Origin of the sequence: Kribbella sp. NPDC004536 (assembly GCF_042873835.1) — a bacterium.
Taxonomy (GTDB): domain Bacteria; phylum Actinomycetota; class Actinomycetes; order Propionibacteriales; family Kribbellaceae; genus Kribbella.
The window spans coordinates 2,014,604-2,068,214 of the sequence record NZ_JBIALY010000001.1 but is presented as its reverse complement, the minus strand read 5'-3'; the positions used below and the strand labels follow the sequence as shown (position 1 = coordinate 2,068,214).

Here is a 53,611-nt window from a genome sequence, read left to right as displayed (position 1 = left end):
AGGCATGCCAGGGATTCCGGGCACGCAGAAACCACGCGGGCCCGGCGGCTCGACTGACCCCGACAAGGGGGTAGAAACATCCTCGCCTGTGGATGGGTCACGAAAGTACACCCGGAAAGCGAGAGAATACGGTGGGCGACAGCCTGTGACGCACCGCGAGAGGAGGGGCCATGACGCAGAACCCGTGGACACGAGATCAGTCTCCGGGTCCGCAGCAGCAGCCGTCAGCCGGCCCCGGACCTCGGCCGGACATCACCCCGCGGGGGCCGTCCGCTCCCCAGCACGGGGTGCCGGCGCCCGCGGAGGACCAGCGGCTGCCCAAGTTCGCGATTCCGGCGGCGGACACGTTGTGGTGGGTCGGCGTGCACGGTGGCGCCGGCGAGACCACGATGTCCACCCTGCTTCCGGGGACCCGGGCGGCCAACCATCGTTGGCCGATCCCGCCGCCGCCGGTGCCGACACCGGTGATCCTGGTCGCCCGGACCCACGGGTCCGGGCTGCGCGCCGCGCAGCGAGCCGCGATCGAGTGGGCCTCGGGCGTCGTCCAGGGGGTCGCCGTGCTCGGCCTGGTGCTGATCGCGGACGCCCCGGGCCGGTTGCCCCGGGTGCTCGACGACTTCGCCGACATCGTCGGTGGAGGTGTCCCGAGGGTCTGGGACATTCCGTGGATCGAGGAGTGGCGCCGAGGGGAGGCTCCCACCCCTGACAACACTCCGGACGAGGTTTTCGAAGTACTTGAATCCATCTACGCACTTCGCGCGTCAAACCCAGCGGACTACCCCGCCCCGTACTGAAAGGGTGCTTTCACCATGATGTTGCTCCACATGGCTTCCGAACTGCCCACCGTGCTGCCGATGGCCACCATGCCACCGGAGGTCACGAACAAGCTCAACGACGTCGTCACTTGGGTCCAGACCATCGCGTACATCATCTGCGGCCTCGGCATCATCATCGCCGGCGGCATGATGGCGGTCGGTCAGCGCCGCGGTGAAGGTGGCGAGCACGCCGCCCGGCTCGGTTGGGTGCTGGCCGCCTGCATCGTCATCGGTGCGGCGAACGGCCTCGTGTCCGCCCTGAGGTGACGGTTACCCGACCTGTAGGAACCTGCATGGAAGGCTGATCGTAGGTGGGACTGTTCGGCAGGACCCCGGACTCGGGAGACGACACCGACGGCGAAGGTACCGGCATGCTCGACAACCGGACCTTCGTCGCGTCGGCGATCGTCGTCGTGGCGCTGGTCCTGTGTCTCGTGGCGTACCTGGTTCTGCGCGGTGGATCGGGTACGCCGAACGCCACGCCGAGCCAGACACCGAGTACGCCCACGGGCCAACCCACCGACGTGCCCACCGACGAGCCGAGTGAACCGCCCGCCACACCGGATCCGACCGCGACGACGACTCCGCGGGTCACTCCGCCGCCGGCGAACAACACCGTCGGCGGCTGCCACGTCGCCAAGCCGCCGCTGGCGATCCCGCGGTACTACGCGCCGACGGCGGTCACCTGGCAGTTCGAGGGGAGCATGCTGATCCCGCTGCAGGTCGCGGGCGGTCCCGCGGCGACCAGGACGAACGGCGTCAAGTACTGCTTCGCGCACTCGCCGACCGGCGCCGTGCTCGCGGCGATGGTCCTGCTCGGGCAGGTCCAGAACCGGTCCGTCGCGCTCGACGTCCTGGAGGAGCGCGTGGTGCCCGGGCCCGGTCAGGTCAAGGCGATCGCCCAGGCGAAGCTCGACCTGGCGACCCCGGCGGACAGCACCAGCGTGCAGTTCGTCGGCTTCAAGGTGGTCTCCTACCCGAAGGACGGGTCGCAGGCGATCATCCAGATCGCGTCCCAGTTGGGTGACCAAGGCGTCGGCGCCCTGATGGTCACCATGCAGTGGTACAAGGGCGACTGGCGTGCGGTGCTGCAGGACGACGGAAGCTTCAACGGGACGGTCGAACCGGACATCCTGTCCTCGCTCAACGGCTACGTAAGGTTCAGTGGTTCCTCATGATCGCTCTATGCTCGTGGTGGCCGGGTGACTGGGCCGACTGCGTCCGGAAGTACGTGGGCGAGGCGGTCTCCTGGTTCGTCAATCTGCTCTTCGGCAAGATCTTCGACGCGGTCCGGGACATCGTCCTCGCGGCCGTCGCCAGTGTGATCAAAGCCGTCGGCTTCGCCTGGATCTACCTCTCGACCCCGAACGTCGAGGCGAACGGCCCCGCCAGCTGGGTTCAGGCCCACACGTACTTCATCGTCGTGGCGGTCGGCGCGATCGCGGTGATCGTGGGCGCGATGCAGATGGCGTTCATGCAACGCGGCGAGCCGCTGCGCGACATCCTGAAGTCGCTGCTCACGCTGCTGGTCGTGTCGGCCGGGGGATCGGCCTTCGCGGCCACGCTGATCTCCGCCTCCGACAGCTTCTCGAAGTGGATCATGGACGCGGCCCTGCTGCCCACCAACGGCGAGTGCCACGGTGACAAGGTGCCTGAGAGCGCCAAGCACGTCTGTTCGGACGCGGCGGTGTCCAAGCTGACCGAGGTGCTGCTCACTCCGCTCAAGGGCCCGCAGGAGCTGTTCGGCTTCATTCTGGTCATCTTCGTCGGCATCCTGATGGTCATCACGGCGATCATTCAGCTGGCCATGATGATCGTCCGGTACGGGATGCTCGTACTGCTGGTCGGTGTCCTGCCGCTGACCGCGGCCGCGACGAACACCGAGATGGGGATGATGTGGTTCAAGCGCACGCTCAGCTGGTTGGTCGGATTCATCATCTACAAACCTGTCGCGGCATTGATCTACGCGACAGCCATACTGCTGATCGGCGGCGCCCCGACGAACGGTCCAGCGGGCACCTCCGAGACTCTGAACATGGTCATGGGCATCACGCTCATGGTCGTTGCGGTCGTCGCACTGCCGGCCATCCTGCGGTTCGTCTCACCGAAGACGTCCTGACATGATTCCGCTCGGCTGGGTCGACATCCTCAAGAAAGCTTTCCAGGCGGTTGTTGGCGTCGGCTCCGCCCTGATCGATGGCCTGATAAAAGTGATCTTCGAACCAATCCTGACCGCGATCGCGAAAGCCGTCGGGGTCATCATGAGCACGATCGGTACCTTCTGGATCTCCCTCCCGACACCGGCCATCGGCAGCGTCGACTCGCAAGGGAATCCGACCGGACAGCCGGCCAGCGGCGCGGTCAGCTGGGTCTGGGATCACACCCAGTTCCTCAGCATCTCGATCGCCACCATCGCGCTGATCGTCGGCTGCATGCGGATGGCCTGGACCCAGCGCGGCGAGTCGGCCCGCGATCTGCTCAGGGGGTTGTTGACGCTCGCGGTCGCCTCCGCCTTCGTGATCGGGGTGGCACAGCTGTTGATCGGCTGGGCGGACACATTCTCGAACTGCCTTGTCACCTCGTCCCTCATGCACGGCTCGGGGGACGGCTGGGTGTGTCCTGGGGATCCGATACCCCCCGGCCAGGATGTGGACTTCGGCAAGGCGATGCTCCTGTTACTCGGGTTCGGTGCGGCCGCGACCGCGGCCAGTCCGCTCGGTATCGGACTGCTGATCTGCATCGGCCTCCTGTGCATCATCGCCGGCGTGATCCAGGTCGTGCTGATGATCGTCCGGAGCGCGATGCTGATCCTGCTGCTCGGGGTGTTGCCGATCGCGGCCGCCGCGACCAATACCGAGATGGGGAAGGAATGGTTCAAGAAGATCCTGTCCTGGATCTTCGCCTTCATCCTCTACAAACCGGTGGCCGCGATCGTCTACGCCACCGCGATCCGGCTGACCTCGAACAACGGTGACCTCTCCTTCAACCCGACGGAGGTCGGAGGTGAGGTCATGAACCTGGTCACCGGTGTCACGATGCTGGTGCTCGCGTTGTTCGCGCTGCCGGCGCTGATGCGGTTCATCGTGCCGATGGTCGCGGCGACCGCGGGCTCGGCCGGTGCCGGCATGCTCGCGGCCCGGATGGTCGGGATGGACAAGCTCGGCGACATGGCGAACAAGAGCGCCGAGTCCGGGTCGGACAGCGGTAGTGGCAGTAGCGACGGCCCGACCGGCGCGCAGAACGTCGGCAACGCCCGCCAGCAGGCCCCGAGCAGTAGCGGACCTGGGCCGAGCGGCGGCGAAGGCGCCGCGGCCGGCGGAGAAGGTGGCGCGGCCGGTGCTGCCGGCGGAGCCAGCGGCGGTGCGGCTGGTGGTGCGGCCGGAGGCGCCGCAGGTGGGGCTGCCGGTGGTGGCGCGGCTGCCGCCGGTGGTGGTGCCGCCGCAGCTGGTGGACCGGTTGGTGTCGCGGCGGTGGTCGCGATCAAGGCCGGTAAGGCAGTGAAGGACGGCGCCGAGACCCTGGGCAAGGAAGCCATGGGCGACGAAGCCAGCGGCGGTGGCGGTGGTGGCGGTGGTGGTGGTGGCGGTAGCGACGGCGGCGGCCCGTCCGGTAGCTCCCCGGGCGGCGACCCGGGCCGCGACCGCCAACGGCAGCAGAGGTACGACGACGACAGGGCTCGCGGCAACGAGCCACGACCACCAGAACCGGACGGACCAAGTGGCAGCGGCTGACAACGTACGACGCGCACCTCGCACCTACGGCAACTGGCGGCAGCCCGCGTCCGCGGGCATCGCCGGCCTGGGCATGCTCGGCACGGCCATCCTGATGGGTGGCCTGCTGCTGGTGATCATCGCGATGATGTCGGGCGGTATCCAAGCCGCCTTCGTCACGCTGATGATCGTCGGGGTCGCGATCGGGCTCCTGATCACCAAGGACAAGCACGGACAGTCGACGCTGCAACGGCTCTCGACCAGCATTGGATGGCAACGAGCAAAGATGGCTAAGCACAACCTGTACCGCTCCGGCCCGCTCGGCCGGACCGCCTGGGGCAAGTTCCAGCTGCCCGGTCTCGCCGCGGCCTCCCAGCTGAGCGAGTACCAGGACTCGTACGGCCGGCCGTTCGCGCTGCTGTACTACCCGAGCACCCGGCACTTCACGGTCGTCATCAACGCCGAGCCCGACGGCGCGTCCCTCGTCGACGAGGACCAGGTCGACGTCTGGGTGGCGCACTGGGGCCAGTGGCTCGCGTCGCTGGGTCACGAGCCGGGCATCATCGCCGCCTCGGTGACGGTGGAGAGCGCACCCGACACCGGCATCCGGCTGCGCCGCGAGGTCGGCAACAACATGATGGACGGAACTCCGCCGATCGCCCGGGCGATGCTCACCGAGGTCGTGCAGACGTACCCGGAGGGCTCCGCGCTGGTGTCCGCCCGGGTCGCGCTGACCTTCAAGGGCACCGACCGGAGCGGCAAGCGGCGTAAGGAAGACGACATGGGTCGCGAGCTGGCGGCCCGGCTGCCAGCGCTGACCCAGAGCCTGAACGCGACCGGTGCCGGCGCCGCCCGGCCGGTCAGCGCCCAGGAGCTGTGCGAGGCGATCCGGATCGCGTACGACCCGGCCTCCGCCGCGCTGATCGACGAGGCCCGCAGCCAGGGCATGCCGCCCGAGCTGCAGTGGACCGACGTCGGCCCGGCGGCCGCCCAGGCGTTCTGGGACAAGTACCGGCACGACTCGGCCTGGTCGATGACCTGGCAGATGTCGCAGGCACCGCGTGGTGAGGTGTTCTCGTCGGTGCTGTCGCAGCTGGTCGCGCCGCACCCCGACATCGACCGCAAGCGCGTCACGATGCTCTACCGTCCGCTGGACGCCGGTACGGCGGCCCGCATGGTGGAGGCCGACAAGCGCAACGCGTCGTTCCGGGCCACCACGTCCGCGCGGCCGTCCGCGCGCAGCCTGGCCGAGGCCCGGGCCGCCGACCGGTCCGCGCAGGAGGAGGCCCGCGGCGCCGGTCTGGTCAACTTCGGCATGGTCGTGACCGGGACGGTGATGTCTGCGGAGCAGCTGCCGGACATGGTGGCGGCGATCGACAACCTCGGCGCGACCGCCCGGGTGCTGCTGCGACCGGCGTACGGCTCGCAGGACTCCGCGTTCGTCGCCGCGCTGCCGCTGGGTGTGGTGGTCTCGAGCCACCTCGCGGTGCCCGCCGGACTGCGGGAATCTCTATGATTGAGCTGAGCGCAGTGACGTCTGGGGAGTCACAGTGAGCGACAAGAAGCAGAAGAAGCCCGTCGACCCGAGCCGACGCGGACGGCGGCCGATGCCGCGCGGCTGGCCTGGCCCGGGCGGTGGCTACTCGACGTACCTGCAGGCTCCGCAGGAGTGGCGCGGTACGACGGTGCAGGTCTGCGGGATGTGGCCGTTCTCGGCTGGTACCGGCAGCCCGATGGTCGGCGTACCGATCGGCCGGAACATCCTGTCCGGCGCGACCATGTGCTGCGACCCGATCAGCTGGTTCATGCGGGCCAAGCTGATCTCGAACCCGTCGATGTTCGTGCTCGGCAAGCCCGGTCTGGGCAAGTCGACGATCACCCGGCGGATGGCCCTCGGCCTCGCGGGGTACGGCGTGCAGCCGCTGGTACTGGGCGACCTGAAGCCGGACTACAAGGACCTGATCGAGGCGCTCGGCGGCCAGGTCATCCAGCTCGGCCGCGGCCGTGGCCACCTGAACGTGCTGGACCCGGGCGAGTCCCGGGAGGCCGCGCTGCGGCTGACCGGCAAGGCCCGGGAGGCGATCCAGGCCGACGCGCACGGCCGTCGGCAGACGATGGTCTCGGCGCTGATCGCGATCATGCGTAACCAGAACCCGAACGACCGCGAGGAGACCATCCTCGACGAGGCGCTCAAGGTCCTGGACGAGCGCTTCCAGGGCACGCCGGTGCTGAAGGACCTGCTCCAGGTCATCCAGGACGCCCCGGACCGGGTCCGCAACGTGGCCTTGGACCGCGGCAGCCTGGACCGCTACCGGCAGATCACCGAAGGTCTGGAAGCCTCGCTGATCGGTCTGGTCGGCGGTGGCCGGCTCGGCGAGATCTTCTCCGCGCCGACCGACAACCCGATGCAGATGGACCGCCCGGTCGTCTTCGACGTCTCCAACGTCGACGACTCCGAGACCAGCCTGCAGGCCGCCGTACTGCTGGCCTGCTGGTCGTACGGGTTCGGCGCGGTCGCGGTGTCGCAGGCGCTGGCCGACGCCGGTCTGGAGCCGCGGCGGCACTACTTCGTCATCCTCGACGAGCTCTGGCGGGTACTGCGGGCCGGCAGCGGCCTGGTCGACCGGGTCGACGCGCTGACCCGGCTGAACCGGCAGCGCGGTGTCGGCATGGCGATGATCTCGCACACCATGTCCGACCTGCTCGCGCTGCAGAACCCCGAGGACCGGATGAAGGCGAAGGGTTTCGTCGAGCGTTCCGGCATGGTGGTCCTCGGTGGTCTGCCGCGCGCCGAGATGGACAACCTGACCGAGGTCGTGGCGATGTCCCAGGAGGAGCAGAACATGCTCATCGGCTGGCAGGACCCGCCGGCCTGGGACCCGGCCACCGGCAAGGAGGCGGCGCCTCCCGGTCGAGGCAACTTCCTGATCAAGGTCGGTGGCCGCCCGGGCATCCCGGTGCACGTCGGCCTGACCACGGTCGAGCGCGAGATCAACGACACCAACAAGCTGTGGAAGACCGGCGAGGACGGCAAGCCGCAGAAGGTGGAGATTGCGCCGGACGGCACCGAGGCCGTCGTCGGTGAGTACAGCCTGGACGACCCGGCGATGCTGCCGCCCCCCGACCCGACCACGCGCGTCGTCGCCAGAACGGGAGTTGACGAGTAAATGGCCCAGGGCAAACGGAGTACCGGACCGGGTTCGGTCTCACCCGAGGCGATCTTCATCTTCGTCGTCGTCGGCGCGGTCGGGCTGGTGGTGCTCTCGCTCTGGGGCGCGCTGAAGGTCGCTGCCGCGATCAACGGTACGCACCCGGCCGGGAACCCGTTCGACGCGGTCGTCCAGCTGGCCAAGGGCAGCCTGGAGTGGTCCGGCGCCGCCACCGGTGTGCTGGTGGTCGAGATCGTGGTGCTGCTCGGGATCGCCGGCGGCGTCTGGTGGCTGGTGCGGAACCGGCAGCATTCGATCGGCCGGGTGGACCGGCAGGCGTCGCTGATGGCGAAGCGGTCCGAGATCTTCAAGCTCACCCGCGAGGGCGCGCAGCAGAAGGCGAACCAGCTCGGCATCGCCGACGCCGGCCCGGGCATCCTGATCGGCCGGACCGTGACGGACAACCTCGAGGTGTTCGGCAACTGGGAGGACATGCACGTCGACATCTGGGGTCCCCGTACCGGTAAGACCACCTCGCGCGCGGTGCCGGCGATTCTCGACGCTCCGGGTTGCGTCGTCGCCACCTCGAACAAGCGCGACATCGTCGACGCCACCCGCGGCCCGCGCTCGCAGAAGGGCCCGCTGTGGGTGTTCGACCCGCAGGAGGTCTGCGAGGAGCCGCCGAACTGGTGGTGGAACCCGCTGACGTACATCACCGACGAGACCAAGGCGCGCGAGCTGGCCGAGCACTTCGTCGCCTCGCAGCGCGTGGTCGGCGCCCAGACCGACGCGTTCTTCGACGCCGCCGGTACGGACCTGCTCGCCGGCCTGCTGCTCGCCGCCGCGGTGGCGAAGCGCCCGATCACCCAGGTGTACAGCTGGCTCGCCGATCAGCGCAACGACGAGCCGGAGCGGATCCTGCGCAACACCCCGGGCCTGCAGATGTCCGCGGACGGGCTCGCCGGTGTCATCAACGCGCCGGACAAGCAGCGCGCCGGTGTCTACGGTACGGCGCAGCAGAGCGCCCAGTTCCTGATCAACCGCAAGGTCACCCGCTGGGTGGTCCCGAACGGGCCGAACGACAACCGTCCGCAGTTCAACCCGCACGAGTTCGTCCGCCAGGGCGGCACGCTCTACAGCCTCTCCAAGGAAGGTGCGGGTACGGCGGGACCACTCGTCACCGCGCTCACCGTCGCCGTCGTCGAGGCCGCCGAGCAGTACGCCCGCGGCTGCGCGTTCGGCCGGATGCCCAAGCCGCTGGTCGGCGTCCTGGACGAGGCCGCGAACGTGTGCCGGTGGAAGAACCTCCCCGACCTGTACTCGCACTTCGGTTCCCGCGGCATCGTGCTGATGACGATCCTGCAGTCCTGGGCGCAGGGCCAGGAGTGCTGGGGCGACCACGGCATGGAGAAGCTCTGGGGTTCGGCCAACATCCGCGTGTACGGCGGTGGCGGCGCGGACACCAACTTCCTCGAGCGGCTGAGCAAGATGATCGGCGACTACGACATCCAGTCCAACTCGGCGTCGTACAACGAGGGCAAGCGCGGTACCAGCCAGCAGGTCCAGCGGCACAACATCCTCGAGGTGTCCGAGCTGGCCGCGATGCCGCCGGGCCGTGCGGTCGTGCTCTCGTCGGGTAACCCGGCCACGATGGTGAAGACCGTCCCGTGGTTCACCCGGCCGGACGCCGGTACGGTGAAGGCTTCGCTGGCGAAGTACGATCCAGGAGCGGCGCTGAACACCCCGGTGAGCAACAACCCGTGGGTGGCGTCGCAGCAGCCGGCCATCCAGCAGCGAGGCCCGGAGCGGCCGGTCTGGGAGCAGAACGAAGGGGGCAGCAGCGGTGGATGGTGAGCAGGAGCTCTTCTACCCGCACGTCGCGGAGTTCGTGGAAGACCGGCTGATCTACCTCTACACGCGGCGCCTCGGCCAGCAGTTCGTCTGGTGCCCGGAGTGGTACCGGCACGCCGAGGCGCTCAGCCGGCTGGACTCGATCTGGCGCGCCTGGGAGCACCTGCGGCTGGACCCGGCGACCGGGATGTCGGTCTGGTGGCGCGACCACGCGGACCCGCACATGATGGCGCTGCTCGACCCGGACGGACCGTTCGCGGCCTGCCGGAACAACCAGCACACCGACTACCCGATCCCGCCGTTGCCGGTGCAGGAGCCGCCGGCCGGGCTGTTCTTCGACCAGCGCCAGCCGAACATCCGCGGCGTCTGAGATGTGGAAGGCAGCGAACCTGCTGCTCGCCTTCGCCGTCGAAGTGCTTGCCCTTGGCATCTTCGCGTGGTGGGGCTGGGCCACCGGTGGTACGACGCCGGTACGACTGTTGCTGGCGATCGGTCTGCCCGTGCTGGGGGCCGTGCTGTGGGGCCTGTTCGCGGCACCGACCGCCAAACGTGGGCAGGTGCCGCGCTGGACCGTGAAGGTCCTGGTCTTCGGTCTCGCGGCTGCCGCCCTGTGGAGTCTGGGGCACCCGGTGCTCGGCGTCGTGTTCGTCGTGGTGGTCGCCGCGAACCTGGCGATCATCACCACCCAGAAGCTGCAGCCCTGACTACCGCTCGCGGGGCCTGTTCATGCTGAGATCCGGCGTCTTGCTGGGGTCTGCCGCCGGCCTGACGAGGTTGCCCTTGGTGTCCCGGACCTGTCCGTAGCCACGGACGTGCAGGCGGTCCTGCGGGAGTTGTGCCTCGGGGGGTCCCTCAGGCGGGTTCACGGCGCCGGCCGCGCTCGCTTGGGCGTCGTCGCGGTGGTCTTGAGCGGAGGCGTCGTACTCGTCGGCGATCTGGTCCTCGCCGGCGGATCGGCGGGCCTCCTGGTTGGCCAGGTTCTGGAACCGGCGGCCCTCCTCGGCCAGCCCGGCCTGGTCGGGGTCGACAGCTGCCACGTCGCGCAGATGCTGCCCGTGTGCGTTGTCGCCGAGGCTGCGCTGCTTGTCGTTCGCGGCGTACTGCCGGTGTACATCACGCTTCAACTCGTCGGCGTGCGCGAGCTGTATCGCCCGGCTGGTGTCCGCGGCCGCGTCGAGTTGGTCGCGGATCCGGCTCTCCTCGAGCGTCTGCTGGTCGTTGCGGGCGAGCTCGACCCGCTCGAGGTGGGCGGCCTCGGTCTCCTCGTCCAGGAGTTCCTGCTCGTCCTCCTCGAGGCGGCGCTTGGCGTCCGTCAGGTCACGAGACCGAGCGCGGGCGGCCCGGAGCGCACGTTCGGTCTCCGTGTAGTCGTCGCCGCGGTCCCACTCGGGGACGGGCTCGACCGACGGCTCCTCAGGGTCGGGCATGCCGCTCCTTTCCTTCTGTTCCACGATGCCGTACGGCGGGGTCAGCGGGTCGCCCCGGTGACCAGCCAGCCGTCGCGGCGCTCGCGGGCGGTGAGCGTGAGGAATCGGAGCAGCATGTACCCGCCGAACGCCCACCAGAGCGCGACGATCCCGCCGCCCAGCCACAGCACCGCCAGCGCCAGCGGTACGTACAGCGCGAGCGCCACGACTCCGGCCATCGCCAGGTACCGCCCGTCGCCGGCGCCGATCAGTACGCCGTCCAGTACGAACACGACCCCGTTGATCGGCTGCCACAACGCGGACACGATCAGCACGGCCGCGAGCGTACGACGTACATCAGGGTCTGTCGTGAACCACGGGACGTAGACGGCGCGCAGACCCCAGAGCGCCAGGCCGCCGATGACGCCGGAGAACAGGCCCCACCACATCATCCGCCGGGTGATCGCGCGGGTCCCCGCGACATCGCCGGCGCCGAGTGCGCGCCCGGCCAGCGCCTGCGCCGCGATCGCGATCGCGTCCAGGGCGAGCGCGAGGAACGACCACAACGTGAACGCGACCTGGTGCGCCGCGACCGACGTCGTACCCAGAGCGGTCGCGACGAACGTGAGCAGGATGATCGCCGCGCGGAGCGTCAGCGTCCGGACGATCAGTGGTACGCCCATCTGCGCCGACGCGAGGATCCCGGGCCGGTCCGGGCGTAGCTTGGCGCCGTCCCGGCGGGCGCCGCGGACCACGACGACCACCAGGGCGATGCCGGCACCGGTCTGCGCGAGGGCCGTACCGAGGGCGGAGCCGGCGATGTTCAGGTGTACGCCGTACACGAGCAGGACGTTCAGACCGATGTTCGCCAGGTTCGCCGTGATCGCGACGACCATCGGGGTCTTCGTGTCCTGGAGCCCACGCAGTACGCCGGCCGCGGCGAGCAGGAGGAGCATCGACGGGATGCCGAGGCAGGAGATCCGCAGGTATGTGATGGCGTACCCGGCCACTTCCGGCGACGGGTCGAACGCCGCAATCGCCTGCGGCGCCAGCGCCACGCCGAGCAGGGCCAGTACGACACCGAGCAGCAACGCGAGCCACAACCCGTCGATGCCCTGGGCAAGGGCACCCTTGTGGTCGCCGGCGCCGATCCGCCGCGCGACCGCGGAGGTGGTGCCGTACGCGAGGAACACGCAGATACCGACCAGGGTCTGGAGGATCGTTCCGGCGACGCCGAGCGCGGCGAGCTGCGGCGTACCGAGGTGGCCGACGATCGCCGAGTCGGCGAGCAGCATCAACGGCTCGGACACCAGCGCGAAGAACGCGGGGACGGCCAGCCGGAGGATTTCGCGATCCTGTTCGCCTACCCGTCGTCTCACCGGAGCGAGGTTACCCAGCCGGCGCGGGCGTGTCGGAAATTGGTCTCAGACTTTTTCTTCTCCACAGTTGTGCACTGGAGAAAGCGCAGGTCAGGGCCGGGTTGTGGGTTTCCTTCCACAGATATCCACAGGGTTGTGCCCAACCTGTGCACAGCCCGTAGCCGGGTTATCCACGATTCGTCCACAACCCCTGTGGATGTCCAGGTGGCTTTGGGCGGAGAGGTCGGCGTACGGTCGCGAAGCCTGGCACCCGAGACTGTCGGTGGGCGTGGCTATGGTTCGAGCAGGTGTTCGAACCCGGCCGCGGCGGCTGGGGCGGCGACGAGGAGGTCGGACGAAGTGAGCGTGGCGGAGTTCCGCGGGGGCCAGGACGACGGTCACGAAGAGCGCAGTCCGGCGATGGGCTTCGACCGCACTCCTCCACAGGACCTGGCCGCCGAGCAGTGTGTGCTCGGCGCGATGATGCTGAGCAAGGACGCGATCGCCGACGTGATCGAGAACCTGCGCAGCACGGACTTCTACCGCCCGGCGCACGAGGTCGTCTTCGACGCGATCACCGACCTGTACGCACGCGGTGAGCCGGCCGACGCGATCACGGTCGCCGCCGAGCTGAACAAGCGCGGCGAGATGACCCGGATCGGCGGCGCGCCGTACGTGCACACCCTGGTCGCCTCGGTGCCGCTCGCCGCGAACGCGTCGTACTACGCGCACATCGTCCGGGAGAAGGCGATCCTGCGCCGCCTGGTCGAGGCCGGTACGAAGATCGTCCAGCTGGGGTACGCGGGTGAGGGCGAGGTCGACGACGTCGTCGACGAGGCGCAGGCGGAGATCTACTCGGTCACCGAGAAGCGCACCGCCGAGGACTACGCGCCGCTGAAGGACATCATGGAGGGCACCCTCGACGAGATCGAGGCGATCGACTCCCGTGGGGACGCGATGGTCGGCGTACCGACCGGGTTCACCGACCTCGACGAGCTGACCAACGGTCTGCACCCGGGCCAGATGATCATCGTCGCCGCCCGGCCCGCGATGGGTAAGGCGCTCGCCCTCGACACCCCGCTGCCGACGCCGACCGGCTGGACCACGATGGCCGAGGTCGCGGTCGGCGACCAACTCCTGGACGCCGACGGGCTGCCGACCACGGTGGTCGCGGCGACCGAGGTGATGGTGGACCGCCCGTGTTACCGGCTGTCGTTCTCCGACGGCAGCACGATCGTCGCCGACGCCGAACACCAGTGGCGGGTCGAGGACGGCGGCCGCCCGGTGATCTGCACGACCGAAGACCTCTACACGGCGATGTCGGCGAGTCCCGGACTGACACCACCGATCCCGGGGTCGGCGCCGCGGCAGATCACCGGGCACGGCTACCCGGCCGCGCTGACCGGCGAGGGGGAGCGGCGGCTCGAGTGGGTCGACCCGGTGGCCAGCGTGCCGGTGCGCTGCGTCGAGGTCGACAACGCCGACCACCTGTACCTGGCCGGCAAGACGATGATCCCGACCCACAACTCCACCCTGGGTCTGGACTTCGCTCGTTCGTGCTCGATCAAGCACGGCCTGACCTCGTGCATCTTCTCGCTGGAGATGAGCCGCAACGAGATCACCATGCGACTGCTCTCCGCCGAGGCGAAGGTGCCGCTGCACCACATGCGCAACGGCAAGATGACCGACGAGGACTGGGCCCGGCTGGCCCGCAAGATGGGCGAGGTCTCCGAGGCCCCGCTGTTCATCGACGACTCGCCGAACCTGACCATGATGGAGATCCGCGCCAAGGCCCGCCGCCTGAAACAGCGCCACGACCTCAAGCTGATCATCATCGACTACCTCCAGCTGATGACGTCCGGCAAGAAGGTCGAGTCCCGCCAACTCGAAGTCTCCGAGTTCTCCCGCTCCATCAAGCTCCTGGCCAAGGAACTGGAACTCCCGGTCGTCGCCATCTGCCAGCTGAACCGAGGCTCCGAACAACGCTCCGACAAACGCCCCATGGCCTCCGACCTGCGCGAGAGCGGCAGCCTGGAACAGGATGCTGACGTTGTCATCCTGTTGCACCGGGAGGATGCGTACGAGCGGGAGTCGACCCGGCCCGGTGAGGCCGACTTCATTGTCGCCAAGCACCGGAACGGGCCTACTGCGGATGTGGTTGTGGCGTTCCAGGGCCACTACTCGCGGTTCGTGGACATGGCCCACGACGGGTAGGTCAGAAGCGGGCTACTGCTACGAAGACTGCCAAGGCCAGTAGGACGGCGTTTATGGCGGCGTTGGGGTATTCGGAGCGGCGGGCGTGGGTGATGATCGCGCCTAGCATGGTGGCGGCGAGGCCGACCGCCGCGAGCGGGGTGAGCCAAGGGGCGACGTTCAGGGCTCGGGGGAGGATCAGGCCGAGGGCGCCGGCGATTTCGGCGGCGCCGATGAGTTTGATGAGGGTGATCGGGAACGGGGCGGCCCAGCCCATTCGGGGGTTCGCGGCCAGGGAGGCCTTGGTAGCGGGGACCTTCATCGCGCCGGACATCAGGAAGAGCGCGGCGAGCAGGCCGGCGACGATCCAGGCGGTGACGTTCACGCCGCCACCGGCTGCCCGACGCGGACCTGCTTGAGGGCGGTCGCCCACGACTCGAGCTGGTCGAACAGGATCGCCGCCTGGTCGGCGTACTGCGGACCCGGCCGGAAGACGCTGAAGTTCTCGAAGTCGTTGAACAGCGAGAACGACAACTGCTGACGTACGTGCGCGAGCTGCAGCTCGGAGCCGATCGCGCGCAGGTGCTCGATCGCCCGCGCGCCGCCGAGTGAGCCGTACGACACGAAGCCGGCCGCCTTGTTGTTCCACTCGCCGTAGAGGTAGTCGATCGCGTTCTTCAGTACGGCAGACGTGGAGTGGTTGTACTCCGGGGTGACGAACACGAACCCGTCGTACGCCGCGATCGTCGAGGCCCACGCCTTCGTGTGCTCGCCGGCGTACTGCCCGGCCGACGGCGGGATCGCCTCGTCCAGGTGCGGCAGCGGGTAGTCGAGCAGGTCGATCAGCTCATAGGTCGCACCGGTGCGGTTCCGGGCCTGCTCGAGCACCCAGTCAGCCACCGCCTTGCCGTTCCGCCCGGGGCGGGTGCTGCCGAGGATGACCGCGATCTTCAGGTCGCTCATCGCGACGACTCCTTCAAGAAGGGGATGACTTGAAACTTCAAGTAAGACGATAGGACGATTGACATGAACATTCAAGTCAACGGCCGGCTGGCTATGCTGCACGGATGGGGAGCGACGCGGGCGAGCCGCGCTGGCTGAAGGCCGACGAACTGGAGACGTGGAGGACGCTGCAGCTCACGATGGCGCTGCTCACGAGCGCGCTCGGCGAGCAGTTGCAGCGCGATTCCAACCTGAGCTTCCTCGAGTACTACGTACTCGCCGGCCTCTCCGACCAGCCCGAGCACACCATGCGGCTGAGCAACCTCGCGGTACTGGCGAACTCCGAACTCTCCCGCCTGTCACACCTGATCCGCCGCCTGGAGACCCGCGGCCTGGTCCGCCGCGAACCCGACCCGAGCGACGGCCGCTTCACCAACGCGATCCTCACGCCGGCCGGGTACGCCGAGCTCGTCGAAGCCGCGCCCGGACACGTCGAACTGGTCCGCAAACTGGTCTTCGACCCCCTGACCGACGCCGAGGGCCGCGCGCTGCAGAAGGCGATGGCGAAGCTGCTCCCCGGACTCCTCGGCGACTGCTAACGATCTTTCCAGCGCTCCGCCGAGATCGACTCCTGGGCGAGCAGCCGGAGTGACGCGATCAGCGTCTCGCCGAGGATCGTGCCGATCACGACGGACTCGGCGACCTGGTCCCGGGTCGGGTTGGCGGTGACCGCGTCGATCTCGAGTGCGGTGAAGGCCTCGACGGATTCGGCGTACGTGTCGAGATGGGCGACCAGATTCTCCTGGCCGAGCGAACGCAGTGCGGCGATCGTGTCGATCAGCGTGGCCAGCGCCGGCGCCTCGGGATCGACCGTCCAGTCGCGCTCGCGGAGCAGGTCCGCAACCTGGGTGGCCGCGGCGGTGCGGGCCTCGTCGGTCGCGGACAGGCGGCGGGTCGGCGTGAGCGCGCGGTGCGCCCGGCCGATCTGTTCGTGCAACGGCTCGGTGTTCGCGTCGAGTGACTCGAGGATCTCCTTCACGGTGGCCACCGGTACCTGGCCCAGTTCGACCAGGGCGCGGATCAGCCGCAGCCGACGGACGTGCGGCTCGCCGTACGCCGCCTGATTCGGGCTGCTGAGTTCGCCGGCCGGGAGCAGGCCTTCGCGCAGGTAGTACTTGATCGTCGGCACCGGGACGTCGGTGGCCTTGCTGAGTTCCCCGATTCGCATCGCTTGCCTTCCTGTTGCCTGTGATGGATAGTATCAGTATCCATAAGCGGATACCTGAACTATCCATAAGGAGGCGAGTCGGTTGATCCCGCTCGTACTGATCCTCGGCACCGCCGGCTTCCGGGCGTTGGGTTCGTTCGGCGTCCGGCGGTTCACCATGTGGCCGGCCGCCGCGGCGCACGCGATGGCGGTGATGCTGGTGCTGACCGCGAGTGCGCACTTCGTCCCGCCGAGCGTGACGGTGATGCCCAACCACGCCGACATGGTGCGGATGGTCCCGCCGTTCCTGCCGTCCGCCGACGCGCTCGTGTACCTCACCGGCGTACTCGAACTGCTCGGCGCCGCCGGTCTGGTGATCGCCGCGACCCGCAAACCGGCCGGCTACGCGCTCGCAGCGCTCTTCGTGGCCCTCCTGCCTGCCAACATTCACGCGGCGGTCGCCCACGTACCGTTCGCCGGCGGCGAGGCGACGCCACTGTGGCAGCGCATTCCCGAACAGATCCTGTACCTGGCAGTCGCGCTCTGGGTGGCGCGCACAGCTCGCGCAACCGCGCCCGTCGAAGAAGAGGCCCTCGTATGACCGACGCATCCCGCACCATCGCCGGCGTCATCCTGCTGACGATCGTGACGATCCAGTTCGGCGGCTATTTCATGACCAAGATCGTCCGCGGCCAGGTGCCGATGACCGGCTTCCAGAAGTCCTTCGCCCGCGCCGGCCACGCCCACGCCGGCGTGCTGGTGATCCTCAGCCTGGTCGGCTTGCTGTACGTCGACCAGACGACGTTCAGCGGCTTCTGGCTGTGGGTCGCCCGCCTGGCAATCCCGGTCGCCGCGGTCCTGATGTCCGGCGGCTTCTTCGCCTCCTCCGCCGGCAAGGACCGCACCGAACCGAACCAGTTCCTCTGGGTCCTGTGGCTCGGCGCGGCCGCCCTCGCCGTCGGCGTCCTGACCCTGGGAATCGGCCTGATCACCGCTTAGCCGAACGACTGGGCGAGCCGGGCACCGACCGCACTGATGAGGGCGGAGGTTTCCGGCGTCGCCTGGTCGACCGTGATTGGGCCGAGGGCTGCGATGGCTGCCACCTGCGTCAGCAGCATTGCCGGTGTGTCTGCGCTGAACCGCACGACGCAGGAGGACGAATCCAGCGGTTCGACGATCCCGCGGACGATGCCTTCAAATGTTGCGGAGACGGTGGCCGCGGGGGCTTGCACCGTCAGTTGGACGGTGTGTTGGTACTGGGCTGAGACGAAGGATTCGACGAGGTAGGACGCGCCGTCGATCACCCGGGGGGTGAACCGGTGCAGAGCCGGGGTCACGTCGGTGATCCGATCGGCGCGGAAGATGCGCCAGTCGTCGCGGTCCGGATCGAAAGCGAGCAGGTACCAGCGCCAGGCCAGCGTCAGTAGCTGATGCGGTTCCACCCGCCGACGCGTCGTGTCGCGGGCTCGGCCGTGGTACTCGAAGGCAACGATCTCGTTGTTCCGGCAGCAACGGGCGAGGACGGCGAGGACGCCCGGATCGACCTGCGGTACGCCCGGGCGCGGGATCGCCTCCGCGGCCGAGCCGACCGCGGCGAGCTGCGGCCGGAGCCGGGCGGGCAGTACCTGCTCGAGCTTCGCCAGCGCGCTCATCGAGCTGTCCGCCATCCCGCTCACGCCGCCACCGGCCGCGCCGACCAGCCCGAGCGCGACAGCGATCGCCTCGTCGTCGTCCAGTTGCAAAGGCGGCAGACGGGTACCGGATCCGAGTCGGTATCCGCCGGCGGTGCCGGTCGTCCCGGTCACGGGGTAGTCGAGCGCCCGCAGCCGCTCGACATCTCGCCGTACCGTGCGCTCGGTGACGCCGAGTCGCTCGGCCAGGTCGCGGCCGGACCACTCGCGGCGACTCTGGAGCATCGACAGCAACCGCAGCAGCCGGCCGGGCATGTCTCCCATGCCGTAAGTATTCCCTTGCGGACAAGATCTGTCCGCAAGGACTCCTACCGTGAGATTCATGATGCTGACGACGACAAGCAAGGGATACGACGAGGCACGGCTCGGGTTCCAGCGACGGGACCCGCACCGGCCGGCGGTGATCTTCCCGGTCACGAACGCCGACGAGGTGCAGGAGGCGGTGCGGTACGCGATCGACCACGACCTGCGGATAGCGGTGCAGGCGTCGGGCCACGGGCTGACCGAGGGGATCGACGGCGGCGTACTGATCGCGACCTCGGGCTTCAACGGCGTCACTGTGGACGCCGAGAAGAAGACCGCCTGGATCGAGGCGGGCGCGACCTGGCGCGACGTGCTGGCCGCGACGGCGCCGTACGGCCTCGCGCCGCTGTCCGGGAGTTTCCCCGGCGTCGGCGCGATCTCGTACACGCTCGGTGGGGGACTGGGGCTGATGGCGCGCCGGTACGGGTACGCCGCCGACCACGTCCGGCGGATCGAGGTCGTGACCACGGACGGCGTACGGAGGAACGCCGAGGAGGACCCGGACCTGTTCTGGGCGCTCCGCGGTGGCGGCGGGAACTTCGGGGTGGTCACCGGGATCGAGGTCGACCTGTTCGACGTGCCGACGATCTTCGGCGGCAGCCTGTACTTCGACCTCGCCGAGTACCCCGACGTACCGGAGGCGTGGCGGGAGTGGACCCGGTCCGTGCCCGAGGAGGTGACGTCGGCGATCGCGATCCTGCCGGTGCCGGACCTCCCGCAGGTACCGGCGCCGATCCGCGGGAAGTACATCGGCCAGGTCCAGCTCGCGATCCTCGGCGACCGGGGCGAGGAGCTGATCGCGCCACTGCGGGCGCTCGGTACGCCGGTGATGGACACGGTCGGCGTGATCCCGTACGTCGACTCCGGGCAGATCTTCGCGGAGCCGGAGCGCCCGGACGCGTACAGCTCCCGCAACGTGCTGCTGGACGACCTCGACGCGCTGAAGACGTTGCCGGGGCCGGACGCCGAGCGGATGCACGTGATCGGCATCCGGCATCTCGGCGGCGCGCTCGCCCGGCGGCCCGAGATCCCGAACGCGGTCGGTCACCGCGAGGCGGCGTACTCGCTCACCGTACTGACACCGGGCGAAGGTGAGGCGGCCCGCGAAGTACTGGAACCGTGGCGCGAGGCAACTATTGGCCGCGCCCTCAACTTCAGCTTCGAGAAGCTCTCAGCCGAGGAGATCGCCGACGCGTACGACGACTACGACCGGCTGGTCGAACTCAGGCGGCGGTATGACCCGGACCGTCGGCTCCACGCGAACCACCAGCTCTAGCGATCAGCTCCTCGACCAACGCACCCTTTCCGGACACGTACGCGGTGCGGTCGGTGGTGAGCAGGTGCGCGAGCTCGCGCTTGCGCTCGGCGTACCGCTCACGATCGGCCGGGTCCGCGCGCAGATGATCGCGGAGCAGGATGTGGTCGCGGAAGGCTTTGTTGCCATCGACAACTACGTAGAGATGGTGGTAATGGACGGCGTCGGGCGGCAGCGCGAACGCCTCGCGGCCGGGGATCCCCTGGTCGCCCTCGTGCCGGTAGCCTGTCGCCGTCAGTCGGGCGATCGCGGCCGGTACCTGGTCGGCCGTCGGTACGACGACGTCCACATCGATGATCGGCTTCGCCGCCAGCCCGGGTACGGCGGTACTGCCGACGTGCTCGATCCGGTGCGGAAGCTCGGCCAGGTACGGCGTCAGCCGGTCGCGGACCTCGGCGAACCACAACGGCCAGCGTGGGTCGTAGTCCACCACTTCGGCGGGGACGATCACAGAGCCGCCGTGACGTCGACCTCGACGAGCTGGCCCGGGAATCCGAGCTGGGCAACGCCGAGCAGCGTGCTCGCGGTGGTGAACGCCGGTCCGAGCAGGGAGGCGTTGAGCTGATCCCAGACCGCGGTCAGGTCGGATCGGTCAGAGCTGGCGACGTAGATCACCGTGCGGACGACCTGATCAGGTGTCGCGCCGGCGCCCTTGAGCGCGCTGAGGATGTTCGTGATCACCTGCGCGGTCTGCGCTTCGAGACCGCCCGGAGCAAGCTCGCCGGACGGCTGCAGCGGACACTGGCCGGCCAGGTACACCAAGGTGTTCGCCTGCACGCGGGTCACGTGGTGGTAGCCCGGCGTCGCGTGCAGACCTTCAGGGTTGCTCCGCTCGATCGTCACGTCCCGACCCAACGTGATCCCTCACTCCGTGGTCAACAGGTTTTGCACGTACCGCTTCTGCCACGGCGTCTCCACCGCGTGCTTGTCGTAGTGCTCGCGTACGTAGTCGACCGCCTGATCGGCGGGGACGCCGTCGAGGACGGCGAGGCAGGCGAGCGCCGTACCGGTCCGGCCGCGGCCGCCGCTGCAGACCAGCTCGACCCGGCCGGTCGCGGTCCGCTCGAGCGCCTGGCGGAAGGCGGTGAGCGCCTGTGGACGATCGACCGGGAGCCGGAAGTCGGGCCACTTCACCCAGTGCCATTCCCAGGGGACGTCCGGTGGTTCGTGCCCGAGCAGGTACACGCCGTACGTCGGGAACGGCGCTGCCGCCGGGCCGTGCCGCAGACCGCGTCCGCGAACCAGCCGCCCCGACGGCAGCTCCATCACACCTGGTAAGTCCTTGCTCCACAGGCCCACGAGGCCAAACTACACAAGCCGGTCCTCGGTCGAGGTGGAGAACAGGTGCAGTTTGTCGGGGTCTGGTGCGAGGTGGACGACGGTTCCCTTGTCGTTGTGCAGGCGGGTGCCGATCCGGGCGATGATCTGGTCGCTGGTGTGTTCGGCGGTGCCGTACAGGAACGCATCGGAGCCGAGCTCTTCGATGACCGATACCTTGACTGGCAGTCCGTCGTCTGCGAGGTGCAGCGCCTCGGGGCGGACGCCGAGGGTGAGGGTCTTGTCGTCGCCGGCCTTGGCGAGTACGTCGCGGGCGATCGGTACGACGTAGTCGCCGACCTTGGCGCCGCCGTCGACGATCTGGGCCTCGATGAGGTTCATCGCCGGCGAGCCGATGAAGCCTGCGACGAACTTGTTCCGTGGCCGGTCGTACAGGTTGAGCGGGGTGTCCACCTGCTGCAGGACGCCGTCCTTCAGCACCGCGACCCGGTCGCCCATGGTCATGGCCTCGACCTGGTCGTGGGTGACGTAGACGGTGGTGACGCCGAGGCGGTGCTGGAGTTCGGCGATCTGGGTGCGGGTCTGGACGCGGAGTTTGGCGTCGAGGTTCGACAGCGGCTCGTCCATCAGGAAGACCTGTGGGTTGCGGACGATCGCGCGGCCCATCGCGACGCGCTGACGCTGGCCGCCGGACAGTGCCTTGGGTTTGCGGTCGAGGTACTCCTCGAGACCGAGCAGTTTGGCGGCCTCCAGCACGCGCTTGGCGCGGTCGTCCTTGTGGATGCCTTGCATCTTGAGGGCGAAGCCCATGTTGTCGGCGACCGACATGTGGGGGTAGAGCGCATAGTTCTGGAACACCATCGCGATGTCGCGTTCCTTGGGCGGAGCGTTGGTGACGTCGCGGTCGCCGATGAAGATGGCGCCCTCGTTGACCTCTTCGAGTCCGGCCAGCATCCGCAGTGCGGTCGACTTGCCGGAACCGGACGGGCCGACCAGGACCATGAACTCGCCGTCCTCGATGTCGAGATCGAGCTTGTCCACCGCCGCGATGTCGGTACCCGGGTAGACCCGGGTCGCTCCCTTGAACGAAACAGTTGCCATGTCCCGCTTCCTTTCCTTCGCCGGCAGGAACGTGCCGGACGATCCGTAGCAAAGGCCCCCAGGTCTTGGGTGTCTGCTCGGTGACTCATCACCGAAGCAAGAGGTACAACGATCGTTCGCCGACTTACATTCCCGCGTGAATCAACGGCGGTTAGAAGTACTGCCCGCCGACCGAGTCACCGATCAGCTCGAGTAGCGCGGTCACGGCCCGACTCGGTCGCCGCCCGGCCGCGGTCGCGACGGACAACGTCCAGGTCAGCTCGGCGTCTTCGATGGGCAGCTTGGCCACGCCCGGCTCCGAAGCCAACTCGACGTCCGGCACGATCCCGACCCCGAGCCCGGCCTTGACGTAATCCGGAATCGTGGTCAGTTCTGGGACCTCGACCTGGATCCGCCGAGGTAGTCCGATCGCTTCGAACGCTCGATCGACCATCTTCCGGTTACCGAACCCACCCGGCATGTCGACGAAGCGCTCGCCCGCCAACTCCTCCAGCCGGACGGCGGGCTTCCGCGCGAACCGGTGTGCAGCAGGCAGCAGCGCGACGAACGGCACCGTCGCGATGTCGCGGATCTCCAGCCCGGAGAGCTCCGGCTTCGGCAGACCCAGCAGCGCGACATCGAGCCGGCCGTGCCGTACGTCGTCCGCGAGCCCGCTCGACCCGGTCGGCGAGGTGGCGACCTGTACCTCGACCAGCGGGTACTTCCGGTGGAACGCGCCGAGCAGCTCAGCCATGTTCACCAGCCTGAGCCGCGCGAGCGTGCCGATCCGGATGTTGCCGCGCAGTCCGGTCGACGCTTCCTCGACCGCGGCCCGCGCCCGGTCCAGCGCCTCGAGCGCCGCCTTGGCCTCGGGTAGCAACGCCTGGCCGGCGGTCGACAACACCACCCGCCGGGTCGAGCGGTCGAAGAGCGTCGTCTTCAGGTCGGTCTCGAGCGCGCGGATCGCCGCCGACACCGTCGACTGCACGGTGAACAGGCGCTGCGCCGCGCGGGTGAAGCTCAGCTCCTCGGCGACGGCGACGAAGTACTCCAGCTGCCGGCTGTCCACAGGCTAATTATCGAGGCTCCCGATAAGAGCGTGCAAGAACTTTCGTTGGACTCGATAAATCCGGCGACGCACGCTGGGAACATGTCAACCATGACGTCTTCGCGGACCGGCGTACGGATCCGGTTCGCTCATGCACCCGGGTTCTGGGTGATCGCCGCGGCCTTCCTCACCACGATGGCCTTCTCGACGATCCCGACCCCGCTCTATGCGATCTACCAGCAGCGCGACGGCTTCCCGACGTACGTGATCACCGTGATCTTCGCCAGCTACGCCATCGGCGTGATGGCGTCGCTGTACCTCGCCGGTCACGTCAGCGACTGGCTCGGGCGCCGGCGGGTCGCGCTTCTTGCCGTACTCGCCGAGGCCTTGTCCGCGGCGATCTTCCTGATCTGGCCGGACGTCCCGGGACTGCTGCTCGCGCGATTCATCTGCGGCGTCGGGGTCGGCGTACTCACCGCTACCGCGACGGCGCATCTGTCCGAGCTGCGACAGATCGCACGGCCAGGGGAGGACCCGAGCCGGTCCGCGTTGATCTCCAGCATGGTGAACCTCGGCGGTCTGGCGTTCGGTCCGCTGATCGGCGGCCTGCTGGCACAGTACGTCGACGCGCCGCTGCGGCGTCCGTACGAGATCTTCCTGGTGCTGTTGCTGCTCAGTGCGGTCGGGATCGCGTTGGTGCCGGAGACCGTGGAGCGGCTGGAGGAGCGTCCGGCGTACCGGCCGCAGCGGGTCGCGTTGCCGTCGTCCGCGCGTCCGTTGTTCTTCGCGTCGGCGATCGGGGCCTTCGCGGCGTTCGCGATCTTCGGGTTGTTCACCTCGCTGGCGCCGACGTTCCTTGCCGGGGTGCTGCACCACACGTCGCGGTTGCTGGCCGGGGTCGTCACGTTCGCGGTCTTCATCGCCGGTGCGGCGAGCCAGGTGGTGTTCGTACGGATGTCGCGGCCGCATCAACTCCGGCTCGGACTGGTCGCGATGAGCGTCGGCCTGGTCGGTGTCGCGGTCGGCGGCTTGATCCCGAACCTCTGGCTGTTCGTCATCGGCGGTGTCGTCGCGGGTGTCGGCGTCGGCCTGGTGTTCCGGGGTGCGGTCGCGACGGCGGCGTCGCTCGCGGATCCGTCGTCGCGCGGCGAGGTACTGGCCGCGCTGTTCCTGATCGCGTACGCCGGCCTCGCGATCCCGGTCCTCGCGATCGGCCTCGGCATCGCGTTGCTCCCGGCTCAGGTTGCGCTGCTGATGTTCTCCGCGTTGATCCTGGTCTTGGTCAACGCCGCCGTATTGCGGATGCTGGCAGCACAGAAGTAGTGGTCTGATGCAGGCGTGGATCTGGAACGTGACTACGGGCTGACCGTCGACCGACTCGTACCGCATGACGGCGGGTTCGCCACCGAGGGCTGGGTGGCGGACCACCGCTGGTTCGTGAAGCGGTGGAAGGACAGCGCGCAACCGCTCGGCCTCACGCAGCTCGCGGAACTGCACGAGCTCGGCCTCCCGGTCGTCGAGCCGCTCCGGACCGTAGGCGGTGCGTTGTCCGCGCTGAGCGGTTCCCAGGCGTACGCCGTTTTCCCTTATGTAGAAGGACGTACGGCAACCTGGGACGACTGGCAGGTGGTCGCTCAGGCGCTCCGCCAGGTTCACGAGACGCCTCCGCGTGTGTCGCTGCCGCCCGCCGACGTGAGCGAGCCGCACATCCGCGACCTCCGGCAGTACCTGCAGCACCCGTGGATCGCGGATCGCGCCGAGGTGGTGAGTGCAGCGATCGCCCGGCTGGAAGACGTACGGTCGCGACTCGGCCCGGTGCGGGAAGTGGTGTGTCACACCGACTTTCATGGGTTGAACGTGTTGATCGGACCAGACGGTTCCGTGGCGGCGATCCTCGACTGGGAGAACGCCGTGCTCGGACCGCGCGAATACGACCTATGGGTCGCCGCTGACGGCGAGCCGCTCGTGGAGTTCCTCGACGCGTACGGCGCCGACGACCTCGACGCGGACCACCTGGAGTTCGCGCTGCTCGCTCGCGGTCTGCGGGACCTCGCCGCGCGCGTGATGAACGACGTCGATCGTCCCGGCGTCGACACCTGGGGCTTCGACCGGATCAACGCCGTCGACCGCAACCTCGAGATCTTCGAGCAGTACTGCGGTTAGGCGCCGGGGCCTGGGAGTACCTCGACGTCGGCGGCGTGCATCGGTTTGCCGCAGTGGGCGCAGGTCAGGTCGACGTGGCTGATCTCGCCGCACGCGTGGTGCCGGTAGAGCACCGGCGGACCGGCCGGACCGGCCAGCCATTTGTCGCCCCAGGCAACCATCACCATCAGTACGTCGACCAGCTCGCGGCCGCGGTCGGTCAGCACGTACTCGTACCGCGGGCGTGCGTCGTACGGCCGGCGCTCGATCACGTCGCGCTCGACCAGGTGGTTGAGCCGCTCGGTCAGCACCTTGCGGGAGATCCCGAGATCCGCCTGGAGCTGCTCGAACCGGGAGAGCCCGACCCAGATGTCGCGCAGGATCAACGGCGACCACGGCTCGCCGATCACGTCCAGCGTGCGCGCGATCGAGCACCTCATCTCACTGAAGTCTGTCCGCTGCATGCGATCAGTCTAGCGCTTGGGGTTCCCTTAGGGAACTCCGGCATGTTAGCGTTCCTTCAAGGAACTCCAACCGGAAGGAATCACGATGAGCAAGGTCATCGCCGCCCTCGCTGTTTCGGTCGACGGGTACATCACCGGTCGCGGCTCCGGACCGGACCATGGCCTCGGCGACGCGCCGATGCTGTTCGACTGGTACTTCAACGGCGACACCCCGAGCCAGGCGTTCGACGGCTTCAAGCTCAGCGCGCCGAGCGCCCGGGTGTTCGACGCCGCGGCCACCCGGGTCGGCGCGGTGATCGCCGGCCACAAGACGTACGACGACTCCGGCCACTTCGGCGGGAACAGCCCGCACCCGAACGCGCCCCTGGTCGTGCTGAGCCACGGGCCGGTCGCGGAGGTCAGCGAACGGCAGACCCTCGCGAACACCATCGAGGACGCGGTCGACGCGGCCCGGAAACTTGCTGACGGCAAGGACGTCGGTCTGATGGGTGGCGGCGTGGTGACATCGGCGTTGCGGGCCGGGCTGGTCGACGAGGTCCTGTTGCACCAGGTCCCGATCCTGCTCGGCGCCGGCCGCCCGTTCTTCCAGGAGCTCCCCGAGCACATCCGCCTCAACCTCGTCGAGGCTGTGCCCGCGCCTGGCGTCACCCATCTCCACTACGAAATCGTCCGCTGAAGGAGCCCTGCCATGTCGAAGCCCGCCGTGTTGAAGCCTGCCGTACGTGCCGCCGTCGAGAGCACGTCGATCGCCCACCTCGCCACCGTCCTCCCGGACGGCTCGCCGCACTCGATCCCGCTCTGGGTCAGCACCCTCGGCGACAAGATCATCTTCCTCACCGGCCCGAACTCCCAGAAGGCCCACAACCTCCGCCGCGACCCGCGCGTGGCTCTCTCACTGGCCCCGGTCGACAACCCGTACGAACCGATCATCGTCCGCGGCCGCGTGACCGAGTGGATCGACGGCGACGAAGGTTGGCGGTTGGCCGACGAGATCGCGATGAAGTACATCGGCCAGCCGTACTCCCGCGACCTGGCCCGAGTCGTCGGCGTCATCGAGGCGGACCACCAGACCGTTGGGATCTAGGATGCGCGCATGGGTGTGACTGTGACGGTTGGGGAGCAGGACGCATATCTGGCGCGGGTCGGGCATGCCGGGATGTTGCTGCTGCCGATGATCACCGGGATCGGTGAGCAGGTCCGGACGTGGGCGGACGAGTTGGCAGCCGAGGGCGTCACGGCGCTGGCTTGGGATCCGTTCAAGGGCCGGAGTACGGACAACGCCACGTTCGAGGAGCTCAGTGCGATGTCGCCGCAGCTGGACGACGACGTGGCGCTCGCGGAGCAGAGCGCCTTGCTGGACTACTTGTTCGACGAGCTCGGGTGCAGCAAGGTCGGCGTGATCGGGTGGTGCCTCGGCGGACGGTTCGCGTTCCTGCTCGCCGCGCGGGACCAGCGCGTGGCGAACGTCGTCGCGTTTCATCCGACGGTGCCGTCGCAGCGGAAGCCGCATCACAGGTACGACGCGATCGCCGAGGCGGCAGGGATCACGGCGCCGGTGATGGTGAGCTACCCGAGTGCTGACTCCGCCGTACCGAACGCGGACTTCGAGACGTTGCAGACCGTGCTGCAGGCGCGGACCGCCGGCGCGACGTTCACTCAGTACTTCCCCGGCGCGGACCACGGGTTCTCGGACAAGTCGCGGCACGGCAAAGCGGTCAACGCGGACGCGTTCCGGCTGGCGTGGCCGCAGGCGCTCGCGTTCATGAAGTCGACGGTCGCCTGAGCTCGGCCTCCAACTGCCGGTGCAACTCGCCCAGCCGGCTGCGACCGGGCGAGCCGTCGGGGTAGCGCTGGATCAGTTCCCGCACCACCTCCGGCACGCGTTCGATCGCCCAGCGCACGAAGGCATCACCCACCGCTGGATCACCGACCGCTAGCTCCTGCGCGTACGCGGCGTACTGTGCGGCGCCCACGATGTGCTTCACCTGAGTGGCGGCCGCGAGTGGATGCAGGTACGCCGAACCCGCCGCCGCAACCGCGGCTCGAGCAGCCGCCTCGGCGGGCGGATCGGTCAGCTCCCCGGCCGCCTTCAGGGCCGCGAACGCGGTCGTCCGGATCGCCTTGGTTCGGTTGCCTCCGGCACCGAATTCCCGAACCGCTTCGATCGCGGCACCCGGTCGCGGATCGCCCTGCACCAGCGGCAGCACCTGTTCGGCACACTCCGCGGACCACAATGCAAGCTCGCGCAGCTCATCCAGACCCAACTCCATGAGTCTCGATCGTATCGTTGAACAGGACGGTTGAGACTTTCACGCCGCCCGGCGGTGATCGGTAGGCGTGATCCCACGGACCCGCTTGAACGCAACGCTCAAAGCGAAGGCGTTCGCGTAGCCGACCCGCCGGGCGATCGTCTCGACCGTGTCGCGGGTCGAGCGCAGCTGATCGGCGGCGAGCGTGATCCGCCAGCCGGTCAGGTAGCTCATCGGCGCTTCGCCGACGACCGCGGTGAAGCGCCGGGCCAGCGAAGCACGCGACACCCCGACGCGATCGGCGAGCTCGGTGACGTTCCACGCGTACGCCGGATCCTCGTGCAGCAAGCGCAACGCCGCACCGGCTACTGGGTCCGTCTGGGCCTGGTACCAGCCCGGGGCGTGCGACTCCGGCCGCGCGAACCATGCGCGCAACGTGGTGATCAACGCGAGGTCGAGCCACCGGTCGAGGACCGTCTGCTGGCCGGGTACATCGCGCTGGATCTCGCTGGTGATCATGTCCATCACGGCACCCGCGAGGTCGGCGGCCGGTACCACGAGCACCGACGGCAGCGCGGTGACCAGCCGCCGGCTGACGTCGCCAGCCACCGAATAGGTGCCGCTGGCAACCATGATCTCGCCGGTCTTGCGGCCGCCGAACGTCCGTACGCCGAGCTGGGCCGAGTAGTCGACCGGTGCCCCAGGCAACCGTTCGCAGATGCCGCCGGGGTGGATCCGCAGGACCGGTGTGGTCTGCAGGGTGTCGCCGACGACGTACGGCTCCGGGCCGGTCACGATCGCGACGTCCCCCTGCTCCATCCGCTGCGGCTCGACGCCGTCCCGGGTGATCCAGCCGGAGCCGCGAACGATGGTCGCGAGCGCGAGCGGTGCCTCGTCGCGGATCTCCAGCGCCCATGGCAGATCCAGGATCGTCATGTTGAAGACGCCGTCCTGCGCGCGGGTCCCGGTGAGTAGTTCGTCGAGCACGTCCATGGCACGAGCCTAGAACAGGGTGAGCGTTTCGAACATCGGATTGCGGCGCGCAACCATGGTTTGTCTCACCGTGAACCGGTGGACTGAAGCCATGACAGAGATTCTGATCCTCAGTGGCAAGGGCAAGACCGGTCGCCGCGTGGCGGCGCAGCTCGACGCGCGAGGCGTCCCGTACCGGCTGGCGTCGCGCTCCAGCGAGCGGCGCTTCGACTGGTACGACGAGAGCACCTGGGCGGACGCGGTCCGCGGTGCGGAGACGGCGTACCTCGCGCCGCCGGTCGGGCCGACCGGGCTCGCGCAGGCGGGCCGGTTCGTCCAGCAGGCGTCCGGGCTGCGGCGGCTGGTGCTGTTGTCCGGGCGCGGCGTCGGCGGTTCGGGCCGGGACTTCGCGGTGTACGACGGATCGCTCGAACTGGAGAGCGTGGTCCGGGCGAGCCACCTGGACTGGACGATCGTGCAACCGGCCTGGTTCGCGCAGGGCTTCAGCGAGGACTTCCTGCGGTACGACGTCCTGGCCGGCGAGATCCGCCTGTCCGCGGGGACCGGCGGGGAGGCGTGGATCGACACGAACGACGTCGGCGACGTGATGACCACCGCGCTCCTCGACCCGTCGTACGTCGGCCAGGTGATCCCGATCTCCGGCCCGCGGGTGCTCACGATGAGCGAGATCGCCGACGAACTGACCACGGCGACGGGACGCTCGATCAAGTACGTCGACCTCGAGCCGGCCGCGCACGTCGCGGAGCTGATCGAGCACGGGCTCCCGCAGGAGGACGCCGAGGCGGTCCGCGACCTGTTCACGGTGATCCGCAACCACCGCTCGGAGTACATCTCCGACGGCGTCGAACGAGTCCTCGGCCGTGCACCACGCGACTTCACCGACTGGGCCCGCGAAACGGCCGCGACCGGGGCGTGGGAGGTCTGAGCTGCGGACGCCCAGGCCATCACAATCGCGGCGAACCGGCGTGCGCAGGCTCAGCCGCCGGCGCGGAAGGCGATTGTGATGGCCTGGCGGTCCGCCTCCCCCGCCCACCTGAAGGCGGGGGAGGCGGAAGACTCAGTGCTGCGCGGTCCACTCTTCGTGGGTGAGCTCCTTCAGGTCCGACGCCGGGGTCTTCGCGAGCGGGGCGGTGCCGCCGCCGACCGCGCCGCCGCCGAAGACGATGTTCGCCCAGTTGTTCTGCGCGATCAGGATCGAGGTCGTCTTGTCGCCGTTGATGTCGGCCGCCGTCGTGGTGTCGGTGGTGTCGCCGTCACAGTTCCAGTCGATCGGCTGGTTCGCGGCGCCGGCGGTTGTCCGGGTGGTGCCGTTCGGGCACTTCCAGCTGGTCTTGTACCCGGCGCCGACGCTGCCGAGGCCGACCGTCTCGTCCGGGCGGGCCTCGTTGATCGAGGTCGGCTGGACGTTCGAGTAACCCCAATACTTGGTGCCGTCCGCCTTCAGTACGCCGCCGAGCTGGAACGAGTAGTTCATCACGCTCAGGTAGTTCGGCTTGTAGTTCAGGTTGTCGGTGCCGCCGTGCTTCAGTCCGAGGTTGTGGCCGAGCTCGTGCACGAACGTGCCGACGTTCGTGTCGTCGGTCGCGTTCCAACTGCACTTCGGACCGACCGTGACGATGAACGTGTCGTTCGGGATGTTGAACGCCTGCCCGCTGCTGCACCCGCCGTCGTAGCTGTCACCCCAGAGCATGTAGTGGAAGACAGCCTTGCGCGCCGACGCGAAGTTGGCGGCCTTGATCGCGTTGGTCTCGGTCGCCGACGGGTTCAGGTCGGCGTCGTACGCGACCTCGTTGCCGCCGCCCAGGTCGTACTTCGTCCCGCGCGCGGAGCCCGCGTCCAGATGGATCGTGATACCGGTCGAGCCGTCCGGGTTGCTGACCGGGGCGGTCGCGAACACCTGGACGATCCGGTCCAGCGCCGCCGTACTGGCGAGCCGGCCGGACATGTAGTCCATCTCGACGAACAGGTCCTTCTTCTTCGGGTTCGCGCCCATCGCGGGCAGGTCGACGTCGACGACGCCGTCTCCGTTGGCGTCGTACCCGTTCGTCTCCCACGCGTCCGGCAACGAGTCGCCGTCGGTGTCGGTGGCGACGACCTTCTTCGTCTGGGCATTCGTGTCGGTGGTGGGTGCCGGTGCGGCGAGGGCGTTCGAGCCGGCCAGTGCGGCGACGGCCAGGGAGGTCAGTACGGCGAACAAGGCGGGGCGGGGCCTCATCAGATCTCCTTCGGGGGCGGTGGGTGATCTGAGCGCTACCGTAGGTGATTTCCATCGTTGAGGTCGGCGCAGCGGGGACACTGGCGCATTTGGGTCACCGTCAATAGCGGACAAATCCTGGCCGCTACCCATGGCAGTCTGAGTGCATGGCCGAAACCTCTGCCCGTCTCCTCGCGCTGCTGTCGTTGCTGCAGGCCCGGCGCGACTGGCCGGGCTCGTTGCTCGCCGAGCGGCTCGAGGTGAGCCCGCGGACGGTACGCCGGGACGTCGACCGGCTGCGCGACCTCGGGTACCCGGTCCGCGCGACCAAAGGCCCCGACGGCGGGTACCGCCTGGACGCGGGCGCCGAGCTGCCGCCGTTGCTGTTCGACGACGACCAGGCGATCGCGGTCGCGGTGGCGTTGCAGACGGCAACGACCACGGTCACCGGGATCGAGGAGGGCGCGCTGCGGGCGCTCGCGACGGTGCGTCAGGTGATGCCCGCGCGGTTGCGGCAGCGCGTCGACGCCCTGCAGGTCACCACGGTCGACCGGTACGCGCATCGCCGTACGACGGTCGACTCGGACCAGCTGATCGCGATCGGGATGGCGGTCCGCGCCCAGGAGGTGCTGCGCTTCGACTACGCCGCGCCCGGTACGCCGGAAGGCGAATGGCCGCCGCCCCGGAAGGTCGAGCCGCATCACCTGGTGACGTGGGGCGGGCGCTGGTACCTGGTCGGGTGGGACCTGGACCGCAAGGACTGGCGGACGTTCCGGGTGGACCGGATGACGCCGAAGACGCCGACCGGCCCGCGGTTCGCCGCGCGCGAACTGCCGGCGCCCGACGTGGCGACGTACATCTCCAGCCGCTTCCACGGCCAGGACAAGAACCCCTGTCGCGGCGAGGCGATCCTGCAGGCGAAGGCGTCGGACATCGCGCAGTGGGCCGGCCACGGCGCCTTCGTCGAGGAGCTCACGCCGACGAGCTGCCGGCTCGCGCTCACCGGCTGGTCGTGGACCGGGCTGGCCGCGATGTTCGGCATGTTCGAGTGCGACCTGGAATTCGTCGGCCCACAAGAACTGAAGGACGCCGCGGCCCAACTCGCCGCCCGCTACCAGGAGGCCGCCTCATGACCACTGAATTGATTGTCGTCGACGCCGCTGCCTGGCACGACTGGCTCCGCCTGAACCACGGTGGTTCCGACGGGGTCTGGCTGGTGCTGGCGAAGAAGAACGTGACCGACCCGACGAGCCTGACGTACGACGAAGCGCTCGAGGAAGCCCTGTGTCACGGGTGGATCGACGGGCAACGACGCGGGCGCGACGAGCAGACGTTCATCCAGCGGTACACCCCGCGCCGCGCGCGGAGCATGTGGTCGCTGCGGAACGTCGGCATCGTCGCGCGACTGGAGCAGGACGGGCGCATGCGCGACGCCGGCCGCGCCGAGGTCGAGCGGGCGAAGGCGGACGGCCGGTGGGACAAGGCGTACGGCCCCGCGAGCGCGCGGGACATTCCGGAGGACCTGGCGGCGGCGCTGGCCGCCGAGCCGAAGGCGCTGGCGATGTTCGAGATCCTCACCAGCGCGAACCGCTTCGCCGTGATCTTTCGCGTCAACGACGCGAAGCGGCCCGAGACCAGGACGAAGCGGATCGCACTGTACGTCGAACAACTCGCCCGCGGCGAGACGATCTACCCCCAGAAGCGGACGCTCTAGACGAGGTCGAGCGTCGCCTCCTGGCCGGCGGTCAGGGGGAAGTACGCGAGGAACGTGACGCCTTCGTCCTCGGTGTCGAAGCGAGTGATCCGGTCGACGGCCGGCTCGTAGAAGACGTCGCCGGGGTGCAGGACCTGTGGCTCGTCGTCCGCGCCCTGCTGGTAGATCGCGGACCCGGAGACGATGTTGCCGAACACCGGGCCGTTGTGGACGTGCGCGCCGAGCGCGGTGTGCGGCTCGATGGTGATCCGCCGTACCTCGACGCGCTGGACGGGGAGCGGTGCGGGCAGGGGCTGGTCGAGGACGACGACGCGGCTGATCGATTCGGTCATGCCGTACATACTAATAGGTACAGAGACCGCCCCGCTCAGTAGAGGATCGGGTTCAGCGGCGACGAGATCCGCTCGCCCGGTTCGTTACCGGGCATCCAGGTGGCCAGGTCCGCGATCTGGTTGTCGTTCACGGGCGGCGCGATCTCCATGTCGGCGTCGATGTAGATCACGGTCATCACCCGGCGCGGGATGTCGGTGCTGTTCGGCGGTGCGTGGTGGAACGTCCAGCCGAGGTGGTAGCTGACCTCTCCGAGCTCGTACGGCTCTGAGACCTCGGTGAAGTCCTGCTCCTTGAGCGCCTGCTGCAGGATGCGCTCCGACTCGTCGCTGATCGGCAGGTCGCGGCCGTGCTCGAACGTCTGGCTGCCGGCCGCGAACGAGAGCGGGCCCATCTCCATCGGGGTCTCCTGCAGCGGAGCCCAGATCGTCACGCACCGGTCGGTGGTGAACGGCCAGTAGTACTGATCGGCATGCCACGGCGTGACGCCTCCGCCGGACTCCTTGTAGAGCGCCTGGTCGTGGTACAGACGGACCGACTGCACGCCGAGCAGCTGGGCGGCGATCCGTGCCAGCCGCGGCGAGGACACGAACTCGAGTACCCGTTCGCTGTCCTGCCAGAGGTTCGAGACCTGCAGGAACGCCTTGCCGTAGGTGTCGCGTTCCTCCAGCGGCAGGTGCTGCGTGTTCAGCTCGATCACCTTGCCGGTGATCTCCGGCTCGTACTCCGCGATCGTCTCGGCGCTCAGCACGTTCTTCAGCTTGACGAATCCGTGCGCCTTGAAGTCCGCGATCGCGGACCGGCCGAGGGCGTAGTCGGTCTCCAGCTCCGGGCGGGTCAGAGTCATGAGAGACAAGAGTTCCGGGCCGTTCCATCGCTGTAAAGATCAGTGATCAAATCTTTGCTCTTCGTGCACGTGCATTTGCTAACGGATTCCGGTGTAGGTGAGCGCAAACGTGCCGCACGGGAACAGGAACAGCGAGGCCAAGATGATGATGCCCTTGAAGGACTGCTGTGGGCCGATCAGTTTGGGGTAGGCCGCGATCAGGACCGGGACCATCACGACCTCGAGGAGCAGCATGCTGCGCGGGATGATCGTGCCGGTTGCGGCCAGGATCACCGACAGCGCGGCCGCCGCGATCCAGGCGCCGTACCCGATCAGGTACGTCGTACGCGCGCCGAAGCGGACCGCGATCGTGTGGTAGCCGGCGGCCCGGTCCGCCTCCAGGTCCGCGATGGTCGTCGGGAGGTAGAGGCCGACCGCGGCGAGCGTGCCCTGCAGGCCCATCAACCAGGGGAAGTCGCTCAGGTCCGGGTTGATCGCCGCCCAACCGGCGAGCGGTCCGAAAGCGCCCAGCGCAAGGGCATTCACCGCGACGTCGAAGCCGGCGCGGGTCTTCAGCCGGACGGGCGGCACGGAGTACGCGTACCCGAGGAGTACGGCCAGCAGCACGCCCAGCGCGAACACGACCCCGACCAGCAGGCTCAGCCCGACCGCTGCGACTGCGGCCGCGAAGGCCAGCCGCATCGCCGCCCGGAGCGTGATCCGCCCGTCGAGCAGCGGCGACTTGGCCTTGCGAGGATTGAGCCGGTCGCTCGGCAGGTCGTACGCGTCGTTGACCGCGAGGACGGCGAGCCACACCAGCGGTCCCATCACGACCGCGCCGATGATGAGGCGCGGCCATTCCCCGACCGGCGGGATCAGCCGATGCGTCGCGAGCAGAATCCCTGTGTAGTAAGGGACGATCGACACCACCCAGAACGCGGGGCGGCCGACGGCGACGACATCACGGACCCGCGGTCCCCGTACCTGCACGTCCGTGCTCACAACTCCACTGTCCACCTCCACCGTGCATCGCGTCCTCCCTCCACCGAGTGAACCTGCTCACCCGTGAGGCTGGATGTGAGCCACGGAACCCTTCTCCAGTGCGACCCAGACCGAGTCGTCGGCGGACAGCCCGTGCGGCTCGGCGCCGGCACCGAGGTCGAATCGCTCCGTAATGTTGCCCTTGGCATCTAGATGGACCACGGCGGATGCCGCCCACAGAGTGACCCAGCAACCGTCGGGCGTTGCGGCCACGGCGTGCGGCTTGGAGTCGGCCGGCAGCGCGAACTCTTCGAGAACACCGGCCGAATCGATGAAGCCCGCCTGGTTCGCGAGGATTTCGGTGAACCAGACGCCGTCAGTTCCGGCGCTGATCCCGACCGGTCCGGCACCGGCCGTCGGCAGGGGATAGGTGGTGACCTGACCGGTCACCGTCATCCGCCCGATCGCGTTCGCCTGGTTGAGTGTGAACCAGAGGTCCCCGGCGAACGACGTGATCATCCCCGGGAACGCGCCGGTCGTCCCGATCGGGTACGTCGTCACCTCTCCGGCGACCGTGATGCGGCCGATCGAGTCGTTGCTCATCAGGGTGCACCACAACGCGCCGTCCGGTCCGACGCACAGGCCGTACGGCGCACCGGCGACGTCGACCGCCGACACGACGCCGTCGTACCCGATCCGCCCGACGCGGTCGTCGCCGTTCCGGGTGAACCAGACCGCGTCGTCCGGACCGTCGACGATCACGCTCGGGCGGGACTCCGGCGCGTCGAGGTCGTACACCCGTCCGGAGACGGTCGCGACCCGGCCGATGTGGACGAGCGTCGTCCACACCTCACCGCCGGCCGCGACCACGCCGTACGGTGCGCCGTCGATCGCATGTTCGTTAACTGACACAGGTGTTCTCCTTCAGGTCGATGACGGTTCCGCGCCAGCGCGAGACGAAGCGGCGGTCGTGGCTGACGACCACGAGCGCACCGGCGTACCGGTCGAGCGCGGCCTCCAGTTCCTCCACCAGCACGAGCGACAGGTGGTTCGTCGGCTCGTCCAGGAGCAGTACGTCGTACGGCGTGGTGAGTACTCGGGCCAGCGCGAGACGTCGGCGTTGACCCGTCGACAACGCACCGACCCGCGTCTGCAACTGCTCCTGGCGGAACAGACCGAGCCCGGCCGCACCCGGGTGTCGCGCCAGCGCCTGGCGCAACGTGTCGTCCGGCCGTGGTTCGTCCACGTCCTGCCGGAGGTAGCCGATCCGCCCGCGGCGGTCGACGTACCCGGAGTCCGGCTCGAGGACGCCCGCGAGGACGTCGAGGAGCGTGGACTTGCCGGCGCCGTTCGGCCCGGTGATCAGTACCCGGCCACCGGCGGGTACTTCGAGCGACATCGGCCGCAGCCGGTCCGCGATCGTGATGCCGACCGCGTCCAGCTCGGCGGCCGCGCCCGTCGTACGGATCGAGGCGTGGAACCGGAGCGGTTTGGCCGGCACCGGTGCCGGGTCCTCCTCCAGGCGGCGCAGGCGCTCCTTGGCGTTCCGGATCTTGCTGCGTTCCGCCTCGTTGACGCGACCGGTCGCCCGGTCGTACGCCACCTTGTTGTTGTCCTTCATCGGCCGCCCGTACGCGACCCGGTCGGCCGTTGTACGAACCATCACGCGCATCTCCGCGACGTCGTCCTCCCACTGTTGCCGGGCCTGTTCGAGCCGAGCTCGTTCGGCGGCCTTCTCGTGCAGGTAGCCCTCGAACCCGTTGCCGTAGCGCGTCATCCGGTGGGTGTCGCCGTCCACTTCGAACAACGTCGACGCGACCCGCTCCAGGAACGCCCGGTCGTGCGAGACGACCACGGTCGTACCGCGACGAGCTCGCAGGTGATCCTCCAGCCAGACGGCGGCCGACACGTCGAGATGGTTGGTCGGTTCGTCGAGCAGCAGGACTTCCGGCGACGACGCGAGTACGGCGGCCAGGTGCAGCCGGGCCAGTTCGCCGCCGGACAACTCGGACAGCCGACGGTCGCCGGGCAGCGTCGACAGCCCGAGACCGTACGTCGCACGAGCGAAGCGGGCGTCCGCGTCGTACCCCTCACGGAGCTCGAAGACGGTCTGGAGTTCGCCGTACTCGTCCAGGACATCGACTCGGCCTGCCGCCAGCAATGCTTCGAGTTCGCGCATCCGGGACTCGATCCGGCGTAGGTCCGCCAGGGCGTGGTCGGCCAGCGCCTGGACGTCGAGGTCCAGGTCGAGCGGGTTGTCCTGGGCGAGGAAACCGATGCTTCCGGCAACGGTCGCCGTACCGTCGGTGGCCGGTTCGAGACCGGCCAGGATCCGCAGCAGCGTCGACTTGCCGGAGCCGTTCTCGCCGATCAGGCCGCTGACCTGCCCTGGTGGGAAGGCGCAGCTGATCCGGTCGAGCACCAGGCGGTGGTCGTAGGACTTGGTGACGTCGTGCAGGGACAGCTGGGTAGACATGAGGATCCTCCTGACCTCTCGCGGGTTCGTGGTTGGCGAACGGCGGGTCAGAAGATCACTGGCTACTCCCTAAATGCGACGGCTGTTGCGTTAAGATGATGCCATGACCGACACGGATCGCGCAAGCAGGCCGGGAGGACGGACCGCCCGGGTGCGCGCCGACGTGCTCGCGGCGGTGCAGGCCGAGCTCGCCGACCACGGGTACGACGGCCTCACGATCGACGCGGTGGCCGACCGTTCCGGCGTCCATCGCACGACGATCTACCGGCGCTGGAAGACCGTGCCCGGTCTGCTCGTCGACCTGCTCGAGTCCGGAGCCGACGACTCGTGGGAGCCGGCCGACACCGGCTCGCTCGAAGGTGACCTGGTCGCCGTCAACCGCGAGGTGCACGCCGCGCTGACCACGCGCCCTTCGCTCACCCAGGCGGTGATCGCCGCCTCCTTCCGTACGCCGGAAGCTGCCGACGCTCTGACCAGGTTCTGGAAGGACCGCTACGCCCGCACGGCTCTCGTCGTACGACGGGCCGTCGAGCGCGGCGAGATCGCGGCCGACGCCGACGCGCACCAACTCCTGCTCACCGCGACCGCGCCGATCTATCACCAGCTCGTACTGCTCCGGCAGCCGATGACGCGTGCGCAGGCGGATCATCACGCCCGCGTCGCCGCTAAACACTTTGCGGCGCCGACCGGCGCCGACCTACCGTGACGGCCATGAGCCTCTCCCTGTATGCCTTGTCGGTGGACGCGAAGGATCCCGTCGCGCAGGCGCGGTTCTGGGGCGGCCTCCTCGGCTGGGAGCAGGCTGACGGCAACGAGCTGTTGCCCGACGAGAAGACCGTGTTCCGGCTGCGGTTCCTGCAGAGCGACGTCGAGAAGGACCGGCCGAACCAGATCCACTTCCACCTGACCAGCGACACGCCCGAGCAGCAGCCGGCGACAGTGGCCCGGGCGATCGAGCTCGGCGGCCGGCACCTCGACGTGGGGCAGCTACCGGAGGAACTGCACATCGTCCTCGCGGATCCGGAAGGCAACGAGTTCTGTGTGATCGAAGCGGGGAACAACTTCCTCGCGAACACCGCCTTCCTCGGCGAGCTGGCCGGGGACGGTACGCGGGCGGTCGGGTACTTCTGGAGCAAGGCGCTCGACTGGCCGCTGGTCTGGGACCAGGACGAGGAGACCGCGATCCAGGCGCCGAGCGGCGGACCGAAGCTCGCCTGGGGCGGCCCGCCGGTGAGTCCGAAGGCCCCGAAGAACCGGATGCACTTCGACCTCGTCATGTCGGCCGGCGGCGATGTCGAGGCGGAGGCCGAGCGGCTCGTCGCCCTTGGCGCGACCCGGCTGGACAGCGGCCAGGAGGGCGCCGCGGCCATTCCGATGGCCGACCCGGACGGCAACGAGTTCTGCATCCTGGTCGGCCCGCGCTCCTAACCTGGCGGCCCGGGGTGGTACGCGCACTCCGAGGTCAGGTCGCCCGCGGTCGGCTTGGTCGTGGGACGCGGTTGGGTTGCGATCGTCGACGGTTTCGTGGTGGTGGTCTTGCGTGGCGCGGGCGTGGTCCGGTGAACCGGGTTGATCGCCTGGGCCACGATCGCGCGCATCGCCGCGTAGTTCGGGTTCTGGCCGGTGGGGAAGTTCTTCTTCTTGTCCAGGTCGACGTTCGCGATCTTCCCGTTCTTCACCCGCTCGCCGACCACGACGAGCTGCGCCAGCACCTGACGCGGAATGTCCGTGCGGATCAGCTGCGCGCCGGCCGCCGCGATCGAGTCGAAGTTGGCAAGCACGTTCTGCGGTGTGGCCTTCTCCACGATCGCCTTGACCGTGCAGCGCTGCCGGGACTGCCGGGCCAGGTCGCCGGTCTGTACCCGATACCGGCCGCGGGCGAACCAGAGCGCGTCGCCGCCCTTGAGCTGGACGTTCGGCCCGGGCTGCAGGTACCGGCTGGGCGGGATCTTCAGGTCGTCGTTGCCCCCGACCGGCACCGGGTAGTTGATGTTCACGGTGATCCCGCCGAGCGCGTCCACCAGCTTCGCGAACCCGCGCAGGTTGATCTGCACGTAGTAGTGGATCGGTAGCCCGAGCGCCTCGCCGACGGACTGCTTCAGCACGTCCGCGCCCTCGTTGTCCGACGGCCCGAGGATGCCGGGGTACTTCTTCGGGATGTTCCGGTACATCGCGTCCAGGTAGAACTCGGACTGTTCCTTCGGGCCGTTCGGGTCCCAGAAGCCGGTCGGGTACTTCTTGTGCAGCGGCGAGTCGGCCGGGAACGGCATCCGCATGAAGTTCCGGGTCAGCGAGATCAGCGAGGTGTTGCCGGTCTTGGTGTCGATGCTCGCGACCATCACCGAGTCGGTCCGGACGCCGTCCCGGTCCGCGCCGTCGTCCGCGCCGAGCAGCAGGACGTTCAGCCGCGGCAACTGGTCCGAGATGTCCTTCTTCGTGGTGATCGTCGGCCGCGTCGCGCTCTTCGACTCCGCACCGCCGAACACCTTCTTGACCAGGCCGCGCTGTGCCATCAGCGTCTGCGCACCGGTCGCCGTACTGACCGTCATCGCGAAGCACAGCACGCCGATCACGAGCGACCCGAGCGTCCGCGCCGCCGGACCGGCGGTCAGCGGCCGGAGCATCTTGTACGACGTGACCAGGACCGCGATCCACGCGAGCGCGACCACGGACAGGCCGACGATCATCCAGAGCAGCAGCGTCGGGTCCAGCGCCCACGAGATCACGGCGTCCCGGTTCAGCAGGCCGACGTACGCCGCTGCGCCGTACAGACTGAGGCTCAGCAACGTCACCGCCGTGCCGAGCTTGAACCGGCGCGCGACCAGGAACGCCGTACCGGGCAGCAGCACGCCGAGGACCGCGATCGCGAGTGCGCCGAGGCCCGTCGTCCGTCGTGGTGCTGCCCTCCGTGGCCCGGCTGGGCGTGGTTCTGCTCGGCGGGCGCGGGCGGCGCGCTGTGCTCTGCTCGGGGCCATGCCCTCTTCGATTCACCGACCCGGCAAAAAGTTGGCAGAATCGATCAGGTGACCGACATTCAGGTACGGCGAGCGAAGCCGGACGATGCGGAGTCGCTGGTCCACTTACGCGGACTGATGCTCGCCGCGATGGGCAACGACGTCGGCGGACCGGACGCGCCGTGGCGGACGATCGCGCGCGACTGGTTCGCTGGCCAGCTCGCGTCGCCGGACACGTTCGCTGCGTACGTCGTGGACGACCCGGCCGCCGGTGTGGTCGCGGGCGCAGCGGGCAACGTCTATACGCACGCGCCGGGGCCGAACGATCCGACCACGGTCCGCGGCCACCTGTACAACGTCAGCACCCACCCGGAGTTCCGGCGCCGTGGTCTGGCCAAGGCGTGCGTGGTCGCGCTGATGGAGTGGTTCCAGGACGAGACCGCCGTCGGCCAGATCGAGCTGCACGCGACCGACGACGGCATCGACCTCTACCGAAACCTCGGCTTCATCGAGGCGACCTTCCCGTCCCTGCGTTTCCGGCCCACCAGGGCGTAGTACCGCCGGTGTCTCGGAGGGCGTTGGTGGCGCAGTGGACCTCGCCGCCGCCGAGGTGCGCCCAGAAGAAGTCCTCGACCCAGTGCACCCGTACGCCGTTCTGCTGCAGCGCGCGCTCCGTCGCCTGCTTGAACACGTCCCGTCCGTGCAGTCGTGGGCCGTGCGGATCCGGGGCGGCGAAGCTTCGAGCAGTTACCGAGAGTCCGTTCGTCAGACCCGGGCTCATTGCCTTGAGCAACCCGTAGCCGGGCACCCGGTCGAAGATCACCGGCAGCCGGACCAGCTCGCGCTCCGCGAGGCCGGTCGCTTTCAGCAGGATCTTCAGCTGGTCGTCGATGTGCCGGGCGGCGTCCTCGTTACCGGGCAGCCCGCTGCTGAGCAGCTCGTCGACCGTCGGCTTGTACTTCGAGTTCGTGTCCGCGAACAGCCGGGTGTTCTCACCGCCGCGTCGTTGCACGTCGCGCAACAGTCGCGCGGCGAGGCGTGGGTCCGCGACGGCGAGCGTCCAGCCGCGGGCGTTGTTCGCCCGTACGACGTGGGTCGTCTCGTCCGCATGCCCGATCATCAGCCAGGAGGTGTCGACCACGACCGGCGGCTGGTACCCCTGGCCTGTCACCATCGTGATGAACCCGGCATCGGGGTGCCGCTCGCCCGACCCGTAGACGATCCGCCCGTGCGGGTACCCGGCGTACGGCGGGAGCGACTCGACGTTGCCGCCCATGTTGAGCAGGTCGTCGAGGCCCGGTGACGCCTTGTCGGCGAGCTCTTGCACGATGCCGACGTCCGGTCCGCGCAGGTCCCGGTAGAGCAGCCGGCCGGACGGCCGCGGAGTGTTCGCGGCCGGCAGGTCCCACACATTGCCGGAGCGGATCAGGATGCGCATCGTGTGCGGACCGCCGACGGCCGGCATGCTCACGGTCGCCGGTTCGAACGAGTCCTGCAACCACATGTCCTTCCAGCCTTCCGGAGTACCTCGGACGAATCGCACCTTGGTTGCCTTGCGCAACGCCGCGGCGAAGGACCGCCACTCGCCTGGAGCGCCTTGCTGGTAAGGAGGTGTGCCGCCCCACCAGCCTTGGCCGGTGTTCGGCCGGCCTGCCAGTACGGTCTGTGCCGGCTGCAGGTCGTTCTGCAGCATCAGCGGAGCGACGCGCATCCGTACGGCGTCGGTCGCTGTGCGGCCGTGGTCGGTGACCGACAGTGTGACGGTGATCTGCCCGTCCCACTTCTTCGGATCGCGGACGATGTCGCGGCCTTCGAGAAGCAGCCGCACACCGTGCCGCAGATCCTTCGCGGTCAACGTACTCGGGAAGACGCGGGCCTTGTCCGCCGGTGCGATCGTGATCGTGCCGGTCGCCTCGCCGGAAAGGTTGCGCTCGGCATCGATCGACAACGGCGCCAGATCGGCCGCGTCCCGCGGGCCGTCGATCCGGTCGTCGGCCGCGTCGTTGCAGGCGGCGAGTTCGTCGTCGACCGCGCGGCCGGGTGCGTTCAGGTCGGCCGGGTCGACCGTACAGCGGTGTTCGTCGTCATCGAGGTTCGGCAGGAAGATCGCGCCGCGGTTGTCGGTCCAGGTGGTCTTGCCGGCGTCGTCGGCGTGGGTCAGTACGCCGTCGCGATTGACGTCCGCGGTCAGCCGCGGCGTGGGACCCACCCCGGTGACTACGGGGGTGACAGCGGTCAGCAGGGTTGCGAGCCCCGCGGTCAAGAGTCGCATCGAAGGCTCCTTTTTGGTACGGGTGTGCTTCTTCGATCGAAACTATCGGCGCGGGTCCGGAACCGGCAGGTGGAAATCCGGTCTCCACCTGTGGGCGGAGAAGGGATTGCGGGCACTGGGGCAAGAAGTCAGTGAGGACACGCCCGCCGGGGGCGTGCCGTGAGGAGCTCACCGGATGCGTCGCAGAGTCGTCAGGACGATCGGTCTCGCGATCGGGGTGGTGGTCGCGGTCGGGGTGCTGTTCCAGTTACCGGCGAGCCCGTTCGCGCGGCACGGATACCCGGAGCGGGGCGTCGTACCGGCATCGGTCGAGTCGACCGAGCCTGCGGAGTCACCCGCACAGCCGGTGGCGTCGCGGCGCGTGGTCGTCCCGCCGGTGCCGATCATGTATCCCATGGCCGGGCCGCAGCGGTACGCCGTACTGCCCGGGGATCCGGCGGTGATCGGGCGGGCCGGGAAGCTGATGCGGTTCCAGGTCGCGATCGAGAGCGGGATCACCGGGGTCGACCACGCCGCGTTCGCGCGGTTCGTACGGGCGACGTACGGCGCGGCCGAAGGGTGGGCGTCGCATGGGTTGTGGCGGTTCCAGCAGGTCGGGCCCGGGACGAACCCGGACTTCACGCTGATGCTGGTCACGCCGGAGACTCGGGACGTGCTCTGCGGCGCGGCGCCCGACCGGTACACGAGTTGCCGGATCGGAAACCGCGTGGTGCTGAACGTGGCGCGCTGGGCTCACGGCGTCCCTGGGTACGGCGCCTCGCTGACGACGTACCGGCAGTACATGGTGAACCACGAGACCGGGCACCGGCTCGGCCGCGGTCACGAGCTCTGCCCGGGACCCGGCCAGCCGGCGCCGGTCATGCAGCAACAAACCCTCGGCCTGCACGGCTGTACGGCGTACCCCTGGCCGTACTTGAACGGCTCCCGCTATACCGGCCGGCTCGGCCAGTATCAGGATCCGGTGCCGGAGTCCTGAATGATCGAGAGAACGTTGCCCGCCGGGTCCTTGAACCACGCGATCAACGGACCCTGGCCGCGGTAGATCCCGAGCTCGTCCTGGTCGTCGTTGTACTTCTCGAACGTGACGCCGAGCGTGGTCAACTCGCGCGCGACCGCCTCGATGTCGGCGACCGGGAAGTTGAGCACCGTGTACTCCGCCGGGACGTGGTTGTCCTTCGGGTACACGAGCACGGTGTTGCCGCTACCGGTCCGCAGCTGCAACATGCCGTGCTCTTCACCGACGTCGAGACCCAACGTCGTGGTGTAGAACTCCTTGGCCCGCGGCACGTCGTCCACCGAGAACCCACTGAACGCCTTGCTGTCGTGAAGCATCTGATGCCCTCCTAGTCACTCGACACCAGCTACGTCGTTACCACCAAGCCGTTTTCGACACTAGTTGTGAGACAGCGCGGGATTGACCGCGGCGGCGACCGAGGCGGATTCGAGGCCGTCGGCAACGGTGTGCAGGAGGCGGACCAGGTGCGCGGCGTCGGTCGGGCCGAGGATGCCGGTGACGACGTCGAGGACGCGGACGGTCAGGCCGTCGAGCTGCGACAGCCGGGCCTGGCCGAGCGACGACACGGCCAGGGCCGGCGTGGTCCGGACCATGCCGAGCGCTTCCAGGTCGGCGATCGCCAGCTCCGCCTCGCCCGGCGTGATGCCGACCTGCTTGGCGACCTGGTGGGCGGTGGTCCGCCCGTTCGCGATCGCGCTCAGCACGAGTGCGGCCGGCATCTTCATCCCGACCGCTTCCTGCAGGCCGAGGATCAACGGGTGCGCGTGGCCGCGGACCCGTTCGACCGCGTCCAGCAGCCGGAGCGCGTCGCCGACGTCGCTGATCAGGTGTTCGGTCTGGACGGCCGCCATACCCGCGGCACCCGGCCGGACCGGTGACGCGACCACGCCGCCGATCACCCGCTCGGGCACGACCAAGGCGTTCGCCACCACCGGTTCGTCGGTGGATCCCTCGGTGAGCGGCCTGATTCCAGCGTCTTCGATGGTCACGCCTCCAGCGTACGGAGCCGTTCTGACAGCTTCGGCGTGTCTTACCTGAGGAATCCCTGTGAATCTCGTGACGTTGTTGTCGTACTCTCCGCCCATGCAGCTGAGTGGGAAACGAGCCCTGGTGATCGGCGGCGGTGGCGGCGGGATCGGCCGTGCGACAACCGAAGCCTTCGGCAACGAAGGTGCGGCCGTGGTGGTCGCGGACCTCGACCCGGCCCGGGCCGCGGAGGCAGCGGACGCGGTCCGAGCCGCCGGCGGTACGGCCTACCCGGTGTCCGGTGACGTACGTTCCGCGGCGGACCTCGAGGCGATGGTCGCCGAGGCGGTCCGGCAGCTCGGCGGGCTCGACGTACTGGTCACCGTCGTCGGCGGGCAGGTCGCGTTCGTGCCGGCGGTCAAGCTGCACGAGATGGCCGACGCGGACTGGGACACGATCTACGAGGTCAACCTGCGGTACGTGGCCCGCGCGGTCCGGGCCGCGCTCCGGGTGTTCCTCGACCAGGGCACCGGCGGGGCGATCGTCAGCGTCGGGTCCGTCACCGGGTTCATGGCCGCGCCGGAGCAGGCGGCGTACGGCGTGATGAAGGCGGGCATCGCCAGCCTGGCGCGGACGGTCGCCGCGGAGTACGCGCGGGACGGGATCCGGATGAACGTCGCCGCGGCCGGCGCGATCGCGACCGCGGTCGCCAACGGGGTGGTCGAGCCCGGCGTCGTCGAGGAGATCCCGGTCGGCCGCTTCGGGCGGTCCGAGGAGGTCGCCGCGGCGGTGGTGTACCTGGCCTCCGACGCGGCGTCGTACATCACCGGCCAGCAGATCGTGCTGGACGGCGGCGTCTCCGTACGCGGCCCGTTCGACTAATCGAAAACGGGTTCGAATTAATTGGGTTCCGATGGGTCCGAAAAAGTTTTGCCGGTCGCCCAGAATTTCCGGATCCGGGCGTGACCTCGGCTCGGCGTCCTCCGTTGGAAGTGACGTGACGGTGAACACAACACGGCGCACCGGCACCGCGCTCGCCCGCGTTTTCCAGGCCGTCCACCCCTCGAAGTACAGCCAGGAGGACCAGTGACAACCGCCACCGCCACCCAGACCGTTCAGCGCCGACGCGTGCGGGTTTGGTTCGGTGAGCACGTCATCGCCGACTACAACGCCGAGCCGGCGTTGGCCGAGCGGTACGCAGACGCCATGAGCCGCCGATTCGCCGGTCTCCGGGTCACCAACGACCCGATGCCGATGATCGACAAGCTCCCCGACCCCCTGCCCGGCGAGCGCATGTGGGACGTAGCGCCCCGCTGAGAAAGATCTCCGGTACCTTTCGCGTTCCGTAACTCACCAGACAACCCACCCGGAACGTCGCCAGGTCGAGCGCCTCACCTCGATCGTCAAAGGACCGGTATCGGGCGGCAGGCGAGCGTGGGCGTTCTGCCCCTCGCTTGCCGCCCCTTTTCTCCCCTGTGAAATGCGCCTGAGTAAATAATCGTTCGCACCGGATCCCCCAGGTCCGGTGCGAATGTTTTTCACTTCTTCGTGTAGTACTCGGGTTTCATCTGGATCAACTGGACGTAATTCCCGTCCGGGTCGATCAATGTCGCGAACCACCCGATCCCGCGGTCCTCGGGATGTACCAGCCAGTCGACGTCCAGCGTCCGCAGGTGCGCGGCCGCCGCCTGGATGTCGTCCACCGCGAAGTTCACGATGTGCCGGCCCGGCTCCGCGTTCTTCCCCGCGACGTCGTCGCGCTGCTCGATCACCAGCCCGAACCCACCGAGATCCAGGTTGCCGTACCCGTCGACCTCGGCCCGGAACCCGTCCCGGTACCAGGCCTTCAACCGCTCGGCGTCCGTACTCCCGAGCAACATGCTGTTCAGAATCACGATCTCTCCCTAGCTCCGACGATCAACCGGTACGTCGGAGCCGCCGAAGAGCTTTCGACACGTCCTGAGTCAGCAGTACGCGCGGCAGCCGTGGTCTACGCCGTAGTGGCGTTTGGCTGCGGCTACGGCGGAGGCTGGGGAGAGTTGGCCGCCGGCGTGCCAGCTGTTGAGGAAGCGTTGCGGGGCGACGGCGCCGCGGCGGATCCACCAGACGTTCTTGCCGGTCGGCCAGCTGATGCCGAAGTGCAGGTGCGGCGAGGTGTAGCGGGCGCTGCCGGTCTTGCCGGTCCGGCCGAGGAGCTGGCCGGCGCGGACCCGTACGCCCGGCTTGATCCCGGCGGCGATCGAGGACAGGTGCGAGCCGTAGTACCGGACGCCGTCCACGCCGATGATCGAGACCGAGAGGCCGCCGCGGTCGGCGCCGCGGTTCGTCTTCGGGTTCCAGCGGTCCACCCGGCTGACCTCGTCGACGCGTCCCGCGATCGGGGCGACGAACTTGCAGCCGACCTTCGTGAAGATGTCCGACGCCGGATAGTCGTGATGACTCTGCGACGCGTCCGCCCGGCACCCCGCGACCGGGAACACGTACCGCCGGGTGGTCGTCGGCAGCACCACCTTGGCAGGTGTGTCGATCGCATAGACCGGCATGCTCGGCTCCGAGGCGGCCGCCGGTTGCAGCCCGGCCGCCACACCACCTGCGGCAACCAGCGCCGCTGCCAGCAAACCTGTCCAAACCTGACGCATCACGAGCTCCCCCCGTGTCGGACTTTCTCCGTCGGACATTGAAGTCCTGTCACTCTCGGTTGTCCATCCCCGAGCCGGGTCTCAGCAGAAGTGCTGTGAACTTCGCCCGGCTGTTCGGGCGGAAGGGCCACGGCTCACCCCCAGGCAGCTGAGTCCTGGAGTACGTCGGGGAGGTCGCCGACAACGCCGAGGCGTTGGGTGCAGCGGGTGAGCGCGACGTACAGGTCGCGGAGGCCGCGAGGTGACTCGATCACGATGCCGTCCGGGTCGACGACGAGGACCGAGTCGAACTCGAGCCCCTTTGCCTCGCGAGCGGTCAGGACCGTGACGCCGGACAGGCCGTCGACCGCTTCCTGGATCAGCTCGAGCCGGCTGCGGGACGTGATCACGCCGACCTCGCCGTACGCGGTCTCCTCGGCGGCCATCTTGTACACGTACAACGCCTGCTCGGCCGCCGGTACGTCGACGTGCCACGGGCGTACGCCCGTTGACCGGACCGACTGCGGCGCCTTCGCCGACGGATCGACCTCGCGCAGTACCGAGTTCGCCAACTCCATCGCCTCGGCCGGCGTCCGGTAGTTCAGCGTCAGCTCGGCCAGCCGCCAGCGGTCGCCGAAGGTCTCGCCGAGCGCGCTCGACCACGACGTACCGCCACCGACCGAACTCGTCTGCGCGACGTCGCCGACGACCGTCATCGAGCGCAGCGGGCACCGCCGCGCGATCGCCCGCCATGCCATCGGCGACAGCTCCTGCGCCTCGTCGACGATCACATGTCCGTACGTCCACCGTCGGTCGGCCGCGGCGCGGTCGGCCAGCGTGCGGTCGTCGTCCGCCTCGTACCGCTCGGCGAAGGCTTCGGCGTCCAGAATGTCCTTCGCGGTAAGGATTTCCGCCTCGTCGTCCTCGTCGAAGTCGGTCGACCCCGAACCGGACAGTACGTCCAGGGCGCCTTGTGCGTACGCGACCGCACGTGCCCGGGCCGCCCGCTCCCGCGCCGCCTCGGACCCGTCGTCACCGAGCAGTTCCGCCGCCTCGTCGAGCAGCGGCACGTCGCCCGGGCTCCAGTCGGCGCCGTACCGCAGCAGGTGCTCGCGATCCAGCGCGGACAGCTGCGGTGCCGCGGACGCGAGCCGGTCCTCGTCGCCGTACAGGTCCTCGAGCAGCTTCTGCGGAGTGAGCAACGGCCAGAGCCGTTCGAGCAACGCCTGCACGGCCGGTTCGGCGAGCACCTCGTTCCGCAGCTCGGCCAGGTCGTACTCGTCGAGCAGTTGCTCACCGTCGAGCGGGTCGGTGCCGATCAGGTCGGCGTACTGGTTCGTGAGGTGGTCGGTGTACTCGTTCAGAACGAACGGCCGCGCCTGGTTGTGGGTGAGGTTGCGGTTCGCGACCCGGGCATGGATCGCCTCGCAGACCTCGGGATCCAGCGTCAGTTCCGTACGCTCGACGGTCACGTGCACCGGTTGATCCGGGATCCACTGCCGGTCGGTGACCGCGCGCGCGATCACGTCGGCCATCCCGGTCCGGCCCTTGACCTCGGCGCTCTCCGGCGACTCCGGGCGGGTCGCGTTGATCCCCGGGTAGAGCTCCGCGATCGTGACCAGCCGGACGCCGTCCTCACCGAGCGACGGAAGCACCTGGCCGATGAAGCGCAGGAACGCCGCATTCGGGCCGACGACGAGAATTCCGCGCTTTTCCAGTTGCTCACGGTGGGTGTACAACAGAAATGCCGCGCGGTGCAGTGCGATTGCCGTCTTTCCGGTGCCGGGACCGCCCTGGACGACCAGGATTCCGGGCAGTTCGGAGCGGATGATCCGGTCCTGGTCGGCCTGGATGGTCTGGACGATCGACTCCATCCGGCCGGTCCGGCGGGCCTCCAGCGCCTTCATCAGCACTGCCTCGCCGATCACGCCGGTGCCGGGTTTCGACGGGTCGGCGGCTTCCCGGCCGAGGTCGAGCTGCTCGTCCTGCACGTCGATCACCCGGCGCAACCGGGTCTGGACGTGCCGGCGCCGGACGACGCCGAGGTTGGCGACAGCCGTCGCGATGTAGAACGGCCGCGCCGCCGGGGCGCGCCAGTCGACCAGGAGCGGCTCGTACTCGTCGTCGTGCAGGCCGATCCGGCCGAGGTGCAGGATCTCGCCGTCCGCGGTGTCCAGGCGGCCGAAGTACAGGCCCTCCTCGGCCGCGTTCAGCCGGGCCTGCCGCAGCTTCAGGTCGCGGATCCGCCCGTCGCGCTGGTGCAGCGCCTGCGCGTTCCGCGTCCGCACCAGCTGTTCGTCGTCGGCCCGCGCGTCGGTCCGCTCCCGCTCGGCATCGAGCGCAGCGTAGAACCGGATCAGGTTGTCCTGCTCGGCGTCAACAGGATTCGGCAATTCCCCATCCCTCGTGTTAAAATGCGCGCGTTGGTTTTCGGGTCGCAATTCCGGAATTCGCTCCGACGCGGCCACAAATCCTTGAGTTTATCCGGTGACCGGGTTTTCCTGTAGTGGTGTTCCACGCCATCGTCCCGCCGTATCTGCTCGAGCAGCTCGAGCGGTCCGTGGGTGACCCCAGCGTCCGTGCCCGGATCCGGCAGTCCTTGCAGCACGACGCCGTACTGCGAACGCGGCCCGCGGCCGGTCGCACACCGGAGGTCGCGGCGGCGGGTGGCCGGCAGCGGAAGGTGTACGACGCCGAGCACGGCACCGACCTGCCCGGCACGCTGATCCGCTCCGAGGGTGACGAGCCGGTCCAGGACCAGCCGGTCAACCAGGCGTACGACGGCACCGGCGCGACCTGGACCCTGTACCAGGAGTGCTACGGCCGCGACTCGATCGACGGCAACGGGCTGGTGCTGGTCTCGACCGTGCACTACGACCGCGGGTACGCGAACGCGTTCTGGGACGGGTCGCAGATGGTGTTCGGCGACGGGGACGGCGAGATCTTCGGCAACTTCACCTCGTCGATCGACGTCACCGGGCACGAGCTCACGCACGGCGTCACCCAGTACACCGCGAACCTCGACTACCAAGGCCAGTCCGGTGCGCTGAACGAGAGCATCTCCGACGTCTTCGGCTCGCTCGCCAAGCAGTACTCGCTCAAGCAGTCCGCCGCGGATGCTGACTGGCTGATCGGCGCCGGGCTGTTCCTCCCTGGCGTTCAGGGTGTCGCGCTGCGGTCGATGAAGGCGCCAGGTACGGCGTACGACGATCCGCGGCTCGGCAAGGACCCGCAGCCGGCCGACATGGCGGGGTACGTCGACACGCAGGACGACAGCGGCGGCGTACACATCAACTCCGGCATCCCGAACCACGCGTTCTACCTGGTCGCGACGGCGATCGGCGGGAACGCGTACGACGACGCCGGCAAGATCTGGTACGGCACGCTGACGTCCGGCAACCTCGCCTCGTCCGCGACCTTCAAGGACTTCGCCGAAGCGACCCAGGCGACCGCCCGCTCGCTCTTCGGCGACGCCTCCACCCAACTCGCCGCAGTGACCAAGTCCTGGCAGACCGTCGGCGTCCTGGACGACTCCTCCTCCCTGATGAACGCCGCCCAGACCGACCTGCGCACTACCGCCCCGCCCGCGGAACCACCGGCTGAGACGGTTTGACCTCAAGTCTTGTTGAGGTATTAGCGTCTTGAGGTGTGACTGTTCATCCGCTCCGGCTCGTCGTGCTGACGCGCAACCTCGAGGGCGGGCGGTTCGGTACGGCGGTCACGCGCTGGTTCGCGCGGGAGGTGGAGCGGGCGGACGAGTTCAAGCTCGACCTGATCGACCTGAGCGTGACTCCGACGGCGGAGTTGCCGGCCCGGATCCAGGACGCCGACGCGGTGATGATCGTCACGGCCGAGTACAACCACGCGTACCCGGGGGACGTGAAGACCGCGATCGACGCGGTCCGCCGGCCCTGGTACGCGAAGCCGGTCGGCTTCGTTGTGTACGGCGGACGTTCGGGCGGCCTGCGCGCCGCCGAACAGTTGCGGCTGGTCTTCGGCGAGCTGCACGCGGTCACGATCCGCGACACCCTCGGCTTCCGCGAGGAAGACTTCGCCGCCGGCGAACCACTCGACCCGTCGACCTCCACCGCGGCCGCCGCCCTACTCCGGCAACTCGCCTGGTGGGCCCGCTCCCTCCGCGACGCCCGCGCAACCACGCCATATCCGGCCTAGCGGATCCCCGTCCAGCGACCGGCAAGCCAGCACGCGGACGAGCCCGTCCCAGGCCAGGCCAGGCCGCGGCTCAGCGGAGCGCCGGGCGGCACGCGTATCCCCAGGCCATCGCAATCGCCACCCGGCGGCCGCTCCACGCTCAACCGCCGCCTGCCCGGCCGGTTGTGATGGCCTGGCGGACCGCCACCACACACCAACCTGCCCGCGGCGCCACGTTCCAGGCTCAGCTTTCGCCGGACGGGCGCCTGATCGGCCGGTTGATGAGTGGTGCAGATCCGGGGACCCGGAATAGGTCGACCGCGGCGGTGGTTGGCAGTTGTTTGTGAGCGCCGAACCGATGCCCCTGTCCGTGCTCGACCTTTCGCCGGTGCCGGCAGGCACGCGACCGTCGGCGGCGTTGCACGAGACGCTCGAGCTGGCGCGTACCGCCGAGGCCGCCAGCTACGACCGGTTCTGGCTGGCCGAACATCACAACATCCCGAGCGTCGCGAGCTCCACGCCCGAGGTGATGATCGCGGCGGTCGCGGCGGCGACGTCCACGATCCGGGTCGGCTCCGGCGGGATCATGCTGCCGAACCACTCGCCGTTGAAGGTCGCCGAGACGTTCCGCGTCCTCGGCGGGCTGTACCCGGACCGCATCGACCTCGGCCTCGGCCGCGCACCCGGCACCGACCAGCGCACCGCGCTCGCGTTGCACCGCAGCAGGGAGGCACTCGGCGCGGACGACTTCACCGAGCAGTACGCCGAGCTCCGCGCGTACGCCGAAGGCTTCCCGGCCGGGCATCCGTTCGAGCCGATCACCGCGCAGCCGAGCGACGTACCGCTGCCGCCGGTGTGGATCCTCGGCTCCAGCACGTACGGCGGTCAGGCGGCCGCCGCGCTCGGGACCGGGTTCGCGTACGCCGGGCACTTCGGGACGCTCGATCCGGCCGGCGTGATCTCGGCGTACAAGGAGAACTACCGCCGCCTCGAGCACGCCGGCGAACCGCGGGCGATGCTCGCACTCGCCGCGATCGTCGCGGAGACCGAGGAGCGCGCGCAGCAGCTCGCTCGCGCGAACGCCCTCTCGATGCTCCGCCTGCGCACCGGCCGTCCTGGTCCGCTCCCGTCGCCCGAGGAGGCCGCGGAGTACCCGTGGTCCGAGGCGGAAGAGGCCGCCGTCGAGGAATGGGCCGGCCTGGTGTCCGTCGGTACGCCCGACCAGGTGGCCGCCGACCTGCTCCGCCGCGCCAACTCGGCCGGCGCCGACGAGCTGATCATCACCACCAACATCCACAACCCGGCCGAACGTCGCCACTCGTTCGAACTGCTCGCGGGAGCTTGGGGCCTCAAGCCGCGCTAACCACCGCGGACATGTTCGAAGATCAGACTCGTCTCGGCGTGGCTGACCGCGGGATCCGCGGTCAGGTGGTCGAGCACGAACTCACGCAGCGCGTCCGGCGTGGTCGCGGCGACATGCAGTAGGTAGTCGTTCGCGCCGCTGACGTGGAACAGCGACAACACTCCGGGCAGCCCGGGAACCTTCGTCCGGAACCGGTCGATCTCGTCGCGGGAGTGCGCACCGATCCGGATCGCGATCAGCGCCTGCAGCGGCTTCCCGAGCGCCGCCAGGTCCACGTCGGCGTGGAAGCCGCGGATCACGCCACGTTCGCGGAGTGCGCGGACCCGGGTGAGGCAGGTCGACGGCGCGATGCCGCATGCCTCGGCGAGCGCGTTGTTCGGCATCCGGCCGTCGGCCGTGAGCAGCCCCACCAGCTTCCGGTCCACCTCGTCCAGCCCTTCGAACGGTGCACCCGGTTGGGGCCGCGGCGCCGGTCCAGGGCTCCGACGATCCTTCGGCATGCCACCTACTGTAGGGCCATCCGCAGAATCCACAGCGTGTGGACGAGCCTGTGGAC

At 69.0% G+C, this 53,611-nt stretch carries 60 protein-coding genes; 32 read left to right on the top strand and 28 right to left on the bottom strand.

Annotation, left to right across the window (positions count from 1 at the left end):
* The first annotated feature begins 170 nt into the window (after positions 1-170).
* The 10 genes from ACFYRU_RS10285 (at position 171) to ACFYRU_RS10240 (ending at position 10,229) form a co-directional block, all read left to right on the top strand.
* On the top strand, positions 171-794 hold the full coding sequence (locus tag ACFYRU_RS10285; RefSeq protein ID WP_387655583.1) for a DUF6668 family protein: 624 nt from the start codon (positions 171-173) through the stop codon (positions 792-794).
* A gap of 30 nt (positions 795-824) precedes the next feature.
* Positions 825-1,082 carry a TrbC/VirB2 family protein gene (locus ACFYRU_RS10280; RefSeq protein WP_387655580.1) on the top strand — a complete coding sequence of 86 codons (258 nt, stop codon included), beginning with the start codon at positions 825-827 and terminating at the stop codon, positions 1,080-1,082.
* A gap of 104 nt (positions 1,083-1,186) precedes the next feature.
* On the top strand, positions 1,187-1,993 hold the full coding sequence (locus ACFYRU_RS10275; RefSeq protein ID WP_387655578.1) for a hypothetical protein: 807 nt from the start codon (positions 1,187-1,189) through the stop codon (positions 1,991-1,993).
* Positions 1,990-2,934, top strand: coding sequence for a hypothetical protein (locus ACFYRU_RS10270; RefSeq protein WP_387655576.1), 945 nt, complete (start codon positions 1,990-1,992; stop codon positions 2,932-2,934). Before ACFYRU_RS10275 ends, ACFYRU_RS10270 begins: the two co-directional genes overlap by 4 nt.
* Before the next feature lies 1 nt (position 2,935).
* Positions 2,936-4,546: a hypothetical protein gene (locus ACFYRU_RS10265; RefSeq protein ID WP_387655573.1), complete on the top strand. Its 1,611-nt coding sequence runs from the start codon at positions 2,936-2,938 to the stop codon at positions 4,544-4,546.
* Positions 4,533-6,041 carry an SCO6880 family protein gene (locus ACFYRU_RS10260; RefSeq protein WP_387655570.1) on the top strand — a complete coding sequence of 503 codons (1,509 nt, stop codon included), beginning with the start codon at positions 4,533-4,535 and terminating at the stop codon, positions 6,039-6,041. The genes ACFYRU_RS10265 and ACFYRU_RS10260 overlap by 14 nt, the downstream gene beginning before the upstream one ends.
* Positions 6,042-6,075: 34 nt before the next feature.
* The gene (locus ACFYRU_RS10255) at positions 6,076-7,692 is read left to right on the top strand and encodes an ATP/GTP-binding protein (RefSeq protein WP_387655567.1); all 1,617 of its coding nucleotides are present in this window, start codon (positions 6,076-6,078) and stop codon (positions 7,690-7,692) included.
* Entirely contained in the window at positions 7,693-9,528 is a 1,836-nt protein-coding gene (locus tag ACFYRU_RS10250; RefSeq protein WP_387655565.1) for a type IV secretory system conjugative DNA transfer family protein, read from the top strand. It begins immediately after the preceding gene.
* Positions 9,518-9,895, top strand: a complete 378-nt coding sequence (locus ACFYRU_RS10245) for a DUF4913 domain-containing protein (RefSeq protein ID WP_141856453.1) — start codon at positions 9,518-9,520, stop codon at positions 9,893-9,895. The genes ACFYRU_RS10250 and ACFYRU_RS10245 overlap by 11 nt, the downstream gene beginning before the upstream one ends.
* A gap of 1 nt (position 9,896) precedes the next feature.
* Positions 9,897-10,229 (top strand): YrdB family protein, encoded by a 333-nt coding sequence (locus ACFYRU_RS10240; RefSeq protein ID WP_387655562.1) that lies wholly within the window; start codon positions 9,897-9,899, stop codon positions 10,227-10,229.
* Here ACFYRU_RS10240 and ACFYRU_RS10235 read toward each other — a convergent pair whose 3' ends face one another.
* Together ACFYRU_RS10235 and ACFYRU_RS10230 are read right to left on the bottom strand one after the other, a co-directional pair.
* On the bottom strand, positions 10,230-10,952 hold the full coding sequence (locus tag ACFYRU_RS10235; protein WP_387655559.1) for a hypothetical protein: 723 nt from the start codon (positions 10,950-10,952) through the stop codon (positions 10,230-10,232).
* Positions 10,953-10,993: 41 nt separating this feature from the next.
* Complete coding sequence (locus tag ACFYRU_RS10230; RefSeq protein WP_387655557.1) at positions 10,994-12,310, bottom strand: MATE family efflux transporter; 1,317 nt, start codon at positions 12,308-12,310, stop codon at positions 10,994-10,996.
* 399 nt (positions 12,311-12,709) lie between these two features.
* Between ACFYRU_RS10230 and dnaB the strand changes: the two genes are divergently transcribed.
* Entirely contained in the window at positions 12,710-14,503 is a 1,794-nt protein-coding gene (dnaB, locus tag ACFYRU_RS10225) for a replicative DNA helicase (RefSeq protein ID WP_387658074.1), read from the top strand.
* Between the two features lies 1 nt (position 14,504).
* Here the strand turns inward: dnaB and ACFYRU_RS10220 are convergent, their stop codons facing one another.
* The gene (locus ACFYRU_RS10220; RefSeq protein WP_387655554.1) at positions 14,505-14,867 is read right to left on the bottom strand and encodes a DoxX family protein; all 363 of its coding nucleotides are present in this window, start codon (positions 14,865-14,867) and stop codon (positions 14,505-14,507) included.
* Entirely contained in the window at positions 14,864-15,445 is a 582-nt protein-coding gene (locus ACFYRU_RS10215; RefSeq protein WP_387655551.1) for an NADPH-dependent FMN reductase, read from the bottom strand. The genes ACFYRU_RS10220 and ACFYRU_RS10215 overlap by 4 nt, the downstream gene beginning before the upstream one ends.
* 104 nt (positions 15,446-15,549) lie before the next feature.
* On the opposite strand from ACFYRU_RS10215, the gene ACFYRU_RS10210 reads away from it, so the two are divergent.
* A complete protein-coding gene (locus tag ACFYRU_RS10210) occupies positions 15,550-16,023 on the top strand; it encodes a MarR family winged helix-turn-helix transcriptional regulator (protein ID WP_387655550.1) in 474 nt (157 codons plus the stop codon).
* Here ACFYRU_RS10210 and ACFYRU_RS10205 read toward each other — a convergent pair.
* On the bottom strand, positions 16,020-16,652 hold the full coding sequence (locus ACFYRU_RS10205; RefSeq protein WP_387655547.1) for a MerR family transcriptional regulator: 633 nt from the start codon (positions 16,650-16,652) through the stop codon (positions 16,020-16,022). The two genes, ACFYRU_RS10210 and ACFYRU_RS10205, sit on opposite strands and share 4 nt — an antisense overlap.
* A gap of 82 nt (positions 16,653-16,734) precedes the next feature.
* On the opposite strand from ACFYRU_RS10205, the gene ACFYRU_RS10200 reads away from it, so the two are divergent.
* Positions 16,735-17,232: a hypothetical protein gene (locus ACFYRU_RS10200; RefSeq protein ID WP_387655544.1), complete on the top strand. Its 498-nt coding sequence runs from the start codon at positions 16,735-16,737 to the stop codon at positions 17,230-17,232.
* The gene (locus ACFYRU_RS10195; protein ID WP_387655541.1) at positions 17,229-17,630 is read left to right on the top strand and encodes a hypothetical protein; all 402 of its coding nucleotides are present in this window, start codon (positions 17,229-17,231) and stop codon (positions 17,628-17,630) included. Before ACFYRU_RS10200 ends, ACFYRU_RS10195 begins: the two co-directional genes overlap by 4 nt.
* On the opposite strand, the gene ACFYRU_RS10190 is transcribed toward ACFYRU_RS10195, so the two are convergent.
* A complete protein-coding gene (locus tag ACFYRU_RS10190) occupies positions 17,627-18,586 on the bottom strand; it encodes a helix-turn-helix transcriptional regulator (RefSeq protein ID WP_387655539.1) in 960 nt (319 codons plus the stop codon). The genes ACFYRU_RS10195 and ACFYRU_RS10190 overlap by 4 nt on opposite strands.
* A 58-nt stretch (positions 18,587-18,644) precedes the next feature.
* On the opposite strand from ACFYRU_RS10190, the gene ACFYRU_RS10185 reads away from it, so the two are divergent.
* Positions 18,645-19,901: an FAD-binding oxidoreductase gene (locus ACFYRU_RS10185; RefSeq protein ID WP_387655536.1), complete on the top strand. Its 1,257-nt coding sequence runs from the start codon at positions 18,645-18,647 to the stop codon at positions 19,899-19,901.
* On the opposite strand, the gene ACFYRU_RS10180 is transcribed toward ACFYRU_RS10185, so the two are convergent.
* The 5 genes from ACFYRU_RS10180 to ACFYRU_RS10160 all read right to left on the bottom strand — a co-directional run bounded on the left by ACFYRU_RS10180 (position 19,849) and on the right by ACFYRU_RS10160 (position 23,367).
* Positions 19,849-20,391, bottom strand: coding sequence for a GrpB family protein (locus tag ACFYRU_RS10180; RefSeq protein ID WP_387655533.1), 543 nt, complete (start codon positions 20,389-20,391; stop codon positions 19,849-19,851). The two genes, ACFYRU_RS10185 and ACFYRU_RS10180, sit on opposite strands and share 53 nt — an antisense overlap.
* Positions 20,388-20,783 carry a RidA family protein gene (locus tag ACFYRU_RS10175; RefSeq protein WP_387655531.1) on the bottom strand — a complete coding sequence of 132 codons (396 nt, stop codon included), beginning with the start codon at positions 20,781-20,783 and terminating at the stop codon, positions 20,388-20,390. Before ACFYRU_RS10175 ends, ACFYRU_RS10180 begins: the two co-directional genes overlap by 4 nt.
* A 21-nt stretch (positions 20,784-20,804) precedes the next feature.
* Entirely contained in the window at positions 20,805-21,239 is a 435-nt protein-coding gene (locus tag ACFYRU_RS10170) for a protein-tyrosine phosphatase family protein (RefSeq protein ID WP_387655528.1), read from the bottom strand.
* Between the two features lie 9 nt (positions 21,240-21,248).
* Positions 21,249-22,319: an ABC transporter ATP-binding protein gene (locus ACFYRU_RS10165; RefSeq protein ID WP_387655526.1), complete on the bottom strand. Its 1,071-nt coding sequence runs from the start codon at positions 22,317-22,319 to the stop codon at positions 21,249-21,251.
* A gap of 151 nt (positions 22,320-22,470) precedes the next feature.
* The gene (locus tag ACFYRU_RS10160) at positions 22,471-23,367 is read right to left on the bottom strand and encodes a LysR family transcriptional regulator (RefSeq protein WP_387655523.1); all 897 of its coding nucleotides are present in this window, start codon (positions 23,365-23,367) and stop codon (positions 22,471-22,473) included.
* A gap of 90 nt (positions 23,368-23,457) precedes the next feature.
* On the opposite strand from ACFYRU_RS10160, the gene ACFYRU_RS10155 reads away from it, so the two are divergent.
* On the top strand, positions 23,458-24,669 hold the full coding sequence (locus ACFYRU_RS10155; protein ID WP_387655520.1) for an MFS transporter: 1,212 nt from the start codon (positions 23,458-23,460) through the stop codon (positions 24,667-24,669).
* Between the two features lie 15 nt (positions 24,670-24,684).
* Positions 24,685-25,509, top strand: coding sequence for a phosphotransferase enzyme family protein (locus ACFYRU_RS10150; RefSeq protein WP_387655517.1), 825 nt, complete (start codon positions 24,685-24,687; stop codon positions 25,507-25,509).
* Here the strand turns inward: ACFYRU_RS10150 and ACFYRU_RS10145 are convergent.
* A complete protein-coding gene (locus ACFYRU_RS10145; RefSeq protein ID WP_387655514.1) occupies positions 25,506-25,952 on the bottom strand; it encodes a winged helix-turn-helix transcriptional regulator in 447 nt (148 codons plus the stop codon). The two genes, ACFYRU_RS10150 and ACFYRU_RS10145, sit on opposite strands and share 4 nt — an antisense overlap.
* Positions 25,953-26,037: 85 nt before the next feature.
* Between ACFYRU_RS10145 and ACFYRU_RS10140 the strand changes: the two genes are divergently transcribed.
* The 3 genes from ACFYRU_RS10140 to ACFYRU_RS10130 are packed head-to-tail and all read left to right on the top strand — an operon-like array spanning position 26,038 to position 27,735.
* Positions 26,038-26,628: a dihydrofolate reductase family protein gene (locus tag ACFYRU_RS10140; RefSeq protein WP_387655511.1), complete on the top strand. Its 591-nt coding sequence runs from the start codon at positions 26,038-26,040 to the stop codon at positions 26,626-26,628.
* Positions 26,629-26,640: 12 nt separating this feature from the next.
* Positions 26,641-27,036 carry a pyridoxamine 5'-phosphate oxidase family protein gene (locus ACFYRU_RS10135; RefSeq protein WP_387655509.1) on the top strand — a complete coding sequence of 132 codons (396 nt, stop codon included), beginning with the start codon at positions 26,641-26,643 and terminating at the stop codon, positions 27,034-27,036.
* Positions 27,037-27,045: 9 nt separating this feature from the next.
* Positions 27,046-27,735 (top strand): dienelactone hydrolase family protein, encoded by a 690-nt coding sequence (locus tag ACFYRU_RS10130; protein ID WP_387655506.1) that lies wholly within the window; start codon positions 27,046-27,048, stop codon positions 27,733-27,735.
* Here the strand turns inward: ACFYRU_RS10130 and ACFYRU_RS10125 are convergent.
* Complete coding sequence (locus ACFYRU_RS10125) at positions 27,713-28,222, bottom strand: putative immunity protein (protein WP_387655503.1); 510 nt, start codon at positions 28,220-28,222, stop codon at positions 27,713-27,715. The two genes, ACFYRU_RS10130 and ACFYRU_RS10125, sit on opposite strands and share 23 nt — an antisense overlap.
* A gap of 39 nt (positions 28,223-28,261) precedes the next feature.
* A complete protein-coding gene (locus ACFYRU_RS10120) occupies positions 28,262-29,194 on the bottom strand; it encodes an AraC family transcriptional regulator (protein WP_387655501.1) in 933 nt (310 codons plus the stop codon).
* Between the two features lie 91 nt (positions 29,195-29,285).
* Between ACFYRU_RS10120 and ACFYRU_RS10115 the strand changes: the two genes are divergently transcribed.
* Positions 29,286-30,119, top strand: coding sequence for an NAD(P)H-binding protein (locus tag ACFYRU_RS10115; protein ID WP_387655498.1), 834 nt, complete (start codon positions 29,286-29,288; stop codon positions 30,117-30,119).
* Positions 30,120-30,251: 132 nt separating this feature from the next.
* Here ACFYRU_RS10115 and ACFYRU_RS10110 read toward each other — a convergent pair whose 3' ends face one another.
* Positions 30,252-31,409, bottom strand: a complete 1,158-nt coding sequence (locus tag ACFYRU_RS10110) for a zinc-dependent metalloprotease family protein (protein WP_387655495.1) — start codon at positions 31,407-31,409, stop codon at positions 30,252-30,254.
* A gap of 146 nt (positions 31,410-31,555) precedes the next feature.
* Between ACFYRU_RS10110 and ACFYRU_RS10105 the strand changes: the two genes are divergently transcribed.
* Positions 31,556-32,521 carry a helix-turn-helix transcriptional regulator gene (locus ACFYRU_RS10105; RefSeq protein ID WP_387655493.1) on the top strand — a complete coding sequence of 322 codons (966 nt, stop codon included), beginning with the start codon at positions 31,556-31,558 and terminating at the stop codon, positions 32,519-32,521.
* The gene (locus tag ACFYRU_RS10100; RefSeq protein WP_387655490.1) at positions 32,518-33,102 is read left to right on the top strand and encodes a YdeI family protein; all 585 of its coding nucleotides are present in this window, start codon (positions 32,518-32,520) and stop codon (positions 33,100-33,102) included. The genes ACFYRU_RS10105 and ACFYRU_RS10100 overlap by 4 nt, the downstream gene beginning before the upstream one ends.
* Here ACFYRU_RS10100 and ACFYRU_RS10095 read toward each other — a convergent pair.
* From ACFYRU_RS10095 to ACFYRU_RS10075, 5 genes are all read right to left on the bottom strand, one after another.
* Positions 33,099-33,434, bottom strand: coding sequence for a cupin domain-containing protein (locus tag ACFYRU_RS10095; RefSeq protein ID WP_387655487.1), 336 nt, complete (start codon positions 33,432-33,434; stop codon positions 33,099-33,101). The two genes, ACFYRU_RS10100 and ACFYRU_RS10095, sit on opposite strands and share 4 nt — an antisense overlap.
* 35 nt (positions 33,435-33,469) lie before the next feature.
* Positions 33,470-34,279 carry a phytanoyl-CoA dioxygenase family protein gene (locus tag ACFYRU_RS10090; protein WP_387655484.1) on the bottom strand — a complete coding sequence of 270 codons (810 nt, stop codon included), beginning with the start codon at positions 34,277-34,279 and terminating at the stop codon, positions 33,470-33,472.
* A gap of 78 nt (positions 34,280-34,357) precedes the next feature.
* Complete coding sequence (locus ACFYRU_RS10085) at positions 34,358-35,260, bottom strand: UbiA prenyltransferase family protein (protein ID WP_387655481.1); 903 nt, start codon at positions 35,258-35,260, stop codon at positions 34,358-34,360.
* 57 nt (positions 35,261-35,317) lie between these two features.
* Entirely contained in the window at positions 35,318-36,151 is an 834-nt protein-coding gene (locus ACFYRU_RS10080; protein ID WP_387655478.1) for a virginiamycin B lyase, read from the bottom strand.
* Positions 36,141-37,715, bottom strand: a complete 1,575-nt coding sequence (locus ACFYRU_RS10075) for an ABC-F family ATP-binding cassette domain-containing protein (protein WP_387655475.1) — start codon at positions 37,713-37,715, stop codon at positions 36,141-36,143. The genes ACFYRU_RS10080 and ACFYRU_RS10075 overlap by 11 nt, the downstream gene beginning before the upstream one ends.
* Before the next feature lie 103 nt (positions 37,716-37,818).
* Here ACFYRU_RS10075 and ACFYRU_RS10070 point away from each other — a divergent pair, with 103 nt between their 5' ends.
* Together ACFYRU_RS10070 and ACFYRU_RS10065 are read left to right on the top strand one after the other, a co-directional pair.
* Positions 37,819-38,421 carry a TetR/AcrR family transcriptional regulator gene (locus ACFYRU_RS10070; RefSeq protein ID WP_387655472.1) on the top strand — a complete coding sequence of 201 codons (603 nt, stop codon included), beginning with the start codon at positions 37,819-37,821 and terminating at the stop codon, positions 38,419-38,421.
* Between the two features lie 5 nt (positions 38,422-38,426).
* Positions 38,427-39,143 (top strand): VOC family protein, encoded by a 717-nt coding sequence (locus ACFYRU_RS10065; RefSeq protein WP_387655469.1) that lies wholly within the window; start codon positions 38,427-38,429, stop codon positions 39,141-39,143.
* On the opposite strand, the gene ACFYRU_RS10060 is transcribed toward ACFYRU_RS10065, so the two are convergent.
* Entirely contained in the window at positions 39,140-40,690 is a 1,551-nt protein-coding gene (locus ACFYRU_RS10060) for an LCP family protein (protein WP_387655466.1), read from the bottom strand. The two genes, ACFYRU_RS10065 and ACFYRU_RS10060, sit on opposite strands and share 4 nt — an antisense overlap.
* A 48-nt stretch (positions 40,691-40,738) precedes the next feature.
* On the opposite strand from ACFYRU_RS10060, the gene ACFYRU_RS10055 reads away from it, so the two are divergent.
* Positions 40,739-41,224, top strand: a complete 486-nt coding sequence (locus tag ACFYRU_RS10055; protein WP_387655463.1) for a GNAT family N-acetyltransferase — start codon at positions 40,739-40,741, stop codon at positions 41,222-41,224.
* On the opposite strand, the gene ACFYRU_RS10050 is transcribed toward ACFYRU_RS10055, so the two are convergent.
* Complete coding sequence (locus ACFYRU_RS10050) at positions 41,175-42,941, bottom strand: protein-arginine deiminase family protein (protein WP_387655460.1); 1,767 nt, start codon at positions 42,939-42,941, stop codon at positions 41,175-41,177. The genes ACFYRU_RS10055 and ACFYRU_RS10050 overlap by 50 nt on opposite strands.
* Positions 42,942-43,116: 175 nt before the next feature.
* Between ACFYRU_RS10050 and ACFYRU_RS10045 the strand changes: the two genes are divergently transcribed.
* Complete coding sequence (locus ACFYRU_RS10045; RefSeq protein ID WP_387655457.1) at positions 43,117-43,917, top strand: DUF3152 domain-containing protein; 801 nt, start codon at positions 43,117-43,119, stop codon at positions 43,915-43,917.
* Here the strand turns inward: ACFYRU_RS10045 and ACFYRU_RS10040 are convergent.
* Together ACFYRU_RS10040 and ACFYRU_RS10035 are read right to left on the bottom strand one after the other, a co-directional pair.
* Positions 43,893-44,273 carry a VOC family protein gene (locus ACFYRU_RS10040; protein WP_387655454.1) on the bottom strand — a complete coding sequence of 127 codons (381 nt, stop codon included), beginning with the start codon at positions 44,271-44,273 and terminating at the stop codon, positions 43,893-43,895. The genes ACFYRU_RS10045 and ACFYRU_RS10040 overlap by 25 nt on opposite strands.
* A 60-nt stretch (positions 44,274-44,333) precedes the next feature.
* Positions 44,334-44,945, bottom strand: a complete 612-nt coding sequence (locus ACFYRU_RS10035) for a MarR family transcriptional regulator (protein WP_387655451.1) — start codon at positions 44,943-44,945, stop codon at positions 44,334-44,336.
* A gap of 94 nt (positions 44,946-45,039) precedes the next feature.
* On the opposite strand from ACFYRU_RS10035, the gene ACFYRU_RS10030 reads away from it, so the two are divergent.
* Positions 45,040-45,804 (top strand): SDR family NAD(P)-dependent oxidoreductase, encoded by a 765-nt coding sequence (locus ACFYRU_RS10030; protein WP_387655448.1) that lies wholly within the window; start codon positions 45,040-45,042, stop codon positions 45,802-45,804.
* 204 nt (positions 45,805-46,008) lie between these two features.
* A complete protein-coding gene (locus ACFYRU_RS10025) occupies positions 46,009-46,239 on the top strand; it encodes a hypothetical protein (RefSeq protein WP_141856379.1) in 231 nt (76 codons plus the stop codon).
* A gap of 221 nt (positions 46,240-46,460) precedes the next feature.
* Here the strand turns inward: ACFYRU_RS10025 and ACFYRU_RS10020 are convergent, their stop codons facing one another.
* The 3 genes from ACFYRU_RS10020 to ACFYRU_RS10010 all read right to left on the bottom strand — a co-directional run bounded on the left by ACFYRU_RS10020 (position 46,461) and on the right by ACFYRU_RS10010 (position 49,933).
* Positions 46,461-46,817, bottom strand: coding sequence for a VOC family protein (locus tag ACFYRU_RS10020; RefSeq protein ID WP_387655445.1), 357 nt, complete (start codon positions 46,815-46,817; stop codon positions 46,461-46,463).
* 69 nt (positions 46,818-46,886) lie between these two features.
* Positions 46,887-47,561 (bottom strand): M23 family metallopeptidase, encoded by a 675-nt coding sequence (locus tag ACFYRU_RS10015; protein ID WP_387655443.1) that lies wholly within the window; start codon positions 47,559-47,561, stop codon positions 46,887-46,889.
* A 134-nt stretch (positions 47,562-47,695) separates the two neighbouring features.
* On the bottom strand, positions 47,696-49,933 hold the full coding sequence (locus ACFYRU_RS10010; RefSeq protein ID WP_387655441.1) for a HelD family protein: 2,238 nt from the start codon (positions 49,931-49,933) through the stop codon (positions 47,696-47,698).
* A gap of 116 nt (positions 49,934-50,049) precedes the next feature.
* Between ACFYRU_RS10010 and ACFYRU_RS10005 the strand changes: the two genes are divergently transcribed.
* From ACFYRU_RS10005 to ACFYRU_RS09995, 3 genes are all read left to right on the top strand, one after another.
* A complete protein-coding gene (locus ACFYRU_RS10005) occupies positions 50,050-51,153 on the top strand; it encodes a M4 family metallopeptidase (protein WP_387655438.1) in 1,104 nt (367 codons plus the stop codon).
* A gap of 35 nt (positions 51,154-51,188) precedes the next feature.
* A complete protein-coding gene (locus ACFYRU_RS10000; RefSeq protein WP_387655436.1) occupies positions 51,189-51,713 on the top strand; it encodes an NADPH-dependent FMN reductase in 525 nt (174 codons plus the stop codon).
* 322 nt (positions 51,714-52,035) lie between these two features.
* The gene (locus tag ACFYRU_RS09995; RefSeq protein ID WP_387655433.1) at positions 52,036-53,055 is read left to right on the top strand and encodes an LLM class flavin-dependent oxidoreductase; all 1,020 of its coding nucleotides are present in this window, start codon (positions 52,036-52,038) and stop codon (positions 53,053-53,055) included.
* On the opposite strand, the gene ACFYRU_RS09990 is transcribed toward ACFYRU_RS09995, so the two are convergent.
* Positions 53,052-53,555, bottom strand: a complete 504-nt coding sequence (locus tag ACFYRU_RS09990) for an Lrp/AsnC family transcriptional regulator (protein ID WP_387655430.1) — start codon at positions 53,553-53,555, stop codon at positions 53,052-53,054. The genes ACFYRU_RS09995 and ACFYRU_RS09990 overlap by 4 nt on opposite strands.
* Positions 53,556-53,611: the final 56 nt, after the last annotated feature.

Coding starts and splice junctions, on each gene's coding strand:
- ACFYRU_RS10285 (WP_387655583.1), top strand. CDS start 171: ATGACGCAGAACCCGTGGACACGAGATCAGTCTCCGGGTCCGCAGCAG.
- ACFYRU_RS10280 (WP_387655580.1), top strand. CDS start 825: ATGGCTTCCGAACTGCCCACCGTGCTGCCGATGGCCACCATGCCACCG.
- ACFYRU_RS10275 (WP_387655578.1), top strand. CDS start 1,187: ATGCTCGACAACCGGACCTTCGTCGCGTCGGCGATCGTCGTCGTGGCG.
- ACFYRU_RS10270 (WP_387655576.1), top strand. CDS start 1,990: ATGATCGCTCTATGCTCGTGGTGGCCGGGTGACTGGGCCGACTGCGTC.
- ACFYRU_RS10265 (WP_387655573.1), top strand. CDS start 2,936: ATGATTCCGCTCGGCTGGGTCGACATCCTCAAGAAAGCTTTCCAGGCG.
- ACFYRU_RS10250 (WP_387655565.1), top strand. CDS start 7,693: ATGGCCCAGGGCAAACGGAGTACCGGACCGGGTTCGGTCTCACCCGAG.
- ACFYRU_RS10240 (WP_387655562.1), top strand. CDS start 9,897: ATGTGGAAGGCAGCGAACCTGCTGCTCGCCTTCGCCGTCGAAGTGCTT.
- ACFYRU_RS10235 (WP_387655559.1), bottom strand. CDS start 10,952: ATGCCCGACCCTGAGGAGCCGTCGGTCGAGCCCGTCCCCGAGTGGGAC.
- dnaB (WP_387658074.1), top strand. CDS start 12,710: ATGGGCTTCGACCGCACTCCTCCACAGGACCTGGCCGCCGAGCAGTGT.
- ACFYRU_RS10215 (WP_387655551.1), bottom strand. CDS start 15,445: ATGAGCGACCTGAAGATCGCGGTCATCCTCGGCAGCACCCGCCCCGGG.
- ACFYRU_RS10210 (WP_387655550.1), top strand. CDS start 15,550: ATGGGGAGCGACGCGGGCGAGCCGCGCTGGCTGAAGGCCGACGAACTG.
- ACFYRU_RS10205 (WP_387655547.1), bottom strand. CDS start 16,652: ATGCGAATCGGGGAACTCAGCAAGGCCACCGACGTCCCGGTGCCGACG.
- ACFYRU_RS10195 (WP_387655541.1), top strand. CDS start 17,229: ATGACCGACGCATCCCGCACCATCGCCGGCGTCATCCTGCTGACGATC.
- ACFYRU_RS10190 (WP_387655539.1), bottom strand. CDS start 18,586: ATGGGAGACATGCCCGGCCGGCTGCTGCGGTTGCTGTCGATGCTCCAG.
- ACFYRU_RS10185 (WP_387655536.1), top strand. CDS start 18,645: ATGATGCTGACGACGACAAGCAAGGGATACGACGAGGCACGGCTCGGG.
- ACFYRU_RS10165 (WP_387655526.1), bottom strand. CDS start 22,319: ATGGCAACTGTTTCGTTCAAGGGAGCGACCCGGGTCTACCCGGGTACC.
- ACFYRU_RS10155 (WP_387655520.1), top strand. CDS start 23,458: ATGACGTCTTCGCGGACCGGCGTACGGATCCGGTTCGCTCATGCACCC.
- ACFYRU_RS10145 (WP_387655514.1), bottom strand. CDS start 25,952: ATGCAGCGGACAGACTTCAGTGAGATGAGGTGCTCGATCGCGCGCACG.
- ACFYRU_RS10140 (WP_387655511.1), top strand. CDS start 26,038: ATGAGCAAGGTCATCGCCGCCCTCGCTGTTTCGGTCGACGGGTACATC.
- ACFYRU_RS10135 (WP_387655509.1), top strand. CDS start 26,641: ATGTCGAAGCCCGCCGTGTTGAAGCCTGCCGTACGTGCCGCCGTCGAG.
- ACFYRU_RS10130 (WP_387655506.1), top strand. CDS start 27,046: ATGGGTGTGACTGTGACGGTTGGGGAGCAGGACGCATATCTGGCGCGG.
- ACFYRU_RS10125 (WP_387655503.1), bottom strand. CDS start 28,222: ATGGAGTTGGGTCTGGATGAGCTGCGCGAGCTTGCATTGTGGTCCGCG.
- ACFYRU_RS10120 (WP_387655501.1), bottom strand. CDS start 29,194: ATGGACGTGCTCGACGAACTACTCACCGGGACCCGCGCGCAGGACGGC.
- ACFYRU_RS10115 (WP_387655498.1), top strand. CDS start 29,286: ATGACAGAGATTCTGATCCTCAGTGGCAAGGGCAAGACCGGTCGCCGC.
- ACFYRU_RS10110 (WP_387655495.1), bottom strand. CDS start 31,409: ATGAGGCCCCGCCCCGCCTTGTTCGCCGTACTGACCTCCCTGGCCGTC.
- ACFYRU_RS10105 (WP_387655493.1), top strand. CDS start 31,556: ATGGCCGAAACCTCTGCCCGTCTCCTCGCGCTGCTGTCGTTGCTGCAG.
- ACFYRU_RS10100 (WP_387655490.1), top strand. CDS start 32,518: ATGACCACTGAATTGATTGTCGTCGACGCCGCTGCCTGGCACGACTGG.
- ACFYRU_RS10095 (WP_387655487.1), bottom strand. CDS start 33,434: ATGACCGAATCGATCAGCCGCGTCGTCGTCCTCGACCAGCCCCTGCCC.
- ACFYRU_RS10090 (WP_387655484.1), bottom strand. CDS start 34,279: ATGACTCTGACCCGCCCGGAGCTGGAGACCGACTACGCCCTCGGCCGG.
- ACFYRU_RS10075 (WP_387655475.1), bottom strand. CDS start 37,715: ATGTCTACCCAGCTGTCCCTGCACGACGTCACCAAGTCCTACGACCAC.
- ACFYRU_RS10070 (WP_387655472.1), top strand. CDS start 37,819: ATGACCGACACGGATCGCGCAAGCAGGCCGGGAGGACGGACCGCCCGG.
- ACFYRU_RS10065 (WP_387655469.1), top strand. CDS start 38,427: ATGAGCCTCTCCCTGTATGCCTTGTCGGTGGACGCGAAGGATCCCGTC.
- ACFYRU_RS10060 (WP_387655466.1), bottom strand. CDS start 40,690: ATGGCCCCGAGCAGAGCACAGCGCGCCGCCCGCGCCCGCCGAGCAGAA.
- ACFYRU_RS10050 (WP_387655460.1), bottom strand. CDS start 42,941: ATGCGACTCTTGACCGCGGGGCTCGCAACCCTGCTGACCGCTGTCACC.
- ACFYRU_RS10045 (WP_387655457.1), top strand. CDS start 43,117: ATGCGTCGCAGAGTCGTCAGGACGATCGGTCTCGCGATCGGGGTGGTG.
- ACFYRU_RS10040 (WP_387655454.1), bottom strand. CDS start 44,273: ATGCTTCACGACAGCAAGGCGTTCAGTGGGTTCTCGGTGGACGACGTG.
- ACFYRU_RS10030 (WP_387655448.1), top strand. CDS start 45,040: ATGCAGCTGAGTGGGAAACGAGCCCTGGTGATCGGCGGCGGTGGCGGC.
- ACFYRU_RS10015 (WP_387655443.1), bottom strand. CDS start 47,561: ATGCGTCAGGTTTGGACAGGTTTGCTGGCAGCGGCGCTGGTTGCCGCA.
- ACFYRU_RS09990 (WP_387655430.1), bottom strand. CDS start 53,555: ATGCCGAAGGATCGTCGGAGCCCTGGACCGGCGCCGCGGCCCCAACCG.